Genomic DNA, 57,671 nt, shown 5'->3' on the forward strand with positions numbered 1-57,671 from the left:
GACCCGATCTGCGCCCTTCAGGCGGCGATGGACGGATACCAGGTCGCCACCCTCGACGACGTCGTCGAGACCGCCGACATCTTCATCACCACGACGGGCAACAAGGACATCATCATGGCCGCCGACATGGCCAAGATGAAGCACCAGGCCATCGTCGGCAACATCGGCCACTTCGACAACGAGATCGACATGGCCGGCCTCGCGAAGATCGAGGGCATCGTCAAGGACGAGGTCAAGCCCCAGGTCCACACCTGGAAGTTCCCCGACGGCAAGGTCCTCATCGTCCTGTCCGAGGGCCGCCTCCTCAACCTCGGCAACGCGACCGGCCACCCGTCGTTCGTGATGTCGAACTCCTTCGCGGACCAGACCCTGGCTCAGATCGAGCTGTTCACCAAGCCCTCCGAGTACCCGACCGACGTCTACGTGCTGCCCAAGCACCTCGACGAGAAGGTCGCGCGCCTCCACCTCGACGCCCTCGGCGTCCGCCTCACCACCCTGCGCCCCGAGCAGGCCGCCTACATCGGCGTCAAGGTCGAGGGCCCGTACAAGCCGGACCACTACCGCTACTGATCCTGACCCGCACGTGGAACAGCCCCCCGCAGCACGGCGGGGGGCTGTTCCACGTGCGGTACCAGCAGCCGGGGTCCGCAGCAGTTGCTACTCGACCACGTCGATGCGGCCCATCTGGCCGCCGGAGGAGTGGCCGAGCTGATGGCAGTGGAAGAGGTACTGGCCCGCGTACGGACCCCAGGTCATGGCTATCTTCACGTTCTCATTCGGCCCGAGCGTGACCGTGTCCTTCAGCCCGGCGTCACGGACGCCGGCCGGCCGGCCGTTCCGCTCCAACACACGGAAGAACGTCAAGTGGGTGTGGAAACTGTGCCACAGGTGGAAGTCGTGCGCTCCCGGCGCGGCGGGCGCCTCCATGTTCTTGACGTTCCAGATCTCGGTCGTGCCGAGTTTGGTCTGCACGTCGACCCGGGCGGGGTCGTAGGCCTTGTTGTTGATGGTCATGGCCGGGAAGGTGCGCAGCTCGAAGTCGCGCTCGACGGTCGCCTTCGGCAACGGCGGGATGTACGAGAGGCGCCCCGGGACCCAGCTGAAATCGATCGCCCTGCGGACCACGTCGAAGCGCATGACCTCGGGCCGCTCGTTGGGGCGCGCACCGGTGTTCTCCAGGACGATGGACTTGCCGACGCCGTACCGCGAGAAGTCCACGACGACCTCGACGCGTTCGCCGCCCAGCATGACCAGTTCCGTCTGTTCGACCGGGGCCTCCAGCAGACCACCGTCGCTGGCGATCTGTGTGAAGGGTGTCCCGTCCGCGAAGCGCAGCTTGATGTAGCGGTTGACACTGGCGTTGTAGATGCGCAGCCGGTACTTGCGGGCGGCGACTTGGAAGTACGGCCGCTCCTTTCCGTTGACCAGCACGTTCGAGCAGTCCGACGGGCGGGTGTACAACAGGTTGCCGTTGGCCTCGACCAGGGCTTCGCGGATCACCAGAGGGACGTCGTAGGAACCCTTGGGCAGCGGGAGGTACTGGTCCTCGCGGTCGCTCAACAGGTACAGACCCGCCATGCCCATGTAGACGTTCGTGTCCTCAAGGTGGTGCGCGTGGTCGTGGTACCAGAGGGACGACGCTCGCTGCTTGTTGGGATAGCGGTACGTGCGTTCCGCTCCGGGTGCGATGACGTCCATGGGCAGACCGTCGTGCTCCGAGCGGACGTGGCCGCCGTGCAGGTGCACCGCGGTGTTCACGGACAGTTCGTTGATCTGGCGCACCGCCACCTCGCGGCCGGCTTGGGCCTGGATGGTGGGTCCGGGGAAGGTTCCGTTGTAGGTGCGGACCTTCGACTTCAGGCCCTTGACGATCTCCACCTCGGCTTCCCGCATCCGTATCTCGTACAGGTCGGAGGTGGCGGTGGCCGAGGTGCGCGACAGGACCGGAGGTACGGGCATCGCATGGTCGAACGGTACGGCGGCGGCCACCTCGACCGCTGAGCTCGCGGCGGAGGCGGAGCCACCACCGGTTACCCGGTCCCACGGGAATACGGCAGCGGCTCCGGTCACGGCACCCGCCTTCATCAGGTTCCGACGATTCAGCATGGACCAGGCTCATTTCGTAGGAGTGTCTTTTCGGTGCGCCGCGGCTCCCAGGGCAGGCCGGTGGTGAACACGAGCAGCAGGCCCGCCAGGACGCACAGCCGCACCACCGAGACGGTGTTGTCGGCGATGGCCGGCCAAAGGGCCGCGGCCTTTCCCGGCGAGATGGCCATGGCCAGGACCGTCACCGGAACGGTCACCACGCCGCTCGCCGCAGACGCGGCGGCGACGAACGAGAGCTGCACGGAGAACGTCCCCATGCCGGGTGTCCGCAGGCGGCTCTCGGAGCGGCGCAGCAGGTACGCGGCCAGTGCTATGAGGGGCAGCACGAGGTACAGCGCCGCGGCGGCGAGGGCGAGTACGGATCCCATCCCGGCCACCTCCGACGGAATCGGGGCGCCGGCCGGGTCCGGCCCGCCGTGCCACCACGCATGGTCACCCGGCTGTGGTCCGGGGGGCTTCGCTCGATCGTGCGTCACCCAGGCGATGGCGGCCGTGGCCGCGAAGGCGAACAGTCCGAGCGCGGCGGGACGCAGGGGAGCCGGGCCCCGGGACCGCGTTCGAAGTGCCGGCTCGCTGCTTCCCGCAGCCGTTCGTACCGTGTCGCCCGGTACGGCGACGTCCAACGAGCCGCGCATTGAGCCCGCCGGACTTCCGACTGCACGAAGGCGCGCCGGGACTTCGTCCCGATCCGACATGAACTTCCCCCAGTTCGTGTACCAGGGGGCCAGGCTGGCAGAGCCCGCTAGAGACGGGCTGGAACCCGGTCCGCCGGCCCGGGGCCTCCCACCGGGCCGGGTCCTCCCCGCCACGTCACCAGCAACCTTCGACCTGACGTCGAGCGGAGCTGCCCAGGCTCGTCCAGCAGACACGGAATGACAGGGGGTGACCGGCTCGCCGGCGGCGCCGCCCACCGGATACGCCCGGCGACCGCGCCGCACCGACAGCACAGCAGAAGGACTCACCCGTGAAGGACACCCAATGACCCGACGCGTCGTCATCACCGGAATCGGCGTGGTCGCGCCCGGGGGAGTGGGCACCAAGGAGTACTGGTCCCTGCTCACCTCCGGCAGGACCGCGACCCGTGCCATCAGCCTGTTCGACGCCTCCCCGTTCCGATCCCGCATCGCAGCCGAGGCGGATTTCGATCCCCTCGACCACGGATTCACCGCCGAAGAGGCCCTGCGCCTCGACCGAGCGGCTCAGTTCGCGATCGTCAGCGCCGGCGAGGCTCTGCGTGACAGCGGGCTGGCCGGTGCGGAACTGGACCCCACGCGTACCGGTGTGACACTCGGCAGCGCGGTCGGCTGCACCATGGGCCTGGACACCGAGTACAACGCGGTGAGCCGGGGCGGCAGCACCTGGCAGGTGGACCACACCCTGGCCGTCCCGCACCTCTTCGACTACTTCGTACCGAGCTCGCTGGCGGCCGAGGTCGCCTGGCGCGTCAACGCCCAGGGCCCCGTGTCGGTGGTGTCCACCGGCTGCACCTCCGGCCTCGACTCCATCGGGCACGCCGTCGAGCTGATCCGCGAGGGCAGTGCCGATGTGATGATCACGGGTGCGACCGAGGCGCCCATCTCCCCGATCACCGTCGCCTGTTTCGACGCGATCAAGGCGACTTCGCCGCGCAACGACGATCCGGAGACCGCCTCGCGGCCGTTCGACGCATCCCGGAACGGGTTCGTGCTCGGTGAGGGGTCCGCCGTTCTGGTGTTGGAGGAGTTGGAGAGCGCCCGGCGCCGAGGCGCCCACGTCTACGCGGAGATCGCGGGCTTCGCCAGCCGCTGCAACGCGTACCACATGACGGGCCTTCGGGCCGACGGCGCGGAGATGGCGGAGGCGATCACCGTCGCGCTGGACGAGGCTCGCCTCGACCCCACAGCCATCGACTACATCAACGCCCACGGTTCGGGCACCAAGCAGAACGATCGCCACGAGACGGCCGCCTTCAAGCGGAGCCTCGGGCATCGGGCCTACGAGGTTCCCGTCAGCTCCATCAAGTCGATGATCGGTCACTCGCTCGGCGCCATCGGGTCCCTGGAGATCGCAGCCAGTGCCCTGGCCATCGAGCACAACACGGTGCCACCCACCGCGAATCTCCACACGCCCGACCCCTCCTGTGACCTGGACTACACCCCGCTCGTCGCGCGCGAGCAGCGCACCGACACCGTGCTCAGCGTCGGCAGCGGATTCGGCGGCTTCCAGAGCGCCATGATTCTGACCCGCCCGCGCCTGGGAGATGCAGCATGACCGCCGAGACCCCCACGACCACCCGCACGGCGACCGCGGATCGCGGCGTCCGTACGGCCGCCCCTGTCGTCACGGGCATAGGTGTTGCCGCGCCGAACGGCCTGGGCACCGAAGCATGGTGGAGCGCGGTCCTGCGCGGCGAGAGCGGCATCCGGCCGGTGGGTCGCTTCGACGCCGCCCAGTACCCGGCCAAACTCGCCGGGGAGGTTCCCGGTTTCGACGCCGCCGAGCACATTCCCGGCCGGCTCCTGCCACAGACCGACCACATGACCAGGCTCGCGCTGACCGCCGCCGACGAGGCTCTCGCCGACGCGGGCGTCGATGTCGCGGCCCTGCCCGACTTCTCGGCCGGTGTCATCACGGCCAGTTCCGCCGGCGGTTTCGAGTTCGGCCAGAAGGAACTCCAGGCGCTGTGGAGCAAGGGTGGCCAGTACGTCAGCGCCTACCAGTCGTTCGCCTGGTTCTATGCGGTCAACACCGGTCAGATTTCGATTAAGAACGGCCTGCGTGGGCCCAGTGGCGTCCTCGTCACCGAGCAAGCCGGCGGTCTCGACGCCGTGGCCCAAGCCCGCCGACAGCTCCGCAGGGGCGTCAGACTGCTGGTCACCGGCGGTGTGGACTCCTCGATCTGCCCGTGGGGCTGGGCCGCGCACCTCGCCGGTGGTGAACTGACCGCCGAAGAGGACCCGAACCGGGCGTACGTTCCGTTCTCCGCCGACGCGAGCGGCCATGTGGCGGGCGAAGGCGGTGCGCTGCTCGTCCTGGAAACCGCGGACTCCGCCCGTGAGCGGGGTGCGACGGTCTACGGATCGGTCGCGGGTTATGCCTCCACCTTCGACCCGGCACCCGGCTCGGGTGGCACCCCCCGCCTCCAGGCCGCCGCCGAACTCGCCCTTCGCGAAGCGGGGCTCACTCCCGCGGACGTCGACGTGGTCTTCGCCGATGCCGCAGGACGCCGGTCGACCGACCGTGACGAGGCGCGTGCCATCGCCGCACTCTTCGGGGAGTACGGCGTCCCTGTGACCGCGCCCAAGACCATGACCGGTCGGCTTGCCGCCGGAGGAGCCTCACTCGACCTGGCGGCCGCCCTGCTCGCGTTGCGCGACCAGGTGATACCGCCGACCGTGAACGTGGGCCCTCCGGCCGCCGACTGCCCGATCGACCTGGTCACCGAGGTACGCCGGCCGAACCGGCTGCGCACGGCTCTGGTCCTGGCGCGGGGACGGGGCGGCTTCAACGCCGCGATGGTGGTCCGCGCTGCCTAGCGGCGTCGATGCCCACCGGCCGGCCCCTCGGCCGGCGCCGGCCTCGACCTCGCGACCTGGTGGACCGGACGCCCGCTCCGGCACCGGGCCGCCCCACCCCTACTTCGAGAGCCAGGAGGACCGTTGCCCACGCTCAAGCCCAGCGAATACGTCAGCACCATGGCCCAGGTGCCCACCCCGGTCACCGTCGTGACCACCGTCGACGCGACCGGCCGGCGCTGGGGTTTCACCGCCGGCTCCTTCACCTCGCTCTCGCTCGACCCGCCGCTGGTGCTGGTCTGTCCGGCCAAGACGGCCTCCTGCCACCAGGCCTTCGTCTCCGGTGACCGCTTCTTGGTGAACGTCCTGGCGGCGCGGCACGCCGACGTCGCGAGCCATTTCGCCCGCTCGGGCCACGACAAGTTCGCCGACAGCGGGATGGAGCCCTGCGAGCTGGGTCTCCCGGGCCTGCCCGACGCGACGGTCCGCATCGCCTGCACTCTCCACGACGTGCTCGACGGGGGCGATCACAGCATCCTCGTCGGTCGGGTCGAGGAGGTGTCCGTGAGCGGCGGTGCGCCGCTCGTCTACCACAACCGGAGCTTCACCCGGCCGGCCGCAGGCATGGCCGTGGCCTCGTCCCCCTCGTGAAGGCCCGTTCCGGGCCGCCGACTCCGATCCAGGAGACAACAGTGACCGCAAGCCCCCCGTCCGCCGCTCGACTGGTCGAGGTCGCCGAGGAGGTCCACGCGTACGTCCAGCCCGACGGCGGTTGGTGCCTCAACAACGCCGGCCTCATCACGGCCGGCGGCCGTCCCCTGTTGATCGACACGGCGGCCACCGAGTCACGCGCTGCCGCGCTGAAGAGCATGCTCACGCAGGTCACTCCGCACGCCCCTCGCTTCGTCGTCAACACTCATCCCCATGGCGACCACACCTTCGGGAACCGGCTGTTCGCCGAGGACGCGGTGATCATCGCCCACGAGGCCACGCGTGCGGAGATGGACCTCGCCGGACTGCACCTGACAGGGTTGTGGCCGGACGTCTGCTGGGGCGACCTCGCCGTCGAGCTGCCGAGCCTGACCTTCCGCGAGACGCTCACCCTGCACCTGGGCGACGTTCGGGCCCAGCTGATGCACCTGGGGACCGCGCACACCACGAACGACACGGTGGTCTGGCTGCCTGACCAGCGCGTCCTTTTCACAGGCGACATCGTCATGTCCGGTGCGACGCCGTTCTGTCTGACGGGTTCCCTTTCCGGCTCCCTCGCCGTGATCGAAAAGCTGCGGGCGCTCGACCCCCGCACCGTCGTTTCCGGTCACGGTCCGGTGGGCGGCGTCGAAATCCTCGACACCACCGCCGCCTACCTGCGTCACGTGCAGGGTCTGGCGCGCGAAGGGCTGGCGGCCGGACTCACCCCGCTGGAAACGGCCCGTGAGGCCGACCTCGGCCCCTTCGCGGACCTGCTCGACAGCGAGCGCCTCGTACCCAACCTCCATCGTGCCTACGCCGAAGCCGGCGGCGCGGCGCCGGGGCACCACCTCGACATCGGTGAGCTGTTCTCCGAAATGGTCGACTTCCACGGCGGTCTTCCCGCCTGCGCCGCCTGAACGACGTACGGCCCCTCCGTTACCCCCGCGTTGCACACCGTCGACGCCCCGGCGTCTGTTCGGAAGGGACACCATGCCTTACATCAATCCCAAGTTCGGCTACTTCACGGCCATCGAGGTGTTCGCCCTGGAGGACCGCGACAGCCAGGAACGCGTTCTCGACACCAAGCGCCGAAGCATCGACGCCGCAGCCCACCAGGGGTGGGTCTCCTCCAGTCTGCACTCCGGCGTCACGAAGCCGGGCGCAGCCGAATACACGCAGTGGAGCAGCGCCGAGGAACTGGAGGCGCACTTCGCAACCGCCGGTCATGAGGGCGACCAACTGTGGAAGGGTGAGGTCGTCTCCTCCCAGCACCACCCGCTGGTGGACGAGCGGATCGAGGTTTCGTCGGACAGGCAGGACTGGACCTCGATCGCCATTTTGAGGGTGTCCCCGGAGAACCAGCAGGCTCTCATCGACGAGCTGACCCGTCCGCGGGACGAGTGGGTCCACCTGCTGCCCGGTTACGTATCCCACAGCGTCGTGCGAGGGCTGGACGGCACCTTCGTCGTCAACTACGCGCAGTGGGAGAGTGAGGAGACCTACTGGGGGTTCCACGACGTGCCCGAGGAACAGTGGCCGCTGCACGTCCGTGAGTCCCGGGACCGGGCACGCGGCCTGACCCTGTCGGCCGAGTACAACACCTACCGAGTGGTCCACACGCGCTCGGCCGGTTGAGTACGCGAGCGGGCCCTCGCCCCGACAACGTACGGACCCGGCCGCCGGCCGAGGCCGTACGTTGTCGGGGCTTCCTTGCGTGCGCCGCCGCGGGTTCGTCCGGGTCCGGCGCACACCCCGTCCCTCCGGCGGACCTGGACGCGCAAGGCAGCGGAGCTCAAGCGTCATGGGACAGGGTTGGGTCAACCAACCGCCTGGGCCTCCACGCCGCCGCGGCGGCCGCACCGCGCAGGCACCGGGCGCTCGGAAGCCTGATCCGCCGCAGTCGGCCGTGCCGACGTGTCTGCCCGACTCCCGGACCGCGGGCGCGCTCAGTGCCGGAGCAGTCCGATCAACGACCCGCAGAGAGGGTGGGAGAACCATGTCCAGAACGGACGACACGATCCGGTCCCGGATCGATGAGCTCAACGGGATCAAGGAGTCCGCACGGAGCGGCGACGAGGGCGCGACCGAGCGCCAGCACGCCAAGGGCAAGCTCACGGCCCACGAGCGCATATCGCTCCTCCTGGACAAGGGCTCGTTCACCGCGGTGGAGCCGCTGCGGCGGCACCGGGCGACCGGTTTCGGGCTGGAGGCGAAGAAGCCGTACAGTGACGGCGTCGTCACCGGCTGGGGCACGGTCGACGGCCGTACGGTCTTCGTCTACGCCCACGACTTCCGGATCTTCGGCGGGGCGCTGGGCGAGGCCCACGCCGAGAAGATCCACAAGATCATGGACATGGCCGAGAAGGCCGGCGCCCCGCTGGTCTCGCTGAACGACGGCGCCGGCGCCCGCATCCAGGAAGGCGTCTCGGCGCTCGCCGGGTACGGCGGCATCTTCCGGCGCAACACCCGGGCCTCGGGCGTCATCCCGCAGATCAGCGTGATGCTCGGTCCCTGTGCGGGCGGCGCCGCCTACTCGCCGGCGCTGACGGACTTCGTCTTCATGGTCCGCGAGACCTCGCAGATGTTCATCACGGGCCCGGACGTCGTCAAGGCCGTCACCGGCGAGGAGATCACCCAGAACGGGCTGGGCGGCGCCGACGTGCACGCCGGCACCTCGGGCGTCGCGCACTTCGCGTACGACGACGAGGAGACCTGCATCGCAGAGGTCCGCTACCTCCTGGCGCTGCTGCCCTCCAACAACCGTGAGCTGGCCCCCGTCGAGCACTCCGGCGACCCGGCTGACCGGCTCAACGAGGCCCTGCTGGACCTGGTTCCCACACAGTCCGGGCAGGCCTACGACATCCGCAAGGTCATCGAGGAGGTCGTCGACGACGGCGACCACTTCGAGGTCCATCCGGCCTGGGCGCCGAACCTCGTCTGCTCGCTGGCCCGGCTCGACGGACACGTCGTCGGCATCGTCGCCAACAACCCCGCCGCGATGGCCGGCGTCCTCGACATCGAGGCCTCCGAGAAGGGCGCGCGGTTCGTCCAGTTCTGCGACGCCTTCAACATCCCGCTCGTCACCCTCGTGGACGTGCCCGGCTTCCTGCCCGGCGTCGACCAGGAGCACAACGGGATCATCCGGCGGGGCGCCAAGCTGCTGTACGCGTACTGCAACGCCACCGTCCCGCGGATCTCCCTGGTCCTGCGCAAGGCGTACGGCGGCGCGTACATCGTCATGGACTCCCGCTCCATCGGCGCCGACCTGGCGCTGGCCTGGCCCACCAACGAGATCGCCGTGATGGGCGCCGAGGGCGCCGCGAACGTGGTCTTCCGCCGGGAGATCGCCGCGGCGGACGACCCCGACGCCGCCCGCGCGCAGCGCATCGCGGAGTACAAGGACCAGCTGATGCACCCGTACTACGCGGCGGAGCGCGGCCTCATCGACGACGTCATCGACCCGCGCGACACCCGCTCGGTGCTGATCCGTTCGCTGGCCATGCTGCGCGCCAAGCACGCCGACCTGCCCGCGCGCAAGCACGGGAACCCGCCCCAGTGAGTGCCGGCGGTCCGGCACCGGACGAGGAGAACCCCATGGACACGCAGCAGCCCGGACACCTGATCCGCGTGGTGAAGGGGCATCCCGACGCCGAGGAACTGGCGGCGCTCACCGCGGTGGTCCTCGCCCGGTCGGCGGCCGCCGAGGGCCAACACGGCGGTACGGCCGGCAGCGGCCCGGCCCTGGCCAGCTGGCACCGGCCCGAACGGGTCCGGGGTTTCCTCGGCCCGCGCACCTGGCGCGACAACTCGACCGAGGCGCGGTCCGCCTGACGGCACGGAACTTTTTCTTCCTTTCCCCGCAAGGAGACACGAACATGGCACACCTCGTCAGCGAGGCCCTCGGACGGACGCGTTTCGAGGTGGCGGAATGAGGCTCCTGGTCACCGGCGGAGCCGGGTTCATCGGCTCGCACTTCGTCCGGACCCTGCTCGACGGAGGGTACGACGGGCACGACGGCACCCGGATCACCGTCCTCGACAAGCTCACCTACGCGGGCAACCGGGACAACCTGCCGGCCGCGCACCCCCGGCTGGACTTCGTCCGCGGCGACATCTGCGACGAGGCGCTGCTGCGCGAACTGCTGCCCGGCCACGACGCGATCGTCCACTTCGCGGCCGAGTCCCACGTCGACCGCTCCGTGCACTCCGCCGCCGAGTTCGTCCGCACCAACGTCGGCGGTACCCAGACGCTCCTGGACGCGGCGCTGGCCACCGGTGTGCGGCGCGTCGTGCACGTCTCCACCGACGAGGTCTACGGCTCGATAGCCGAGGGCGCCTGGACGGAGGAGTGGCCGTTGCTGCCGAACTCCCCGTACGCCGCGTCCAAGGCCGCCTCCGACCTGATCGCGCGCTCGTACTGGAAGACCCACGGCCTCGACGTGTCGATCACCCGGTGCTCGAACAACTACGGGCCCCACCAGCACCCCGAGAAGCTGATCCCGCTGTTCGTCACCAACCTCCTCGAAGGCCTCCGGGTGCCGCTGTACGGCGACGGACGCAACATCCGCGAATGGCTCCACGTCGACGACCACTGCCGGGCCATCGCCCTCGTCCTCGACAAGGGCCGCGCCGGCGAGGTCTACAACATCGGTGGCGGGAACGAGCAGACCAACCTGCACATCACCGAACGCCTCCTCGCCCTGTGCGGGGCCGACGCCTCCGCGGTCCACCGGGTGGCCGACCGCAAGGGGCACGACCTGCGGTACGCCCTCGACGAGACCAAGATCCGCGAGGAGCTCGGGTACGCGCCGCGCGTCTCCTTCGAGCAGGGGCTGGCCGACACCGTCGCGTGGTACCGCGACAACCCCGGCTGGTGGAAGGCCGTGAAACACCAGAGCGACGACTTCGGCCGACAGAGCCGGGAAGGAACCACGTCATGAACGTCCACAAGGGACTCATCCTCGACGAGACCGCGAAGTTCCATCAGGACGCGCAGGACCAGGGGCCCTTCGTCCCCGGCACCACCGAGATCTGGCCGGCCGGAGCGGTCCTGGACGAGCGCGACCGCGCGGCCCTGGTCGAGGCGGCCCTGGAGATGCGGATCGCGGCCGGTCCCAGCTCCCGCCGGTTCGAGTCGCGGTTCGCCCGGAAGATGGGCCACCGCAAGGCGCACCTGGCCAACTCCGGTTCCTCGGCGAACCTGCTGGCCATGACGGCCTTCACCTCGCACCTGCTGGAGGACCGCGCCCTCAAGCAGGGCGACGAGGTCATCACGGTCGCCGCGGGCTTCCCGACCACCGTGAACCCGATCATCCAGAACGGGCTCGTCCCCGTCTTCATCGACGTCGAACTCGGCACCTACAACACGACCGCCGAGCGGGTCGCGCAGGCCATCGGCCCGAAGACCCGCGCCATCATGATCGCGCACGCCCTCGGCAACCCCTTCGAGGTCGCCGAGATCGCGCAGCTGGCGCAGGACCACGACCTGTACCTGATCGAGGACAACTGCGACGCCGTCGGCTCCACCTACGACGGGCAGCTGACCGGCACCTTCGGCGACATCACGACGGTCAGCTTCTACCCGGCCCACCACCTGACCATGGGCGAGGGCGGCTGCGTCCTGACCTCGAACCTGGCGCTCGCGCGGATCATCGAATCGCTGCGCGACTGGGGCCGGGACTGCTGGTGCGAGCCCGGCGAGACCAACAAGTGCCTCAAGCGCTTCAAGTACCAGATGGGCACCCTCCCCGAGGGCTACGACCACAAGTACATCTTCTCGCACGTCGGTTACAACCTGAAGGCCACCGACATCCAGGCGGCCCTCGGCCTGACCCAGCTCGACAAGCTCGACGACTTCTGCGACGCCCGCCGCCGCAACTGGCGCCGACTGCGCGACGGCCTCGACGGCGTCCCGCACCTGATCCTGCCCGAGGCCACCCCGCGCAGCGACCCGAGCTGGTTCGGGTTCGCGATCACCGTGGACCCCGACGCCCCCTACAGCCGGGCCGCCCTGGTCGACTTCCTGGAGGACCGCAAGATCGGCACGCGGCGCCTGTTCGCGGGCAACCTGACCCGCCACCCCGCCTACATCGGCCGGCCGCACCGCGTCGTCGGCGACCTCACCAACAGCGACATCATCACCGACCAGACGTTCTGGATCGGCGTGTACCCGGCGCTCACGGACGAGATGCTCGACTACGTCATCGCCTCCGTCAAGGAGTTCGTGGGAGGCCACGCGTGACCGGCCCCACCACCTCCCCGGCCGCCGCCCCGGCACTGGTCGCCCGCGTCGACGAGGGACTGCCGCTGCGGCTGTCCCGGTCGACGGGCGCCGCGCGGGGCGCGGCGGCGCACACCACGGACGTCCACACCTGGCTGGAGGAGCGCCGCCGGGCACACCGCTTCCGGGTGGACCGGATCGCCTTCGCGGACCTGGACGGCTGGTCGTTCGACCCGGACACGGGCAACCTCGGCCACCGCAGCGGGAAGTTCTTCACCGTCGAGGGCCTGCGCGTCACCACCGGCTCCGACGGCCGCGAACGGACCTGGCACCAGCCGATCATCCGCCAGCCCGAGGTCGGCATCCTCGGCATCCTGGTCAAGGAGTTCGACGGCGTCCCGCACTTCCTGATGCAGGCCAAGATGGAGCCCGGCAACCGCAACCTGCTCCAACTGTCGCCGACCGTGCAGGCCACCCGCAGCAACTACACCAAGGCCCACAAGGGCGCCGACGTCCGCTACATCGAGTACTTCACCCGACCCGGCCGAGGCCGGGTGCTGGCCGACGTCCTCCAGTCCGAACACGGCTCCTGGTTCCACCGCAAGAGCAACCGCAACATGCTCGTCGAGGCGGTCGGCGACGTCCCCGAGCACGACGACTTCCGCTGGCTGACCCTCGGCGAGATCGGCGAGCTGCTGCGCCAGGACAACGTGGTCAACATGGACGCCCGCACCGTGCTGGCCTGCGCGCCCCTCCAGGACGCCGCAGCGGTCGCCGTGCACTCGGACACCGAGCTGCTGTCCTGGTTCACCGCCGAACGCTCCCGCCACGACGTGAGCGCCGAACGGGTACCGCTCGCGGGCCTTCCCGGCTGGAAGCGCGGCGAGGAGTCCATCGACCACGAGGAGGGGCGCTACTTCGGCGTCGTCGCCGTCGGCGTCCAGGCCGGTAGCCGCGAGGTATCGGGCTGGACACAGCCGCTGTTCGAACCGACGGGGGTGGGCGTCACCGCCTTCCTGACCCGGCGGATCGGCGGGGTGCCCCACGTGCTGGTCCACGCCCGCGTCGAGGGCGGGTTCGCCGACACGGTGGAACTCGGCCCGACCGTGCAGTACACGCCCTCGAACTACGCGCACCTGCCGCAGGAGGAGCGGCCCGCGTTCCTCGACCTGGTCCTGGAAGCCGACCCCGCGCGGATCCGCTACGAGGCCCTGCACTCCGAGGAGGGCGGCCGGTTCCTGAACGCGGAGAGCCGCTACCTGTTCCTCGACGCGGACGAGGACCAGGCCCCGCTCCAGGCCCCGCCGGGCTACCTGTGGGCCACCCCGGCACAGCTCGTGGGCCTGCTGCGGCACAACCACTACCTGAACGTGCAGGCGCGCACCCTGCTCTCCTGCCTGACCTCGGGGGCGGTAACCCTCTGATGGACGCCGTCCGCATCGGCGTGATCGGTTGCGCCGACATCGCACGCCGCCGGATGCTGCCCGCCCTGCGGGCGGCGTCCGGCATCGAACTCGTCGCGGTCGCCGGCCGCGACGCGGCCCGGGCCCGTGCGACGGCCGAGGAGGCGGGCTGCGAGGCCGTCACCGGGTACGGGGCCCTGCTGGCGCGGCCCGACATCGACGCCGTGTACGTCCCGCTGCCCGCCGCCCTGCACGCCGAATGGGTGGAGGCGGCGCTGCGCGCGGGCAAACACGTCCTCGCGGAGAAGCCCCTCACCACCGACCCGGCGGCCACCCGCCGCCTGGTGGACCTGGCCGGAGCCGCCGGCCTGGTGCTGCGGGAGAACGTGATGTTCGTCCACCACTCCCAGCACGCCGCCGTCCGGGCCCTCGTGGAGGGCGGAACCATCGGGGAACCGCGCTCCCTGCGGGCCGAGTTCACCATCCCGAGGCTTCCCGACACCGACATCCGCTACGACGCCGCCCTCGGTGGCGGCGCGCTGTGGGACACCGGGGTCTACCCGGTCCGCGCGGCCCTGCACTTCCTCGGGGACCGGCTGGAGACCGAGGGGGCCGTCCTCACCCGGGGCGGCCCCGACGGCCCCGGCCGGGGCGTCGACACGGCCGGCACGGCCCTGCTCCGCACCCCCGAAGGGGTCACCGCGCAGCTCTCCTTCGGACTGGACCACGGCTACCGCAGCACCTACGAGATCACCGGCAGTCTGGGACGCGTCACCGTCGACCGGGCCTTCACTCCGCCCGCCGCACACCCGCCCACGATCCGGCTCGAACGTTCCACCGGCGTCGAGGAGATCGGCCTCGCCCCGGACGACCAGGTGCTCCGCTCCGTCGCCGCCTTCGTCGCGGACGTCCGCGTCGGCGCCCGACCCGAACCGGTCCTGCTGCGCCAGGCGGAACTGCTCGACGCCATCAATCGGAGCGCGCGCCTCGTGTGAGGCGCGCGACCCGCCGGGGGGCGCCGTCGGACCACGGTCCGGCGCGCCCCCCGCCCATGTACTCCGTACTTCTGGAGAGGCCATGCTTTCGACCCACGACGACGAGATCGCCGACCTGCGCGAGCAGGTGCGGATCCTGCGCGACCGCGCCGACCTGCGCGACCTGTTCGACCGGTACGTCACCGCCCTCGACACGTACGGGGAGGCCGAGCCCGACACCGCCCGCTTCGCCGAACTGTTCACCGAGGACGTCACCTTCACCTTCCCGATCGGCTCGACCGAGGGAATCGAGGGGTTCGCCGCCTTCCAGCGGGAGGCGGGAGCGCGCTGGGCGCGCTCGCACCACCTCGCCTCGAACCACTTCATCGGCCTCGACGGTGACCGGGCCACCCTGCGCGTGCAGCAGCTCACCTTCCACGTCCACCACGACGCGGACCCCGCCGAGCAGCGGTTCGACGTCGGTGGCCACTGCGTGGCGGCCGCCGTACGGACCGACTCCGGTTGGCGGTTGAACCGCGTCGCCTACCACGTCGTGTGGGACTCCGGCGACCGCCTGCCCGAGTTCGTCGGAGGCCGGCTGTGAGAACCCGGTGAACGCCGTGCAGAGAGCGGGCTACCGGCTGCCTGCCCGGCAAGCCGTACGCGCGTCCGCGCACGCCGCTGCCCGGCCGTGCGCGCCGACGATGACCACACTGCTGCGCCGCCGGGCCCTGTGGGGGCTCGCCGTCGCCCGGGGCCGGTCCGCCCGCCGCGGCCCCTGACCCGGCCCCGCCCCGTACGCCCGCCCCGCCAGGAGGTTTCCGCATGGCCCCCTCACCGCCGCCCGGTGCGCCCGTGATCCGGGCCGTCACCCTCGACGGGGGCGGGATCCCGCTGTCCGGGCTGCTCGCCATGCCGCCGGGGGACGCCCCCCGGGCCCTGGTGGTCGCCCTGCACGGCGCCGGGATGAGCGCGGGGTACTTCGACAGCCGGGCCCGGCCCGGCCTCTCCCTGCTGGAACTCGGCGCCTCGCTCGGGCACGCCGTCCTCGCCCTGGACCGGCCCGGGTACGGGGCCTCGGCCGCGGCCCTGCCCGAGGGGCAGGACCTGGCGGGGCAGACCGCCACCCTGCTCCCGGCCCTGGCCGACTTCGCCGGCGCGTACGACGTCGGGGCGGGCCTGCTGCTCGTCGCCCACTCCAACGGGGGGCGCCTCGCCCTGTCCACCGCCGCCGCCCTGGGCGACCGCGGGCCGGATGCGGATCCGATCGGGGCTCCGCTGCTCGGCGTGGACGTCTCGGGGATCGCCCGCCGGCTGGCCGTGGACCGCGCCGCGCTGCCCGGCTCCGGCGGCCCGGTGCAGTGGCGCCGGCACTGGGGGGCGCTGCGGTTCTACCCGCCCGACGCCTTCCGGCTCGGGCAGGAACTGCTGCGGCCCGTACCGGAGGTGGAGGCCCGGGAGATCCTGGAGTGGCCCGCGGCGTACCCCGCCGTCGCGGCTCGGATCCGGGTTCCCGTCCGCTTCACCTTCGCTGAGCAGGAGCAATGGTGGAGGCACGATCCGGACGCGGTGGAGGAATTACTCGCTCCGCTGTCGATGGCGTCCACTGAGGTGGTCCGTCAACCCGACGCCGGCCACAACATCAGCCTGGGATGGGCGGCGCGCGCCTACCACCTGCGTGTCGTGTCCTTCCTGGAAGAGCGCCTGTTGGCCCGGAACGCGGTCCGCGCCCCGGTTCTGACGGGCCCTGACCCGGACCTGAAAAAGGTTGACGTGGATCTGACATAAAGCCCGTTGACCCGTGGATCAGTACCTAAGAGGCTTTTCGTGAGCATCCCGTGACGTGTAACGAAATCCGTCATCACAGGGACACGTCCACTCGTTCTGCCGGTACCCGCTCGATTCAGAATGATTCATCCCGAAAAGGAACACACATGAGTGACGTGAAGGACCTGGTGCAGGTCGCCGGAATCATCGACGCCGAAGAGGCCAAGCTGCTGGCCGAGGAGGGCGTCGACTGGTTCGGTTTCCCGCTCCGCCTCCCGTCGGGCAAGGACGACATATCCGAGGCCGCGGCCACGGAGATCATCGCCGGTCTGGTCGCCCCTCAGGAGGGCGTCCTCATCAGCTACCTGACGGACGCGGACGAGATCAGCGCGTTCACCACCCAGCTCGGTGTCAAGGCCGTCCAGCTCCACGGTGACGTGGAGCCGGAGCAGCTGCGCAAGCTCAAGGCCAACCGCCCCGACCTGTACGTGCTCAAGAGCCTGGTCGTGAAGGAGGACAACGCCGAGGAGCTGCTCCAGCTCGTCGACGACGTCGCCGAGTGGGTGGACATGTTCATCACCGACACCTTCAACCCGGCCACGGGTGCCAAGGGCGCCACCGGCCTCACCCACGACTGGAACGTCAGCGCGGAGCTCGTCCGCCGCTCGCCGAAGCCCCTGATGATGGCCGGCGGTCTGAGCCCGGAGAACGTCGCCGACGCGATCCGGTTCGTCAAGCCCGCCGCCGTCGACGCGCACAGCCTCCTTGAGGGCCCCGACGGCCGCAAGGACCGCGCCAAGGTCGCGAAGTTCGTGGCCGAGTCGCGCCGCGCCTTCGCCGAGATCGCTTCCTGATCCCGGCGGCACCTCCCGACCACGTGGCTGTGGCGGCCCGGGGGCCCTTCGCGGGGCCCCCGGGGCCGGGTCGCAGCCCGTCTCCACCGACCGACGAGAAGCAGGTTCTCATGGCGACCGGCCACCACAACGTCCACCCGCTGCCGCAGACCAACCAGCTGCGGGCCATGCACACGATCATCCGCGACCGCGGTGCGTCCCGCGCGGACTTCGTGTTCTACTCCCGGCGCATCATCCGCCTCCTCCTGGAATCGGCGTTCGACCAGCTGCCGTTCGACAAGCACGAGGCCACCACGCCGGTCGGCGAGACCTACGACGGACTGAAGTTCGCCGCGAAGCTGTGCGCGGTGCCCGTGATCCGGGCCGGCGACTCCATGCTGGACGAACTGCGCACCGTCGTGCCCGACGTCCGCGTCGGCAAGATCCTCATCCAGCGGGACAAGACCACCAAGCTCCCGCACCTCTTCTACAAGAACCTCCCGGACGACATCGCCGACCGGCACATCCTGCTCCTGGAGCCGATGCTCGCCACCGGCGGCAGCGCCAACGCGGCCATCGAGGTGCTGCTGGAGGCGGGCGTGCGCGAGGAGAACATCGTCTTCGTGAACTTCATCGCCGCGCCCGAGGGGATCGAGGCCGTGCACCGCGTGCACCCGGCCGTCAAGATCGTCACCTCCTCGGTCGAACAGCGACTGAACGAGAACGCGTTCATGATCCCGGGCATCGGCGACTTCGGCGACCGCTACTTCGGCACGACCGACTCGGCCGTGGTCCGATGAGGAGCAGCCGCACGCTGACGGACTCCGCGCTGACCGCGCTGGCGCCGGCGATCTGGGGCTCGACCTACCTGGTCACCACCGAGTTCCTGCCGGCCGACCGGCCGCTGCTGGCGTCGCTGCTGCGCGCCCTGCCCGCCGGCCTGGTGCTGGTCCTGATCGGACGGACCCTGCCGCGCGGCATCTGGTGGTGGCGGGCCCTGGTCCTGGGCGTCCTGAACATCGGCGCCTTCTTCTACCTCCTCTTCCTGGCGGCCTACAACCTGCCCGGCGGCGTCGCGGCCCTCGTGATGTCCATCCAGCCGATGCTGGTGCTGATGCTGGGCGCGCTCCTGCTGAAGGACAAGATCAAGCCGGTCCACGTGGCCGCCTGTGTGCTCGGCGCGGCCGGCGTGGGCCTGCTCGTCCTCCAGCCGAACGCCGGACTCAACACGACGGGTGTCGTGGCGGGCCTGCTGGGAGCCGTCAGCATGGCCTCCGGCATCGTGCTCACCAAGCGCTGGGGTCGCCCCGAGGGCGTCGGCCTGCTCCCCTTCACGGGCTGGCAGCTGACCGTCGGCGGTCTGGTCCTGCTCCCGATCACCCTGATCGGCGAGGGGCTGCCCGACGAGCTCACCGCCGAGAACCTTTGGGGCTTCGCCTACCTCGGCATCATCGGGGCCCTGTTCGCCTACGCGATCTGGTTCCGCGGCGTGCAGCGGCTCCCGGCCCTGGCCGTCTCGTTCCTGAGCTTCGCCTCGCCCCTGGCCGCCACCCTGCTCGGCTACTTCGTCCTCGACCAGGCGCTGTCGCCGCTCCAGATCGCCGGCGCCCTGACCGTGGTCGCCGCCGTCATCCTGGCCCAGCCCCGGGGCGGCGGGAAGAAACCGGAACCGAAGCCCGAGCCGGACACCGAGCCCACCCCGACCAACCCGCGGGAATCCGTACAGGCCTGACCGGTCTGCTTCCCGCCCCCGAGCTCCACGCCGGCCTGCCCCCGGGCCGGACGCGGAGTGGTGGTCGGCACACCGCGGCCTCCCCCGTCCGCGGTGTGCCACCCCCCACGACGACCCGTGAGAGGACCGAGTCCGTGCCCCACATCCACGTCAGGCACTACCCGAGGAACTTCACGGCCGAGCAGCTCAGGGAGATCGACGAGGCGGTCACCGCCGCCGTGACGCGCACCTTCGCCACCGGCGAGGACACCGTCTCGATCTCCCTGGAGCCGGTCACACCGGAGGACTGGGACATCCAGGTCCTCGACGAGATTGCGGCCCGCCGGGATCTGCTCCTCAAGGCGCCCGGCTACTGGAACGAGAGTTGAGAGAACCCCGATGAGCGCAAGCAGCGGCATCCCCGTCGTCTACACCGAGGAGGTCCGCGAGGCCCTCCACGAAGGCCGGGCCGTCGTCGCCCTGGAGAGCAACGTCATCACGCACGGCCTGCCCTACCCGGACAACGCGGCCACCGCCCGCAAGGTGGAGGACGCCGTACGGGCCGGTGGCGCCGTGCCGGCGACGATCTGCATCGAGGCCGGCGAGATCCGGGTCGGCATGTCGGAGTCCGACGTCGAGCGGTTCGCCTCGCTCCCGGGCATCCCCAAGGTGTCCAGCCGGGACATGCCCGTCGTCCTCGCGCAGGGCGGCCTGGGCGCCACCACGGTGGCGACCTCCGTCGTGGCGGCCGAACTCGCGGGGATCCCCTTCTTCTCGTCCGCCGGCATCGGCGGCGTGCACCGGGGCGCCCAGGAGACCTGGGACGTCTCGTCGGACCTCATCCAGTTCACCCGCTCCAAGGTCGCCGTCGTCTGCGCGGGCGCGAAGATGATCCTCGACCTCGGCCTGACGCTGGAGTACCTGGAGACGCAGTGCGTCCCCGTCGTCGCCTACCGCTCGGACGACTTCCCCGCCTTCTACTGCCGTACGAGCGGCCACCGGGCGCCCCACCGCCTGGACGACGAGACGCAGATCGCCCGCGCCATCGAGGCCCACTGGGCGCTCGGCAACAACAGCTCCTTCCTCATCACGACCCCGGTCCGCGAGGAGGACGCCATCGACTCGGTCGAGGTCGACACGGCCATCCGGGCCGCCGTCGCCGAGGCCACCCGCGACGGGGTCTCCGGCCAGGGCATCACCAAGTACCTGATGCGTGCCGTCGACGCCGCCACCGACGGCCGTTCCGCCCGCGCCAACATGGCCGTCCTCGCCACCTGTGCCGAAGCGGCGGGTCGCCTCGCCGTCGCGCACTCCCGCCACCTCGCCGAGCGCGCGGGCGGCTGATCCGCCGCGCCCTTCCGGCGTTCCCGCTCCACTCCGTACCACGCGTTGACCCGAATCTGGAGAGTCACATGTCCGAGAAGCTGTTCGAGCCGGTCACTCTGGGGAAGCTGGCCCTGAGCAACCGAGTGGTCATGGCACCCATGTCCCGCAACCGCGCCACCGCCGAGGGCCTGGCCACCGACCTGATGGCCACCTACTACGGCCAGCGCGCCGGCGCCGGCCTCATCATCACCGAGGGCGTCCAGCCGAGCGTCGTCGGCCAGGGCTTCGGCAACAGCCCGGGCCTGCACTCCGAGGCCCAGGTCGAGTCCTGGAAGCCCGTCACCGAGGCGGTGCACGCGGCCGGCGGCAAGATCGTCGCGCAGCTCATGCACGCGGGCCGCATCGGCCACCCCGACCTCTACCCGAGCGGCCACCGGTCCGTCGCCCCGTCCGCCGTCACCGCGGCCGGTCAGGCCTACGGTCCCGCGGGCCCGCTGGACTACCCGGAGCCGCGCGCGCTGACGGTCGAGGAGATCGCCGAGGTCGTCAAGGAGTTCGCGGACGCCGCGCAGAACGCGATCGAGGCCGGCTTCGACGGGGTCGAGGTCCACGCGGGCAACGGATTCCTGCTCCACCAGTTCCTCGCGGAGAACTCGAACCGGCGCACCGACCAGTACGGCGGCCCGATCGAGAACCGCATCCGCTTCGCGATCGAGGTGATCGAGGCGGTCTCCGAGCGCATCGGCGCCGACCGCGTCGGCGTGCGCATCTCGCCCGCCAACCCGTACAACGACATCGTCGAGGGCGACACCCGCGCCATCTACGAGGCGCTCGTCGCGGCCCTGCCGCCCATCGCCTTCATCCACCTGCTGGAGGGCGGCGACCGCGACCACACCGCGGCCCTGCGCGCCCAGTGGACCGGCACGATCATCCTGTGCCCGCACCCGGAGAACGGCGTCGCGGTCTCCAAGGCCGTCGCCACCGAGGCGCTGGAGACCGGCGTCGGCTGCGCCATCGCCTTCGGGTCGGCCTTCATCGCCAACCCGGACCTGGTCGAGCGCCTGCGCACCGACGCCCCGTTGGCGCAGGACGACACGACCAAGTGGTACGGCGGCGACCACACCGGCTACACCGACTACCCGACGCACGCCGCGGCCGGCGCCGCGTGAGCGACTCCGGGCAGATGCTGCTCTTCTCGGGGCGGGCGCACCCCGGGCTCGCCGAGGCCATCTCGGCCGAGCTCGGCACGACGCTCGTCCCGACGAAGGCGATCGACTTCGCCAACGGCGAGATCTACATCCGCTACCACGCCTCCGTGCGCGGAGCCGACTGCTTCGTGGTCCAGAGCCACACGGCCCCGATCAACAAGTCGATCATGGAACAGCTCATCATGATCGACGCGCTGAAGCGGGCCTCGGCGCGGAGCATCACGGTGATCCTGCCGTTCTACGGATACGCCCGACAGGACCGCAAGCACAGCGGCCGGGAACCCATCTCGGCCCGCCTGGTGGCGGACCTGCTCAAGACCGCCGGCGCGGACCGGATCCTCACGGTCGACCTGCACGCGGACCAGATCCAGGGCTTCTTCGACGGCCCCGTCGACCACCTCTTCGCCATGCCGGTCCTCGCGGACCACATAGGCGCCAAGGTGGACCGCGAGTCCCTCACGGTGGTCTCGCCCGACGCCGGCCGCGTCCGCGTCGCGGACGGCTGGTGCGACCGGCTGGGGGCGCCGCTGGCCATCGTCCACAAGCGGCGCGACAAGGACGTGGCCCACCAGGTCACGGCCCACGAGGTCGTCGGTGACGTCCGCGACCGGGTCTGCGTCCTGGTCGACGACATGATCGACACCGGTGGCACGATCTGTGCCGCGGCCGACGCCCTGTTCGCCCAGGGCGCGCGGGACGTCATCGTGGCGGCCACCCACGGCGTGCTCTCCGGGCCCGCCGCGGACCGCCTGAAGAACTCGCGCGTCAGCGAGTTCGTCTTCACGGACACCCTCCCGGTGCCCGGGGCCCTCGGACTGGACAAGGTCACCGTCCTGTCGATCGCCCCGCTCATCGCGAGCGCGGCCCGTGAGGTGTTCGAGAACGGATCGGTGACCCGGCTGCTGCAAAGCCGGTGACCATCCGGACGGGCGGGCCGACGGGGGCCCGTCCGTCCGTACGGGGGAACAGGCTCACCCGGCCTGCCGATCCGCTCCCACCGGGCGCCGCGGCCACGGCCCGGCGCCCGCGTTCTTCGGTTCTTCCTCGCCGAGTCGCCACCTCGGCTTCTGACGGCCCACCGCACCGCGGCGTCCGCCTCGCGCGGAGGTCCCCCCACGAACGGTGAGCCGTCGCACCACCGGGCCCGCCGCAACGCCGGAGCCCGGTGGGCGCGGGCGTCCGAGCACGCCCGCTGTTCCACAACGGGAAAGTAAGGAAGCGGGAAATGACTCTTCAGGAGACCAGCGTGCTCGAGCCCACCCTTCGCGGGACCAAGACGTTGCCGGGCCTGCTCGCAGAGCGGGTCGCCGAGCACCCGGACGCGACCGCCGTCATCTACCGTGACGACAAGCTCACCTACCGGGAGCTGGCCGCCAGGAGCTCAGGACTGGCCGACTACCTCAGACACCTCGGCGTTTCGGCGGACGACTGCGTCGGTCTCTTCGTCGAGCCCTCGCTCGACCTGATGATCGGCGCCTGGGGCATCCTGTCCGCCGGCGGCGCCTACCTGCCGCTGTCCCCGGAGTACCCGGAGGACCGGCTGCGCTACATGATCGAGAACAGCCAGGCGAAGATCATCCTGGTTCAGCAGCGCCTGGTGTCCCGGCTGCGCGAGCTGGCCCCGAAGGACGTCAAGGTCATCACCCTGCGCGAGTCCGAGGCGTTCGTCGTCCCCGACGGGCTCCCGGCGGCCGAGGCGACGGGAGCCCGCCCGGACAGCCTGGCCTACGTCATCTACACCTCCGGCAGCACCGGCAAGCCCAAGGGCGTGATGATCGAGCACGACTCGATCGTCAGCCAGCTCGGCTGGCTCCGCGAGGCGCACGGCATCGACCGTTCCAAGGTCGTCCTGCAGAAGACCCCGATGAGCTTCGACGCCGCGCAGTGGGAGATCCTCTCCCCGGCCAACGGCACCACCGTCGTCATGGGTGCCCCCGGCGTCTACGCCGACCCCGAGGGTCTCATCGAGACCATCGTCAAGCACGGCGTGACCTCCCTCCAGTGCGTTCCGACGCTGCTCCAGGGCCTCATCGACACCGAGAAGTTCCCCACCTGCACCTCGCTGCAGCAGATCTTCAGCGGCGGCGAGGCCCTCTCCCGCATCCTGGCCACCCAGGCCACCCAGGAGATGCCGGGCCGCGCCCTGATCAACCTGTACGGCCCGACCGAGTGCACCATCAACTCGTCGTCGTACACCGTCGACCCGAGCGCCCTGGACGAGGGACCGCAGTCCATCTCCATCGGCAGCCCCGTCAACGGCACCGAGTACCACATCCTCGACAAGGACCTGGCGCCCATCGGCGTCGGCGAGATCGGCGAGCTGTACATATCCGGCGTCCAGCTGGCGCGCGGCTACCTGCACCGCCCCGACCTCACCGCCGAACGGTTCCTGGAGGTCGAGCTCACCGAGGGCGCCCCGCCCGTGCGCCTGTACAAGACGGGCGACCTGGGCCAGTGGAACCCGGACGGCACCGTGCAGTTCGCCGGCCGCGCCGACAACCAGGTCAAGCTGCGCGGCTACCGCGTCGAGCTGGACGAGATCTCCCTGGCGATCGAGAACCACGACTGGGTCCGCAACGCCGCCGTCATCGTCAAGAACGACGGTCGCACCGGCTTCCAGAACCTGATCGCCTGCGTCGAGCTGAGCGAGAAGGAAGCCGCCCTGATGGACCAGGGCAACCACGGCTCCCACCACGCCTCGAAGAAGAGCAAGCTCCAGGTCAAGGCCCAGCTGTCCAACCCGGGCCTGCGCGACGACTCGGAGCTGGCCGGACGCACCGCGTACGACCTGCCCGGCGCCCAGGCGACCCCGGAGCAGCGCGGCCGGGTGTTCGCCCGCAAGACGTACCGTTTCTTCGAGGGCGGTGCCGTCTCCGAGGCGTCCCTGCTGGAGCTGCTCGGTGCGAAGGTCGCCTCGGCCTACTCGCGCAAGGCCGCCGACCTGGCCCCCGCCGAACTGGGGCAGATCCTGCGCTGGTTCGGCCAGTACGTCAGCGAGGAGCGGCTGCTCCCCAAGTACGGCTACGCCTCCCCGGGCGCGCTGTACGCGACGCAGATGTACTTCGAGCTGGAGGGCGTCGCCGGGCTGAAGCCCGGTTACTACTACTACCAGCCGGTGCGTCACCAGCTGGTCCTCATCGGTGAGAAGACCCCGACCGGCCGGCCCACCGCCCACGTCCACTTCATGGGCAAGAAGGGCGGCATCGAGCCGGTCTACAAGAACAACATCCAGGAAGTCCTGGAGATCGAGACCGGGCACATCGTCGGCCTGTTCGAGCAGGTGCTGCCCGCGTACGGCCTCGACATCCGCGACCTGGGCTGGGAGCCCGCCGTCCGCGAGCACCTCGACGTGCCGGAGGAGGACTTCTACCTGGGCACCTTCGAGCTGGTCCCGCACACCGGGCAGCGCGAGGACCACGCCGAGGTCTACCTCCAGACGCACGGCGGCAAGGTCGCGGGCCTGCCCGCCGGCCAGTACCGCTACGCGGACGGCACGCTCACCCGCTTCTCCGACGACGTCGTCCTCAAGAAGCACGTCATCGCGATCAACCAGTCGGTCTACGAGGCCGCGAGCTTCGGCATCACGGTCGTCAGCCGGGCGCCCGAGGCGTGGATGCACTACGTCACCCTCGGCAAGAAGCTCCAGCACCTGATGATGAACGGGCTCGGCCTGGGCTTCATGTCCTCCGGGTACAGCTCCAAGACCGGCAACCCGCTGCCCGCGGCGCGCCGGATGGACACCGTACTGACGGAGCGCGGCGTGCCGAGCGGCCCGTCGTACTTCTTCGTCGGCGGTCGCGTCAGCGACGAGCAGCTCGGCCACGAGGGCATGCGCGAGGACACCGTCCACATGCGCGGCCCGGCGGAGATGATCCGTGACGACCTCGTCAGCTTCCTGCCGGACTACATGATCCCGAACCGGGTCGTGGTCTTCGACCGGCTGCCGCTCTCCGCCAACGGCAAGATCGACGGGAAGGCGCTGGCCGCCTCCGACCAGGTCAACGCCGAGCTCGTGGAGCGTCCCTTCGTCGCTCCGCGCACCGAGACCGAGAAGGAGATCGCGGACGTCTGGGCGAAGTCCCTGCGCCGCGAGAGCGTCTCGGTCCAGGACGACTTCTTCGAGTCGGGCGGCAACTCGCTGATCGCCGTCGGCCTGATCCGCGAACTCAACGCGCGGCTCGGCGTCTCCCTGCCGCTGCAGAGCGTCCTGGAGTCCCCGACGGTCGAGAAGCTCGCCCGGCGCCTGGAGCGCGAGGTCGCGCAGGAATCCTCCCGCCTGGTGCGGCTGCACCAGGAGGGCACGGGCCGGCCGGTGCTGTGCTGGCCGGGCCTGGGCGGCTACCCCATGAACCTGCGCACCCTGGCCGCCGAGATCGGCCTGGGCCGTTCGTTCTACGGCATCCAGGCGCACGGCATCAACGAGGGCGAGAGCCCCTACGCGAGCATCGGCGAGATGGCCGCGGCCGACATCGCGGCCATCAAGGAACTCCAACCGACCGGCCCCTACACCCTGTGGGGCTACTCCTTCGGAGCCCGGGTGGCCTTCGAGACCGCCTACCAGCTGGAGCAGGCGGGCGAGACGGTCGAGAACCTCTTCCTGATCGCCCCGGGATCGCCGGCGGTCCGCGCCGAGAACGGCGCCGTGTACGGCCGTGAGGCCTCCTACGCGAACAAGGCGTACACGACCATCCTGTTCTCCGTGTTCACCGGCAGCATCAGCGGCCCGGACCTGGAGAAGTGCCTGGAGGTCGGTAAGGACGAGCAGTCCTTCGCCGAGTTCATCGGCGAGCTCAAGGGCATCGACGTCGACCTCGCGAAGCGCATCATCGACGTCGTCGGCCAGACCTACGAGTTCGAGTACTCGTTCCACGAGCTGGCCGAGCGCACCCTCACCGCGCCGGTGACCATCTTCAAGGCCCGGGGTGACGACTACTCGTTCATCGAGAACAGCAGCGGGTACTCGGCCACGCCGCCGACGGTCATCGACCTCGACGCCGACCACTACAGCCTGTTGCGCACGCCCGACATCGGCGAGCTGGTGAAGCACATCCGATACCTGCTCGGAGAGTAGGAACGGGGCGGTGCGAAGGAGTGGCCGCCCCGCCGGATCCATCCGGCGGGGCGGCCGCTTTCGCCTTCCTGCGACCGCGCGGCGCGGACGGGCCGGCGGCCGGGTCAGGGGGAGCGGAGCCCGTCGACGGGATCCGCGAGGAGCGCCCCGTAGGCGTCGCCGACCGGATCGAAATCCAGCGCGACGTGCCCGGACAGGCTGTGCACGTCGCGCCAGATGCGTTGCAACGGATGCCCGGCGAGCTGCGTCGCGCTGCCGACGGCACGCTGCAACCGCTCGACGACGTCGACCAACTGCTCGACCGCGTAAGCGCAATCGGCCGGGGTGCGCGCCAGTTCAAGCTCCGTGGCCTGCGGGGCGTCCGCGACCCGGGCCGCCCGCGCCAGCAGCAACCCGGCCGCGTCGACGGCGATCACGGCCCGGGCGAGGGACAGGCACAGCCGGCGGTCGGCACCGTCCTCCCAGCCCCCCGTGTCCGCGGCGCGTAGGCGCAGGGCGGCCCGGGCCGCGCCGAGCGCGGGGGCGCCGAAGAGCAGCCCGCTCAGGAGCCGCAGCGGGGCCGTGTGGCAGCGGGCGTCGGAACCGACGCTGCGCCCCTCGATCATGTCCTGTCGGGGGAAGCCGCGGTGCCCGGGCACGAAAACGTTGTCGGCGAGCAGGGTGTCGCTGGCCGTCCCGCGCATCCCGAACGAGGACCAGGTGTCGGCCACCTGATAGTCCCGGCGCGGAATGGCGAATAACCACGGAACCTGGCCTCCACCGGCCTGCGGCAGCCGGGCGCACACCAGAGCCCACTCGGAGAATCCGACCGCGCTGGTGAAGTCCCACTCACCGGTCACCCGCCAGCCACCCTTGACCGCGGTCGCGCTGCCCCGCGGCATCAGAGCCCCCACCACCGGGGTGTCCGCGCCCGCGGCCCACAGCTCCTCCTGTCCCGCTTCGGGGAGGAAGGCGCCCATCCGACCGGCGCCCGCGATGACCGACGCGCACCAGGCGGTCGAGGTACACCCCTGGGACAGTACGTCGAGCGCGCCCAGCAGGCCGGCGGCTGAACCGGCGTCACCGCCCCAGCGGGTGGGGACCAACAGGCGAGCGAACCCGGCGTCGACGATGCCCTCGGTGACCGCGGGCGACAGTGCGCGCTCGGCATCGGCCCGGTCCGCGTACCGGACCGCCACGGAGGCCAACCGCTGAGCCCTCGTGTACAGGTCTGCGTCCGATGTCCGGCTCGGCATCAGTGCCACTTCCTTGTTCTCCGGGTGTCGCGCCAGGCATGTGGCATGGCGGCCAACCCTCCCCCCGCCGGATCCAGCGCCGTTGGAAGTCCGCTCGACACGGGCCCGGCCGACGCCCATATTGCCCATCGGGCCGGAACCCGCGGGGCCGGTACGGGCCCTTCCGGTGCCGCGGTGCCGATCGTGTCCGGTGCGACGCTCCGATGCCCTGACAGGGGGCCCGCCCGGATGCCACGATCGGCTCCGCGCGCGGGTACGGGGCCCGCCGACAGCAGGTGAGGACGCGTCATGAATCCGAACAGAGCCGTGCCGGGCCGGGTTCCACAGGGCAGTGCCCCCGAACGACCGGCCGGGGCGGGCGGGAGCGGTGAACGGGCCGCCGGGGTGTTGCTCGGGCTGTCGACGGTGCTCGTCGGCCTGATGGCAGGGCTGTTCTTCGCCTTCGACGTCTCGGTGATGCCGGGGCTGGCCCGGCTCGACGACGGCGCGTACGCCACCGCCATGAACGGCTTCAACGCGGCCATCGACGGCAACGGCCTCTTCGGGAGCGTCTTCGTCCTGGCCCTGCTCACCACCGCCGCCGCCGCGGTGGTTTCCCTCCGCGGCGGCCGGCGCGGCATCGCGCTCCTGGTGGGTGCCGCCGCCGTCGCCTACCTCGTCGTCCTCGTGCTCACCTTCGCGGTGAACATCCCGCTGAACGACCGGCTCGCGGACGCGGTCGGCGCGGCCGGGCCGGGCGGCCTCCCGGTCGTGGACGACTTCAAGGGGACGTGGGTGACCACGAACATCATCCGCACCCTGCTGTCCGCCCTCGCGCTCGTCGCCCTGGTCCGGGCCCTCCTCCTGCACGGCCGCGCCACGGCGCGCTGACCCGGACGGGACGGCCCCCGCACCGCGGGGGCCGTCCCCGGGTCAGGAACCGCCGTGGAGGACCAGCGCCCAGGCCAGCAGGCCGGTCGCGGCCGTGCACAGCAGGGTGCGCCACACGTTCGCGCGCACCCACGGGCCCTCGAAGGCCCGCCGGACGGCCGCCGGGTCGCCGAGCGCGTCGGCCGGACCGGCCTGCGCCAGGGCGTTGTTGAGCGGGATGTTCACCACGCCGGTCACCACCATCGCCAGCACGTAGCAGACGAACGCCCCGATCAGCGGGCCCAGCGCCGCCCGCCCGTCGGCCGGGACGTGCAGGCCCACGGCGAGCCCGGTGAACAGGAGCGCCCCGAGGTAGCCCAGCATGAACCAGCCGTTGAGGATCGCCACGTTGACGCGTTGCATCACCTCGACGACGGTCCGGTCCCCGGTGGCGCGCAGACCGGGCATCACGGCCACGGAGAACCCGTAGAAGAGGCCACTGACCAGACCCATGGTGATCGTCGCCGCGATCAGTGACGCGAACCGTGCCGTTTCCATGTCGAGCTCCCCCGTGCGTGGTCGAAATCCGGTCATCGTGCCTGCGGACGCGGCCGATCCTACGGGCGGAGATCCACGGCGTCCCGGCAAATCCGATGAGCGGATAGCACCCGGTTTCAACCGATGGACACCTTTCGGCGCGCACAGGAGCACGGGGTACCCTCCGCTTCCGCGGGCCCGCACGCCCGGCATCGACGCCTGGAGAGGAAGCAGACCGTGACCGAACCGAAGCACCGGCTGGACGCATTGCGGGCCGAGATCGAACGCCGCAACCCCGCCCAGCCCGAGTTCCACCAAGCCGTGCGCGAGGTCCTGGACACCCTCGCCCCGGTGTTCGCCGCACGCCCCGAGTACGCGGAGTCCGGGCTGGTGGAGCGGCTGGTCGAGCCCGAGCGACAGATCATCTTCCGGGTGCCGTGGACGGACGACCGCGGCCGGGTCCACGTCAACCGCGGCTACCGGGTGGAGTTCAACAGCGCGCTCGGCCCGTACAAGGGCGGTCTGCGCTTCCACCCGTCGGTGGACATCGGCGTGGTCAAGTTCCTGGGCTTCGAGCAGATCTTCAAGAACGCCCTGACCGGCCTGGGCATCGGCGGCGGCAAGGGCGGCAGCGACTTCGACCCGCACGGCAGGTCGGACGCGGAGGTCATGCGCTTCTGCCAGTCCTTCATGACCGAGCTGTACCGCCACATCGGCGAGCACACGGACGTCCCGGCCGGTGACATCGGCGTCGGCGGTCGCGAGATCGGCTACCTGTTCGGCCAGTACCGGCGGATCACCAACCGCTGGGAGGCCGGCGTCCTGACCGGCAAGGGCACCGGATGGGGCGGCTCCGAGATCCGTCCGCAGGCCACCGGATACGGCAGCGTCCTGTTCGCCGCCGAGATGCTCGCCGTCCGCGGCGAGTCCCTCGACGGTCTCACCGCCGTCGTCTCCGGCTCCGGCAACGTGGCCCTGTACACGATCGAGAAGCTCCAACAGCTCGGCGCCAACCCGCTGACCTGCTCCGACTCCCAGGGCTACGTCATCGACGACAAGGGCATCGACCTGGCGCTGCTGCGGCAGATCAAGGAGGTCGAGCGCGGGCGCGTCAGCGAGTACGCGCGGCGGCGCGGCTCTTCCGCCCGGTTCGTGCCCGGCGGCCGGGTCTGGGAGGTCCCGGCGGACGTGGCCTTCCCGTCGGCCACCCAGAACGAACTCGGCGCCGACGACGCCCGCGCGCTGATCGCCGCCGGCGTCAAGGCGGTCTCGGAGGGCGCCAACATGCCCACCACCCCCGAGGCCGTCCACCTGTTCCAGGCGGCCGGAGTCGCCTTCGGCCCCGGTAAGGCCGCCAACGCGGGCGGGGTCGCGGTCAGCGCCCTGGAGATGGCCCAGAACGCGGGCCGCACGGCGTGGAGCGCCGCCCGGGTCGAGGAGGAACTCGCGGACATCATGCGCGACATCCACGCGGTGGCCCACGAGACGGCCGAGCGGTACGGAGCGCCCGGCGACTACGTCACCGGCGCCAACATCGCCGGCTTCGAGCGCGTCGCCGACGCGATGCTCGCCCAGGGCGTGATCTGAGGCCGGAAGCCGGGGCACCCGGCCCGGGTACCGGGCCGGGGCCGTAGCCTGGTGTTCCACCACAGACAGGGAGCCATCCGTGCTGAGCGCGCTCGACGGGACGTACGGCGATCGCAAGGACGCGCTGAGCGTCGCCGGACGGACCGCCTCGTACGAGGAGTTGCTGGGCGCCGCGAGCGCCGTCGCCGCCGACGTGGTGGGCCGGGCGGCCTTCGCGGTGACGGCGACGCCCTCGCTGGAGACCGTCGCGGCGGCCGTCGGCGCCCTGCTGGCCGGGGTGCCGTTCGTACCGCTGCCGCCCGACGCGGGACCGGCCGAGCGCGAGCACATCCTGCGGGACTCCGGCGCCGTCGAACTCGACGTCGACTTCGCCCGCCGGGCTCCCGCCCGGTCCCTCCCGGCCGTGCCCACCGCCGACCCGGCGCTCATCCTGTACACCTCCGGCACCACCGGGCCGCCCAAGGGCGTCGTGCTGAGCGGCGCCGCGATCACCGCCGACCTGGACGCCCTCGCCGACGCGTGGCAGTGGAACGCCGAGGACACCCTCGTCCACGGGCTCCCGCTGTTCCACGTGCACGGCCTGGTCCTCGGCGTGCTCGGCGCGCTGCGCACCGGCAGCCGCCTCGTGCACACCGGCCGGCCGACCCCGCGGGCCTACGCGCAGGCGGGCGGCAGCCTCTGCTTCGGGGTCCCCACCGTCTGGTCCCGCATCGCCGCCGACCCGGAGGCCGCCGCGGCCCTGTCCGGGGCCCGGCTGCTCGTCTCCGGCAGTGCCGCCCTGCCCGCCCCGGTCTTCCGGGACCTGGAGCGCCTGACGGGGCACCGGCCGGTGGAGCGGTACGGGATGACGGAAACGCTGATCACCATCAGCGGCCGGGCGGGCGGCGAGGTCCGCCCGGGCACGGTCGGCACCCCGCTGCCCGGCATCCGGACCCGCATCGCGGCCGAACCCGGCGCGGAGATCGGCGAACTCCAGCTGACCGGGCCGACCTTGTTCTCCGGCTACCTGGGCCGCCCGGAGGCCACCGCCGCCGCGTACACCGATGACGGTTGGTTCCGTACGGGCGACATCGCCGCCGTCGACGAGACCGACGGCGTCCACCGGATCGTCGGCCGCGCCTCCATCGACATGATCAAATCCGGCGGGTACCGGATCGGCGCGGGCGAGATCGAGAACGCGCTGCTGGACCACCCCCGGGTGAGCGAGGCGGCCGTGGTGGGCGTTCCCGACGCCGATCTCGGGCAGCGGATCGTCGCCTTCGTCGTCGCCGAAGGGGTCACGGGCGGCGAACTGACCGACTTCGTCGCCGCGCACCTGTCGGTCCACAAACGACCGCGCGAAGTCCGGTTCATCGCAGCCGTACCGCGCAACGCCATGGGCAAACCGCAGAAGAAGCTCCTGCTGACGGACGACACCGGGGACCACGCATGACCATCGCCAAGACCACCAGGGACGTCCGCACCACCGGCAGTCCGTGGATCCGCCGCTTCCACACCGCGGTGCGACCGCAGGACGCGCCCGTCCTCGTCGTGCTCCCGCACGCGGGCGGCAACGCCTCCTTCTACTTCCCGATCTCCAGGGACCTGGCGCCGCACGCCGAGGTGCTCACCGTCCAGTACCCCGGCCGCCAGGACCGCTTCGGCGAGCCGAGCCCGGAGACGCTGACCGGCCTCGTCGACGAGGTCGAGCGGGCGCTGCGGCCCTGGCTCGGCAAGCCCCTGGTGCTCTTCGGACACAGCATGGGCGCCGTCGTCGCCTTCGAGCTGACCCGCCGCCTGGAGCGCGCGGGCACGGCCCCGCGCGGCCTGGTCCTCTCCGGCCGCAGCTCCCCGCTGCTGACCGAGGAGGGGACCACCCACATCGAGGGTGACGACGCGCTCATCGCCCGACTGGGCGAACTCTCGGGAACGGACCCGCAGTTGCTCGCCGATCCGGACTTCCGGCAGCTGATCCTGCCGTCGCTGCGCAGCGACTACAAGGCGATCGAGACGTACCGCTACGAGCCGGGGCCGCTCCTGAGCACTCCCGTCAGCGTGCTGTGCGGGCAGTCCGACCCGCGGGCGAGCCTGGCCGGGTCCATGGACTGGCGGCAGTTGACCGGCGGCGCCTTCACCTTCCGGTCGTTCCCCGGCGGGCACTTCTACCTGGCGGAGCAGCACGACGCCGTGGTCCGGGCGCTCACCGAGGACCTTGTCGCCTTCGCCGGGGCCTGACGGGCGGGGCCGCGACCGGTACCGGCCGCGCCGGCCGGAACCCGCCGGAGATCATCTAGGCAGGGCCGGGGGGCGTCGGTACGTTGCTCGCATGGACCAAACGGCTGGCGATCCCAGAACCGATCAACGCGCCCTCGTGGCGGCCTCCATCACGGTCGTGATGTGGGCCTCCGCGTTCGTCTCCATCCGCGCCGCGGCCGAGCACTTCGGGCCCGGGGCGCTCGCACTGGGGCGGCTGCTGACGGCCTCGGTCGCGCTGGGCGTCGTGCTCCTGGTCAAGCGGGTGCCGCTGCCACCGCGCCAGGCCTGGCCCGGGATCCTCGTCTCCGGGGTGCTGTGGTTCGGGCTGTACATGGTGACGCTGAACTGGGGCGAGCAGGAGGTCGACGCCGGGACGGCGGCGATGGTCGTCAACATCGGCCCGATCGTCATCGCGCTGCTCAGCGGCTGGCTGCTCAAGGAGGGTTTCCCGCCGATGCTGCTGGCGGGCATGGGCGTCTCCTTCGTCGGCGCGGCCGTCGTGGGCGTCTCCACCTCCAACGGCGGTTCCTCCTCGATCCTCGGCGTGCTGCTGTGCCTGGTGGCGGCCCTCGCCTACGGGGCCGGGGTCGTCTCGCAGAAGCCCGCGCTCCGGTACGCCACTCCGCTCCAGGTGACGACGTACGGCTGCTTCGTCGGGACGGCCTGCACCCTGCCGTTCGCCTGGCAACTGATCTCCCAGCTCCCCGAGGCCCCGCTCTCGGCCACCCTCAACATGGTCTACCTGGGCCTGTTCCCGACCGCCCTCGCCTTCACCACCTGGACGTACGCGCTCTCGCGCACCACCGCCGGGAAGATGGGCGCCACCACCTACGCGGTGCCCGCCGTGGTGGTCGTCATCGCGTGGTTCGCCCTGGACGAGGTCCCCGGTTGGCTGACCCTGCTCGGCGGGGCGATCTGCCTCGCCGGTGTCGCGGTCTCCCGCCGGCGACCCCGGCCCGCCCCCGCGGAGGCCACCGCGGGCAAGTGACCCGGACCGCCCCGGTGCGGCCGTCCGGTGCGACCGGTGCGTCCGCACCGGACGGAATCAGTCGCGGGCGGTGAGTTCGGCTGCCAGCCCGCCCAGCAGGACCCGGAGGCCGAACTCGAAGGTCTGCTCGGGCGCCGCGGCGTACTCGGTGGCCGCCCGGCCGTCGACGCGCGTGCGCAGCCGGGGGAACTGCCGGGCGACCTCGGTCGCCTTGGCGACGGTCTCCCGGATCAGCTCCTCGGGGTCGCCCCCGTCGCGTCCCAGCCGCCGGATCAGCGAGGCTTCCGCGGAGGTGCCGAGGACGCTGCCGAGCACGAACGTGAAGACGGTGCCCGCCGCCCGGTCCGCCTCGGGGCCGGTGAATCCGGCCGTTTCCCAGACCGCCAGGCTGAGGTCGTCGAACCGGGCCTTGCCGGGTCCGTGGAAGAGGTACGAGCCGAAGGCCGGTACCAGCCACGCGTGCCGGCTCAGCATCGCGTGCAGGCCCAGCGCCATCGAGGTGGCCGCGGCGTGCCAGCCGACCGCCTCCGGGTCCGGCAGTTCGATCTCGTGCCACACCTGGTCGCCGGCGAGCAGGACGAGGTTGTCCTTGTTCTTGACGTGCCAGTAGACGGCCGTGGCCGCGGTGCCCAGGCGCTTGCCCAGGCTGCGCATGTTCAGGCCGTCCAGTCCCTCCTCGTCGAGGAGCTCGATCGCGGTCCGGACGATGTGTTCCTGCGTGAGCGTGTCGCGTGCCATGGCGCTCACGATAGGCCGCGGGCCCCCACTTGCACAAAGTTCAGTCCCGCTCTTGCACTTAGTTCAAGTCTCGGCTTACAGTTCCCTTGAACTTAGTGAAAGTCGAACGCGGCGCCAACCGGCGCCGCATGAGGGGGACTCACCATGAACGCGCTCGTCGCCACGCTCCAGCTGCTCGTCGCCGCCGCCTTCCTGAGCATCCCGGTCGTCCGGGCCCGCTACGGGGCGACCGCCATGGGGGCCGCGGAGGCGGAGCTGCGCCGCCAGGGCGTGCGGCCGAGCGTCCTCACCGAGAACGGGATGCGCTTCGACGCCGGCGGTCACGAGACCTGGGCCCCCGTGTCGTTCGCCGCGATGATGGTGGCCGCGGCCGGCGCCAACCTCCTGGACGTCTCCTGGTCCCCGGTCCTGACCTACGTCCTCCAGTCGCTGATCCTGCTGGTCAACTGCGTGATCCTGTACAGCAACCTGACCGCGGTGCCCTCCGTGACGGCCGCCTTCGCCCGCAAGGGCGACGAGGAGCTGGCCCGCGTCGACGTCGCCGCCCTGCTCAAGGCCGCCGAGGACGGCTTCCCCGCATGGGTCTGGGTCCTGCAGAACGCCCGCCACGTGGTCGTGTTCGGCGCCTCGATCGCGGCGATCGTCATCACCGCCCTGGTCTGAGGCCCCCGGGGCCGGGCGCCCGCCCGACGCCCGCGCCGTGACCCACCCCCGCGCCGTGACCCGCCCCCTCCCCGGGGCGGGTCACAGGACGTAGGTGGCCTCGTTGCGCCCCAGCAGGTACCCCAGCTGCAACCGGTTGAGGGCGCCCATCTCCTGCTTGATGGCCGCGATGTGGGCCTGGAGGGAGCGCTCGCTGATCCCTATGCGGCGGGCGATGGCCTTGTCCGCGTAGCCCTCCACGAGCAGCCTGCTGATCGACTCCCGAATCGCCGGAACCACTTCGTCCGCGGCCTTCGCGGCGTGCAACGGCACGAAGGGAAAGGGCTTCGCCCGGTCCCAGGCCTTGTCGAACGTGTCGCGGAGAAATCGTACGATCGTCGGTTCGGTAATGGAGATCGCCGTGGTACGGTCCTCGTTCGCCGAAATGAAGGCGATGTCGTCGACAATGATCAACCGGTCGAAGAATTCCTCCAATGTGCGAACCTGCGCTCCGTATTCGGTAACCGCGCGGACATATTCCTTCGTCGCCTCGTCGAATCGCGTGGTGTGCTGATAGAGCGTTCGCATCGCGATCCCCGCCGAGATGTGCCGGCGCACGGATTCCAGCGCCTCCTTCAGCACCGCGCTCGGCCGTGCCCCGTCGGGCTGCGCGGTGAGGATGTCCCGCCGAACCGCGCCGAGGGCGTCGTTGATCGCGGTGGAGATGCTGCCCAGACCATGCAAGTAGCGGACCCCCGGCCCCACCACCACCTCGTCCGCGTGCGCCTCCACCGCCGGAGCGGCGGCCGGTCGCGCGGCCTGCTGGGCGGCTTCCTGGGCCAATAGCCCGAGGTGCGTTGCGAGTTCCCGCAAGAACGCCTGCGGTTCCCCCGCCGCCGCCGCACACAGCGCTTCAGGTGCACCGCTCTGTGCGGTTTCGACGTATTTGACTACGTCCACGTGCCACCCCTGTCTGTCCGGTATGCAGCTGTCTGTAGCGGTCTGGACCCCGTGGGTTCCCGCAATGCGTAAACCGGAGCCATCGTAGGTCTACCTCGTCGTGACCCGGCAGGGGAGATTTGGTCTCACCGCAGGAACGAACACGCAGAAGGCGCCCGGCGATCACCACCGCCGGAAACCGCCTCGGTTTGGCGTTCCTGGAATGGCCGAAGGCGAAACGACTTGAGGGGACTGGGCAAAATGGGGAAGAACCACATGGTGACTCGTCGGACCGGCCGCGTTTCGGGAATCCGCGGTCGCGTCGGACTCGCCGCCGCGGGCATCGCCCTCGGAGTCGGCACGGTCGTCACCGGGATCGCCCAGGGCGCCCTCACCACCGACTCCGGCAGCCACCTGCGCCTCGGCGACGTCGGCTGGAACAACACGAACCCGCACGTGGTCGCCGGTGACGTCGGCTGGAACAACCCGCAGCCCACCGGAACCACCCCGACGCCGGCCACCACGACCCCGACTCCCGGCCCCACCAACGACGTTGGCTGGAACTGACCGTCCGCCGTCGCCCCGTCCTGCACTGCGTCACCTCCCGCCACTGACCGACCGGCAAGAGAATGGCTGATCCTCGTGGTTGCCCCCTCCCCCTGGTTCCTGACCCCCGAGACCACCGCCGCCGCCGACGAGGCCACGGCCGCCACCCGCGTCTACTGCTTCCCGCACGCCGGCGGCAACCCCCGGACCTTCCTCGACTGGCAGGCCGACCTCGGAGACGACGCGCGGATCCTCGCCGTCTGCCCGCCCGGCCGGGGCCACCGCTTCCGCGAACCCGCCCTCACCTCCGTCGCCGCCCTCGCCGACGGAGCCGCCGCCGCCATCGCCCTCGCGTCCGCCACCGCCGACCGGCCCTTCCTGCTCTTCGGCCACAGTTTCGGCGCGGCGCTCGCCTTCGAGGTCGCCCGCCGGCTGGACGGCGTGCGCGGCCTCGCCGGCCTCGTCGTCTCCGGATGCAGCGCCCCCTCCCTGCTGCCGACCCGCCGCGTGGTGGAAACCGCCCGACTGGAAGGCCGGGCCTTCACCGAGGCCGTCGGCTTCTTCGGCGGGCTGCCCCCCGAGGTCGTCGAGGACGAGGCCGTCCAGGAACTGCTCCTCCCGCACCTGAAGGCCGACTTCCGGCTCGTCGCCGGCTACCACTACCGGCCCGCCGCCCCGCTGGACGTTCCGGTCACCCTGCTCAACGGAACCGACGACCCGCACGTGGACGCGGCGGCGCTGGACGCCTGGGCCCGCGAATGCGCCACGCCGCCGGAGCGGCACTGGGCCGACGGCGGCCACTTCTACTTCGAGGGCCGGCCGGACGCCGTCACCCGCGTGCTGCGCCCGCTGGCCCGCGCGGCGGCCTCGGCCGCGACACCTGTCGGGGATGAGTACGTTGAGCTGATCTGACCGGCCGACGCACCCCAACAGCCCACCAGCGAGGACCCCATGAACCACTCAGCCTCCTTCGACGTGCCCCTTTCCGCACCGGCGGTCGCCGCCCGGCTGCGGCGCGCCATCGCCTTCCGGGACCTGCACGAGGGCCCGCACCCCTTCGTCGTCCCCAACCCCTGGGACGCGGGATCCGCCCGCATCCTGGCCTCCTTCGGCTTCGCCGCCCTCGCCACCACCGGAGCCGGCCTCGCCCACAGCCTCGGCCGCCCCGACGGGGCGAACCGCGTCGACCGCGCCGAACTCCTCGCCAACGCCGCCGCGATCATCGAGGCCACCGACCTGCCCGTCACCGCCGACCTGGAGAGCGGCTTCGGCGAACGCCCCGAGGACGTCGCCGAGACCATCCGCCTCGCCGCCGCCGCGGGCCTCGTCGGCGGCTCCGTCGAGGACTCCACCGGCCGCGACGAGGACCCCGTACGCCCCCTGGACGAGGCCGTCGAACGCGTCGCCGCGGCCGTGGAGGCGGCGAAGGAACTCGACTTCCCCTTCACCGTCACCGCCCGCGCCGAGAACTTCTTCCAGGGCCGCCCCGACCTCGACGACACCATCCGCCGGCTGCGCGTCTACGAGGCCGCCGGCGCCGACGTCCTCTACGCCCCGGCCCTGCCCGACGCGGACGCCATCCGCGCCGTGTGCTCGGCCGTCGACCGGCCCGTCAACGTCCTGATGGGCGGCGCCCTGCCGCTGTCCGTCGCCGACCTCGGAGCCCTCGGCGTACGCCGCGTCAGCACCGGCTCCGCACTGTCGCGCGCCGCCCTCGGCGCCCTCACCCGGGCCGCCCGCGAGATCGTCGAGCTCGGCACGTTCGGCTTCGGCGCGCAAGCCCTTCCGTACGCCGAGGCCAACGAACTCCTGGCCGACCCCGCCCCGTCCGCCGACCGAGAGAGCGAACCGGCACCGTGAGCCTTCCACGCCCGTCAACCGCCGCCACCGAAGCGCCGCCCACGGCCCCGACCGCCGGCGGTCCCGCCGTCCACCTGTCCGCGCCCCGCTACGTCCTCGGTGAACGCCACGACGACCACACCACCATCGAGGGGCTCGCCGAGCGCGCCCGCCGGTTCGGCATGCCGCCCCGCGCCGACCTGTGGGGCTGGGGGAGCGTCCACCGCACCGCCAAATCCCTGGAGACCCTGGCCGCGGAAACCGTCCGGGCCACCCTCGACGCGGCCGAGGCCGCCCCGTCGGACGTCGACTGCCTCATCCTGTGCTCCACCCGATTCCCCGGCGGCCCCCGCACCCACGGCACGTTCGTGGAGAACGTGCTGGCCGCCACCGGTCTCGGCGCCGCCGCCTTCATCGGCCTCACCCTCGGCCGTTGCGCCAACCTCCTGGCCGGCATCCGCACCGCCCAGGCGTACGTCGCCGCGGGCATGTACCGCCGGGTCGTCGTCGTCACCGCCGACCGGGTCACCGACGAATCCGTCCGCATGGACAACTTCGCCCTGTTCAGCGACGGCGCCGCCTCCTGTCTCGTCGGCGCCGACCCGATCGGCCCGGACGCCTACGAGATCGTCGCCGGGGCCGCGGCCCAGGACCCGGCCGGCCTCGACTGGTCCAACGAGATCAGCTCCGACCTCGCCCGCGAGGTCAACGACCGGATCCTCGAAGACGCCGGAATGAAGATCGGCGACATCCACGGGGTCCTGCACCCCAACCTCTACAAGCCGCTCGTCGTCCTCAAGGAACGCCAGGCCGGCTTCGGCCGCGAACAGCTCTTCCTCGACAACATCCCGCGCGTGGGCCACTGCTTCGCCGCCGACCCGCTGATCAACCTCGTCGACCGCGCCGCGGCCGGCGCCCTCAAGCCCCACGGGCACTACCTGCTGGCGTCGAGCGTCCCCGGCGTGCGCATCGGCGTCCTGCTGCGCCGGCTCCCGGCCGGCCACACCGCTCCCGCCGACGGCCCCGACACCACCACCGCCCGACGGGAGGGCCGCTGACATGAACGCCGACACGACCGCCGACACGACCGCGACCACCGACACGACCGCGGCCGGGACCGCCCGCACGGACACCGACGCCGGCCCCGCCGCCGACGGCTTCCCCGACCTCGACCTGGCCCGCAGCTCGTTCGCACCCGCCTTCCCCCTGCCCGACCTCACCACCTCCCTGCCCGCCGGCCCCTTCGAGGCCTCCCCGGCCGGAGCCGCCGAGGCCGTCCTCATCGCCGCCGCCCCGCCCGCCGACCTCTTCCGCCGGCTGCTCGCCGACCAGGAGGGCGAAGCCGCGCTGCTCGCCGCCCGCCGCGTCCTCGCCGCGTTCCTCGCCCCCGAGGGCGACCCCGCCGCCGACGAGGCCCTCCCCGAGCCGGCCGACGCCGACGCGGTCGCCGCGTACGTCGGCGCCGCCCGCGCCGAACTCGCCGCCGTCCTCACCCCCCTGCGCAGCCACCCCGACCCCGAGGTCCGCACCGCGGTGCTGCGCCAGCGCGCCCCCCTCGCCCTGACCGGCGGCTGCTGGCTCGACACCGTCTCGCAGGCCGCGACCCAGCCCGCCGAGATCGTCGGCCGCCTCTTCGGCCAGCACTGGCTGCTCCAGGGCGAGGGCACCGCCGAGGCGGGCCTCCTCGGCCGCCGCCGCCGGGCACTGGCCGGGCACGGGGTGTTCCTGCCCGCCGTCGAGGCCGCCGCCTTCCTCGACGCGGCCGGCGCCCGCCCCCTCACCGCCCTGCACGCGGCCTTCCACCTGGCCCTGTCCCGGCTGCCGGCCTCCTTCCTCCCCGAGGTCGTCGGCGTCCACTACGCCGCCCACGCCCTGGGCCTCGACGAACTCCTGCTCGGCGGCGAGCCGATGCTCGCCGAGAGCGACGTACGTCCCGTCCTCGCCGAGTACCTCGCCCTCACCGCGCAGTCGCCGACCGGCGACGAGGACCGCCGCCGCGCCCTGGCGGCCGTGCGCCTCGTCGTCCGCCTGGAACGCGAGCACACCGCCGCCCTCGCCGAGCTCGCCGCCTGGCACGAGGGCCTCTCCCTCGACGCCAAGGTGGCCCTGATCGTGGAGCGGCACGCCCCGCACGCGGGCCGCCAGCACCGCGCGGTCCGCCTCGGAGCCCGCAAGCTCACCGACTGGCTCGACGACGAACAGCTCGACCCGGCCGCCTTCGTCCGGGAGTTCCGCACCGCCCGCCAACTGCGGCCCGGCCGCGACGGCGGACCCTGCCGGTTCCTGAGGTCCATCAAGTTCGGCGGCCCCATGTTCGGCATCTTCGACGAGCGCGAGGCAGCCGTGTTCGCGGCCTGGGCCCGGTCCGTCGCCGCCGGCGAGCCCGCCGGCGCCGACCTCGTCCCGCTCACCGCCGGGGACGAACCCGCCCGCGCGTGGAGCGGCCGCCTCGCCTCGGTCGAACCCACCGACGTGCTGGTCCGCGAGCCCGGTCCCACCGACGACCACCGCCGTTTCTTCCACCGCCTCGTCAACTTCGAGCGCCACCCGAACGTCCTGCCGGCCGCCCGGGCCCGCGCCGAGGCCGGACTCGCCGACGCCGAGCTCCTGTTCGAGCACGGCGCCGGGGGGCTGCTCACCGACGCCTCGTACTTCGACTACACGCCCGAAGCCCTGATGGAGCGGGTCGAACGGATCTACCGGGACAAGCTGGTGGACCCGTACGAGCCGCTCACCGAGATCCCCTCGCGCGACGAGGTCGTCTTCGAGCAGTCCACGTACGCCCTGGGCAGCCTCATCGACGGCACCTGGGCCCACCGCGTGGGCAACCTCGGCCGCCGCCACCGGCGCAGCGACGACATGCTCTTCTCCATCTACGCCGACGAGATGGGTCGCGGCGACATGGCGAAGAACCACATCACGATCATCCACAAGGTGCTGGCCGGCATGGACATGGACCTGCCGCACATCCGGCAGGAGGCCTTCCTCCAGCAGGGGGACCTGCCGGACCACCTGTACGGCTTCTCGATCCACCAGATCTGCCTGTCGCTGTTCCCCGACAGCCTCCACCACGAGATCCTCGGCTACAACCTGGGCATCGAGATGTTCGGCCTCGGCGCGATGCGGCTGCACGAGATCCAGAAACTGCGCCGGCACGGCCTCGACGTCTCCTACGAGGAGGCCCACCTGTCCATCGACAACTTCTCCGCCGGGCACGCGCGCCAGTCCGCCGAGATCATCGTGTCCTTCCTCGACGACGTGCGGACCGCCTCCGGGGAGGAGGCCGTCCAGGGCGCGTGGCGCCGCATCTGGCGCGGCTACGCCTCCTTCGCCCACTTCGTCGAGCACGGCCTGGTGAAGCGCGTCCGCGCCGATGCCGCGGCCGAGGCCGAGGGAACCGCCCGGACCCCCGCCGACCTGGTCATCTGAGGAGCCTCACCATGGAACTGACGACGAGTTTCGACCCCGAGGTCCTCGCGCTGCCCTTCTACGAGGACTCCCACCGCCGGCTCGCCGAGTCCGCCGGGGCCTGGTGCGACAGCAACCGGGTCCTGTGGGAGGAGATCCGCACCCTCGACCCGGACGCCGCCGGACGTCGCCTCGTGCGCGCCCTCGGCGCGGCCGGCTGGCTCTCCGAACTGGACCCGCGCGGCGCCCCGGTGAACGACTTCCGCGCCGTGTGCCTGCGCCGCGAGGCCCTCGCGTACGCCGAGGACCTCGCCGACTTCGCCTTCTCCATCCAGGCGCTCGCCGCGACCCCGCTGCTGCGCTTCGGCAGCGAGGCGCAGCGCCGCCGCTACCTGCCGGGGATGGCCGCCGGCACCCTGATCGGGGCGTTCGCGGTCTCCGAGAAGGAGGCCGGCTCGGACGTGTCCTCGGTCGGGCTGGAGGCGGCGCGCGCCGAGGACGGCTCGTACCTGCTCAACGGCCGCAAGGCGTGGATCGCCAACGGGACCATCGCCGACGTGTTCGTGGTCATCGCCCGGACCGGGCAGGGCCCCGGCCCGCTGGGGCTGTCCGCCTTCCTGGTGCCCGCGGACACCCCCGGCCTGCGGGTCGAGCGGATCGACGCGATCGCCCCGCGGTCCTTCGCGCACCTGTCCTTCGAGGACTGCCGGCTGCCCGCCGACGCCCTCCTGGGACGGCCGGGCAAGGGCTTCGTGATCGCGGTGGACCTGCTGGAGCGGTTCCGCACCACCGTCGGCGCGGCCGCACTCGGCTTCGCCCGGCGGGCCTTCGACACCGCCCTCGCCCACGTACTGGCCCGGGAGGCGTACGGGGCGACCCTCTTCGACCTCCAGCTGGTCAAGGCCTCGCTCGCCGACATGGAGGTGCAGCTGAACGCGGCGGCGCTGCTGGTGGCGCGCGCCGGCTGGGAGACGGACCGGGGGAGCCGCCGGTTCGCCCGGCACTCCAACATCGCCAAGGTCCACGCGACCGAGGCCGCCCAGGGCGTCGTCGACGCCGCCGTACAACTGCTGGGGGCGGCGGGCATCGTGCAGGGCGGCGTCACCGAGCGGCTCTACCGGCAGGTCCGGTCGTTGCGCATCTACGAGGGCACCTCGGAGGTGCTGAGGATGGCCATCGCGGGTTCGCTCGACATGCGTCGCGCGGCCCGCGCGGCGGCCTGACCCGCACGGCCCGCCCCGCCCGCGACGTCCGCACCACCCCGCCCGACCCGTACCACCCGTTCAGCAAGGAGCAGGCAGTGAGCACCACGTCCCCCCGAACCGGTACCGCCGTCACCGCCCGTACCGCGGGCCCCGTCGAGGCGGTGCGCCTTCCGGACCCCTACCCCTTCTACGCCCGCCTGGTGGCCGAGCGCCCCTTCGCCCACGACGAGGCGCTCGGGGCCTGGGTCGCCGCCGACGCGGCCGCGGTGCGCGCGGTGTTGGGCAGCGACGCGTTGCGGGTGCGGCCGCCGGCGGAGCCGGTGCCGACCGGGATCGTCGGTACTCCCGCCGGGGAGGTGTTCGGAGACCTGGTGCGCATGACGGACGGTCCGGTCGCGGCCCGGCTGAAGACGGTGGTGGCCGAGGCCCTGGCCCGCGCCGACACCGCCCGGGCGGCCCGACTGGCGGCCCGGCACACCCGTGAGCTGCTGGCCGGCGGCGGCGAAGTCCCGTACGAGGAGCTGATGTTCGGGGTTCCGGCCCGGGTGGTCGCCGAGCTCTGCGGGCTGACGGAGGGGGTCGGTCGGGAGGCGGCCCGTGCGACCGGGGACTTCGTCCGGTGCATCCCCGCCTCCGCGACCCCCGCCGATCAACGGGCCGCGGCCACGGCGGCGGCCCGGCTGCGCGAACTGCTCACCCCGCCCCTGAACGCGGCCTCCGCCACCCACGTGGCCGGCCGGTACGACGGCGCCCCCGCGTCCGGGTTGCTCGCCGAGCTGGTGGGCGGCGCCGACCGGCACTCCTGGCCGCACCTGGCGCCCCTGCTCGCCAACGCCGTCGGTTTCCTGTCCCAGACCTACGACGCCACCGCCGGCCTGATCGGCAACACCCTGGTCGCGCTCGCCCGGGGAGCCGACGTGCCGGACACCCCGCAGGCCACCGAAGCGCTCGTGCGCGAGGTGGTCCGCCACGACGCCCCGATCCAGAACACCCGCCGGTTCGCCGCCCGGTCCTTCGTCCACGCGGGCTGCGAAGTGCAGCCCGGGCAGCAGGTGCTGGTGCTGCTCGCCGCCGCCAACCGGGACCCCGCGGTCAACCCCGACCCCGACACCCTGTCACCCGGCCGGGTGAATCCGGTGGTCTTCACCTTCGGTGCGGCGGCCCACCGGTGTCCGGGGGAGGAGCTCGCCGTGGCCCTCGCCGGCGCGGTCGTCACCGAGCTCCGCACGGCAGGCTTGAGCACCACCGCGACCCCCGCCTACCGCCCTCTGGCGAACGCCCGGATCCCGCTCCTCTAGCGCCCAGGTGGTCCTCGTACCCGAGGACGACGTCACCCCGCGACCGCGATCGGGCCGTGGGTCGGCCACCTCCATGCCTTCAGACAGGACAAACCGCAACATGTCGGACACCATTCACCTTTGGATGCGGCACGAGGCCCGCGTCACCGAACGCCGTGCCCCCCTCACCCCCGAAGACGCCGGCCGCCTGGTGGCCGAGGGCATCCGCATCACCGTCGAGGAGTCGGACCAGCGGGTCTTCCCGCTCGACGCCTACACCGCCGTCGGCTGCGCTGCCGCCCCGACCGCCTCCTGGCACGAACAGGCCCCCGACGACGCGTACGTCCTCGGCCTCAAGGAACTCCCCGCCGGACCCCACGCGCCCGCCCTGCGCCACCGGCACATCTACTTCGGCCACGCCTACAAGGGCCAGACCGGCGCCCGCGAGCTGCTCGCCCGCTTCACCACGGGCGGCGGCGCCCTCCTCGACATGGAGTACCTCACCGACGGAGCGGGCCGCCGCGTCGCCGCGTTCGGCTACTGGGCCGGGTACGTCGGCGCCGCCCTCGCCGTCCTGCACCACCGCGGCGCCCTCACCACCCCGCTGCGCCCGACCGACCGACCGACCCTGGACGCCCTGCTCGCCTCCGGAGCCACCACCGACGACCCCACCACCGCCCTCGTGATCGGCGCGCTCGGCCGCAGCGGCCGCGGCGCCTGCGACGCGCTGACCACCGCCGGCCTGGAACCGACCCGCTGGGACGTGGCCGAGACCCGCGACCTCGACCGCGCCGCCCTCCTCGGCCACGACCTGATGGTCAACACCGTCCTGACCACCACGCCCGTACCGCCGTTCCTCACCAAGGCCGACCTCGACGACCCCCACCGCCGGCTGTCCCTCGTCTCCGACGTCACCTGCGACGTCACGTCCGACTGCAACGTCCTGCCCGTCTACGACGAGACCACCACCTGGACGCAACCCGTCCGCGCCCTGCGCGCCGGACCCGAGCGGCCCCTCGACCTGATCGCCATCGACAACCTGCCCTCGCTCCTGCCGGTCGAGGCCGCCACCGCCTTCTCCGCCGAACTCGCCCCGCAGCTCCTGCGCCTGACCGCCCCGGCGGACGACGTCTGGGAGCGCGCCCTGCACACCTACCGGACGGCCGTCGAAGCCCAGGAGGATCCCCTTGTCCGCTGACCAACCCGCGACCGCCGCACCGACCGCGGTCGCGGCGTCCGGCACCGTCCACTGGATAGGCACCGGCCTGTCCACCGGCCGCTCCGGCCTCTCCCTCGTCTGCGAACGCGCCCGGCGGGTGGTCCTGTGGGACCGCACCGCCGAGCGCGGCGCGGCCCGCCTCGCCGCACTCGGCCTGGCGGGCCGCGCCGAGGTCCGCGCGTTCACCCCGGCCGCCCTGGCGGCCGGGGTGGGCCCCGGCGACGTCCTCGTCTCGATGCTCCCGGCGACCGAACACGCCCCGCTGCTGCGCCTCGCCATCGACCGGGCCGCCCACTTCGCCTGCACCAGCTACGTCTCCCCGGAACTCGCCGAACTCGCCGCCGAGGCCGCGGACCGCACCCGCACCGTCGTCCTCACCGAGGCCGGCCTCGACCCGGGCATCGACCACCTGCTCGCCCACGACTTGGTCGCACGGGGCCGCGCCGCCCTCGGGGAGATACCCGCGACCGCCGTGTTCACCTCCTACTGCGGAGGCCTACCGGCGGTCCCCAACCCCTTCCGCTACCGCTTCAGTTGGGCCCCGTACGGGGTCCTCGCCGCCCTCGGAACCCCGGCCCGGCACATCGAGGCCGGCGTCGAGGCCACCGTCCCGCACCCCTGGGAGGCCACCCGCTCCCTGACCCTGGCGGGCGAGGAATTCGAGGTCTACCCGAACCGCGACAGCCTCCCCTTCGTCGCCCAGTACGGCCTACCGGACCACTGGCGGCTCGACACCTTCGTCCGCGGCACCCTGCGCAACGCCGGATGGCACACCGCCTGGAAGGAGGTATTCGACACCGTCTCCACCGGGGACCAACAGGCCGTCCGGACCCTGGCCGGTTCGCTCGCCGCCCGGTACCCCACCACCCCCGCCGACCGCGACCGCGTCGTGCTGTCCGTCGCACTCGAACTGCGCACCCCGGCGGGCCCGACCTGGCGCGGCTCCCACCTGCTCGACCTCACCGGCGACGCCGAGGAATCCGCGATGGCCCGCTGCGTCTCCCTCCCCGTGGCCTACGGCGTCACCCGGATCCTGTCCGGCGCGCTCCCCGCCGGACTCCACCGCGCCGCCGCGCCCGAGGACACCGGCCGCTGGCTCACCTTCCTCGGCGCCCACGGCCTGCGCGGCGCCCTCGAAGAAACCACCACCCCGTCAGGAGTCCCGGCATGACGCAGCCCGCCCACCTGCCCGAAGCCCCCGCCCTCCCCGAGGCGTTCATCCTCACCGGAGCCTTCCGGGTCGTCTGCCGCAACCCCCGCTACCTGGAGGAACTCGCCGCCCGCGGCCTGCGGATCCTCCTCATCACCCCCGACACGAACCGCGACGCCGTCCGCCGCGCCCGCAAGGACCCCGAGCACCCGGCGTCCCTGATCGACGAGATCGCCTACGTCGACGGCTCCCTCGACCTCGACGGCTCCTTCACCCCCGGCTTCGTCGCCGGGGCCCGCGCCTGGCGCGGTCGCTACACCGTCCGCGGCGCGTACGCCGTCGGCGAGACCCTCGTCGAGCAGACCGGCCTGCTGTGCGACGCCCTGGGCCTGCCCGGACCGGGCCTGCGCGCCACCCGGGTGTGCCGCAGCAAGTACCTCCAGCGCTGGTACCTGGAGGAGTTCAGCCCCACCACGCTCGTCCTGCCGCCCGGCGCCCGCGAGGACGCCGACCTGTCCGCCCTGCGCTACCCGGTCGTCGCCAAGCCAGCCACCCGCCACTCCAGTTCGGGCGTCGTCGCCGTCGCGGACGCCGCCGAACTGCGCGCGCTGCTGCCGGGGTACCCCGAGCACGAGACGCTGATGGTCGAGGAGAAGGTGACCGGCCAGGAGTACTCGGTCGAGTCCCTCGTCCAGCACGGCGAGCCGCTCTTCACCTCCGTGACCCGCAAGGAGACCACCGAGTCCGGCGACCGGACCTTCGTCGAGCTCGCCCACTCCGTCCCCAACGCCGACACCGGCGAGGACGCGGTCCTGCTGACCGCCAACCGACGGATGCTGGAGGTGCTCGGCTTCCGCGACGGGATCGCCCACGCCGAGTGGCGCATCGGGGAGGACGGCGAACCCCGCCTGATGGAGGTCGCCGCCCGCACCCCCGGGGACGGTCTCGTCGCCCTCTACCACCTCGCCACCGGGCAACCCCTGGAACCGGAGATCATCCGGATCGCCCTCGGGGAGGGCGCCGACTACCCGCCGCCGCGGCGCTTCACCCGACAGGTCTACCTGGAACACGAGGCGGGCTGCCTCGCCGACGTCACCCTCGACTGGCCGGGCGTGCGCCCCCAGTGGGTCGGCGAGGCCGGCACCTGGCCCGAGTTCGCGCCCGGCGAGCCGCAGGACGGGCCCGCGCTGCGCGCCCTCCTCGTCCTGAAGGAGGCCGGCGCCCGGCTCCAGCCGCTCGCCTGCTCCGACGACCGGGCGGTGACCTTCCTGATCGACGCGCCCACGCCGGAAGGACTCGACGCGCTGGAGCGGGCCGTCCGGGCCGCCGTCACCGTCGTCGTCGACCCGGAGGACCCCGATGAGCACTGACGTCCGGCCCGTCGAAGCGGAACGGGAAGCCGCTCCGCCCGCCCCGGCCCCCGGGGTGTGGACCACCTTCAAGGAGGCCCCGAGCGCGGTCAAAACCGTACTGGCCGGGGTGCTCGTCAACCGGCTCGGCGGCTTCCTGCACGTCTTCCTCGTCCTCTTCCTCACCGCCGAGGGCCACTCCAAGGGCCGCACCGTCATCGCGCTGGGCGTGTACGGGGCGGGCGCCGTCGCCGGCTCGCTCGTCGGTGGCACCCTCGCCGACCGGCTCGGCATCCGCGGCGCCACCGTCCTGTCGATGAGCAGCACCGCCGTGCTCACCGCAGCCCTGCTGTACCTGCCCGGCTTCCTGCCGCTGCTGGTCGCCATCGCCCTCGTCAGCCTGGGCGCCCAACTGTTCCGGCCGGCGTCGGCCACCCTCCTCGCCGAACAGACCGACGGCGACCGACAGATCATGATCTTCGCGATGTACCGCTTCGGCCTCAACGTCGGAGCGACCGCCGCGCCCCTGCTCGGCTACGCGCTCTACCACGCGGGCGGACGGACGTACACCCTGCTGTTCTGGGGCGAGGCCGCCCTCGCCCTGGCCTTCGCGCTGGTCGCCCGCGCCACCCTGCCCGCCCGGGCCAAGTCCGCACCCGGCGCCGTGCGCCCGGAGGCACCCGTACGGACCGGCGGCTACGGCGCGGTCCTGCGCGACCGCCGCTACCTGCTCTACCTCGTCGCGGCCTTCTTCCACTCCGCCGTCTACATGCAGTACCTGTCCACCCTGCCCCTCTACATGGAGGAGGCCCGGCTGGCGCTGTTCTGGTACACCTTCGCGGTCGCGCTCAACGGCGTCATCGTCATCGCCTTCGAACTGCTGGTCACCAAGGTCTCGCAGCGCTGGCCCCTGAAGATCACGATCGGCCTGGGCTTCGCCCTCGTCGGCGCGGGCGTCGCCTGCTACGGACTGCCGATCGGGCCGGCGGCCATCGTCATCGGCACGCTCGTCTGGTCCCTCGGCGAGATCCTCGGTGGCCCCGCCGTCTTCGCCTACCCGGCCAACGCCGGGCCCGAGGCCCTGCGCTCCCGCTACATCGGCAGCTTCCAGTTCGTCTTCGGCCTGGGCTCCGCCCTCGGGCCGATGGCCGGCACCTGGCTCTTCCTCCAGTTCGGCTCGCTGGTCTGGCCGTTGGTCGGCGCCGCCTCCCTGCTCGCCACCCTGTTCGGCCTGATCGCCGTCCGCACCCACCCCGCCCGGGCGGTCTCCGCCACCCGTCCCCGCTCCACCTCCTGCTGATCACCGATTCGAACGAGAGGTTCCGACCATGGGGCACGAGAGCTTCCGGCCCGGCACCAGGCACTTCCGTTGCCTGGGCGTCGGCGTGGGCCCGGCCAACCTCAGTCTGGCGTCGCTGCTGCACAGCATGCCGGACGTACCCAATCTCTTCCTCGACCGCAAGGAGTCCTTCGGCTGGCACGACGGCCAGCAGATCCCGGGCACCACCCTCCAGGTCTCCCAGTTCAAGGACCTGGTCAGCCTCGCCGACCCGGCCAGCCCCTTCTCGTTCCTGGCGTACCTGCACGCCAAGGGACGCGTCTACCACTTCCTCAACGCCCAGTTCGACGACGTACCGAGGCTGGAGTTCCGCAACTACCTGGCGTGGGCCAGCCGCCGCAACGAGAACGTCGTCTTCGGCGAGGGCGTCCGCGAGGTCGACTTCGACGACGACCGCAGCGTGTTCACGATCCACACCGACCGCCGCACCGTCACCGCGGACAACGTCGTCGTCGGCGTCGGCAGCCGGCCCTGGGTGCCGCCGCAGGGGGAGGGCCTCCTCGGCCCCACCCAGTTCCACGTCGCCGACTACCTGGGCGCCGCCCGCGACGTCGGCGGCAAGCGGGTCGTCGTCATCGGCGGCGGCCAGTCCGGCGCCGAGGCCTTCCTCGACCTGATCTCCCGCAGCGGCTGGGAGCTGCCCCGCCGCGTCTCGTGGATCTCCCGGCGGCCGAACTACCTCCCCATCGACGACTCGCCCTTCACCAACGACTACTACATGCCGAGCCACGCCGACTACTTCTACGGACTGCCCCGCGAGCGCCGCCAGTCGCTGAACTCCCGCAACCTCCTGACCAGCGACGGCATCTCCGAATCCACCCTCCGTGAGATCTACCAGACCATCTACGTCCACCGTTTCGTCGAGGGCAACGAGGACCTGGTCGCCCTGCACCCGGGCCGCGACGTCTTCGACGTCGGCCGGGGCCCGTTCGGCGGCTGGGAGGTCAGCGCCCGCCACACCGGCGAGCCCGACTCCGTCGAGAGGTTCGAGGCGGACCTCGTCGTCTGGGCCACCGGCTACCGGCCCGCCGGCATGGACTTCCTCGCCCCCGTCGCCGACCGCCTGGAGCGCGAGGGCGACGAACTGCGCGTCGACGAGGACTACGCGGTCCGCTGGGACGGCCCCGCCGACCGCCGGATCTTCGTCCAGAACGGGGTCCGCGGCCAGCGGGGACTGGCCGACCCCAACCTCAGCCTCAACGCCTGGCGCAGCAGGCGCATCGCCGACCGGCTGTGCGGCACACGCGGCGACGAGCAACTGTCCTCCTTCATCGAGTGGTCGTCGAAGGCACCCCAGGACGAACGGTGGAGCGCCTGATGCCGGCCGACCGTGCCGGCGCCCCCGGCATACCCACCGGGTCCGCCGCGTTCGCCGCCGCCGGCGGGGGCGCCGGCGGGCCCGCCCGGGCCCGTACCGACGTGGCCGTCGTCGGCGCCGGGATACTCGGCGTCCTCATCGCCCGCGAGGTCCTCGCCCGGGACCCCGACGCCGCCGTCACCGTCCTCGACCGCGACATGACCGGCTCCGGCGCCACCCGACGCTCCGCCGGCCTGCACTTCCCGCGCGGCGCGAACGAAACCGTCCGCACGCTGGCCGCCGAGAGCCAACGCTTCTACGAGGACCTCCGCGCGGCCCGCCCCGACCTGCCGATCCACCCGCTCGGGATGACGGTGCTCGCACCGGAGGAGGCCGAGGAACGACTGCGCGAGGCCTACCTCCCCGAGGCCAAGCTCCGCTGGACCGCCGACCTGCCGGCGGCCGTCCCCGCGCTGCCCCGCGGACACGGCGCCTGGGAGGGCGACGGCTGCCAGTACGCCGACGTCCACGCCCTGACCCAGCGCCTCGCCGCCGACCTGCGCCCCGCCGTCGCCTTCCGGGAGGGCGTCGAGGTCACCGCCCTCGCCTCCGGACCCGGCGGCACCCGCCTGACCCTCACCGGCGGCGCCACCCTCGACGCCGGCCACGTCGTCCTCGCCCCGGGTCCCTGGCTCGCCGCGCCCGCCTGGCGGGAACTCGTCGCGCCGCTCGGCGCCCGCGTCAAGAAGATCATCGCCCTGCACGTCGAGGTGCCCTGCGCCCCCGGCGACCGGGCCGTCGTCCTGCACGCCGAGGACGCCTTCCTGCTGCCCGTGCACCACCGGGGCCACTGGCTGTTCAGCTACACCTGCCAGGAGTGGGACGTCGACCCCGACACCGTCGACCCCGCCCTCACCGCCGGCCACCTGCGCGAGGCCCGCGCCCTGCTCACCCGCTACGCCCCGGGCCTGGCCGCCCACTGCCGGTCGGGCCGGGTCTTCTGCGACGCGTACGGGGCCGACGGCACCCCGGTCGTCACCCCGCTCGATCCCTACGGCCGGCTGCTCTTCGCGGGCGCGGCCGGCGGCTCCGGCTACCGGCTCGCCCCGGCGCTCGCGGCCCGCGCCGCAGACCTGATCCCGTCCCTGCCGTCCCCCTCCTCCCTCGCGTCCCTCCCGTCCCCGCGAAAGGCCACGACATGATCATCGCCAGTTATGACGCCGACGTCCTGGAGCAGGCGTTCGGCATCGACATGAGCGGTGTGGAGGGCCTCGGCACACCCGCCGGCTGGGGCCGGATCGCACCCGGCCGGGCCACCGACCACCACCGCCACGACGAGACCGAACTGTTCGTGATCACCGCCGGACGGGGGGAGTTCGTCATCGACGGCGAACGCCACCCGGCCGCCCCCGGCACCGTCGTCCTCTTCGAACCGTTCGAGTCCCACGTCCTGGAGAACACCGGCGGTCCCGACGCCGGCGACCTCGTCTTCTTCACCCAGTACTGGCGCGACGCCGAACGGGCCGCGACCTCCGCGGCGAACCCCGCCCGCAAGGGCTTCGGCGACCGGCCCGTCTTCGTCTTCTCCACCCCGCCCACCCCCAACGGCGACCTGCACCTCGGGCACCTCTCCGGCCCCTACCTCGGCGCCGACGCCTTCACCCGCTACCAGCGCATGATCGGCGCCGAGGCCTACCACCTCACCGGCAGCGACGACTACCAGAGCTACGTCCTCGGCGCCGCCCGCGCCGACGGCCGCACCCCCGCCGAGACCGCCGCCCACTACAGCGCCGAGATCGCCGAAACGCTGCGGCTGATGGACATACCCCTCGACCAGTACACGGTCACCGACCAGGACCCCGCCTACCCCGAGGGCCTGCGGGACTTCTTCGGCCGCGTCGTCGCCTCCGGCGAGGTCGCCGTCACCGAACAGGACGCCCTGCACGACGCCACCACCGGCCAGTACCTCTACGAGGCCGACGTCAAGGGCGGCTGCCCCGGCTGCGGCAACCTCACCAACGGGAACATCTGCGAGGAATGCGGCGAACCCAACACCGTCACCGACCTCACCGACCCCCGCTCCACCGTCTCCGACGCCGCGCCCCGCGCCACCCCGGCCGCCCGCTGGACGCTGCCCCTGCACACCTTCGCCCCCGAGGTCCGCGACCACCACCGCACCGGCCGCGTCCCGGCCCGGCTCCGCGAGCTCGCCGACCGCCTCTTCCGCCGCCCCCGCGTGGACATCCCCCTCACCCACCCCTCCACCTGGGGCGTGCAACCCCGCGAGGGGGACACCGAGGGCCAGGTGATCTGGGTCTGGCCCGAGATGAGCTACGGGTTCCTGCACGGCATCCAGGCCCTGGGCGCCCGCCTCGGCCGGCCCTGGCGGGCCGCCGACCCCGAACGCGACTGGAAGATCGTCCACTTCTTCGGCTACGACAACAGCTTCTACCACTCGGTGCTCTACCCGGTCCTCTACCGGCTCGCCTTCCCCGGCTGGAACCCCGACATCGACTACCACGTCAACGAGTTCTACCTGCTCGAAGGCGCCAAGTTCTCCACCAGCCGCCGGCACGCCATCTGGGGCAAGGACGTCCTCGGCCCCGACACCGTCGACGCCGTCCGCTACTTCCTCGCCGCCACCCGCCCCGAGGGCCTGCGCACCGACTACACGCGCACCGCCTACGAGGCCACCCTGAACGACACCCTCATCGGCACCTGGCAGCACTGGCTCACCGACCTCGGCGCCCGCGTCGCCAAGCACCACGGCGGCACCGCCCCCGACGCCGGCAACTGGACGCCCGAGCACTCCGCGTTCCTCGCCCGGCTCGGGACCCGCCTCGCCGCCGTCACCGCGGCCCTGGAGAACGACGCGTTCTCCCTCAACCAGGCCGCCGCCGAGCTCGACGGCATCGTCCGCGACACCGTCCGCTTCGGCCGCGCCGAAGGCCTCCTCGCCGACACCCCGGGCTGGGAGGCGGAGAACCGCACCGCCGTCGCCCTCGAACTGGCCGCCGCCCGCCTCCTCGCGCACGCCGCCGTCCCCGTCATGCCCCGCTTCGCCGCCCGACTGGCCGCCGCCCTCGGCCAGGACACCCCGAGCGCGTGGCCCCGTGACGTCGAACTCCTCGCCCCCGGCAGCGCCGTCGCCCTCGCCGACGCCGTGTTCTTCCGACCGTCGCCCGACACCGGATCCGCCGCCGCACCGGCTGCCGAACCCGCCCTGACGCCCTGGCTCACCCACATCGCCCGCACCGTCCTGCGACTCGGCGACGACGAGCCGATCGCCGACCGCACCCTGACCCAGCTCGCCGCCGGCTCCCTCCAGGCCGTCACCGTCCAGTACCAGATCCTCGACGCCCTCGACGTCGACCTGTCCATGGACGAACTCCTGCACGGCGGCACCCTCGCCGAACTGGCCGCCATCATCGCCGAACGCGCCGAACCCGCCGCCGTCGCCGCCCTGACCTCGGGAGAGCCCCGATGAACCACCTCCAACTGCTGCGCGAAATGGGCCGGCGCGGGCTGTCCGTCACCCTCACCGACGGCGACCTGCGCCTCCAGGGCAACCGCGACCGGATGGACGCCGAGTTCATCGCCCGCGTCAAGGCAGCCAAGCCCGCCCTCGTCGCCCACCTCGCCCGCGAGGCCGAACACGGCCCCGGCTTCCCCCTCACCCCCCTCCAGCGCGGCTACTACGCCGGCCGCAGCGGAGTCTTCGAGATCGGGGACGTCGCCAGCCACGTCTTCCACGAGATCGAGGGCCACTGGGACGTCGACCGCCTCCAGAACGCCCTCGCCACCGTCGTAGCCGCGCACAGTGCCCTGCGCTCGCGCTTCCTGTCCCCCGACCGGCAGGTCACCGAACACGGGGACCACACACCCGTCATCGGCGTCCTCGACCTGCGCGCCCACGACCCCCGGCAGCAGGAACTCATCCGCACCGAACTCCGCGAGATGCGCTCCCACCAGGTACTGCCCGCCGACCAAGCCCCCCTGCTCACCGCCGACGTGACGATCCTCGCCGACGACAGGATGGTCCTCCACGTCGGCCACGACGGCCTCGTGATGGACGGGATCAGCATGTTCCTGTTCTTCCGCGCCTGGTGGCACGCCTACCGCAGCCCCACCGCGGACGCCCCCGAGGAACTTCCCTTCGAGGACTACGTCGCCGCCCTGGAGACCGCCCGCGACCGGGCCCCCGCCCGCCGCTCCCGCGACTACTGGACGGCCCGCGTCGACGACCTCGCCCCCCACCCCGACCTGCCGCTGCGCACCAGCCCCGCCGCCCTGTCCGGCTCGCGGTTCACCCAGCGCGCCGTCCGCCTGGACCGCACCGCCTGGACCGCGCTCAAGGACCGGGCCGCCGAGGCCGGGCTGACCCCGTCCGCCCTGCTGCTCGCCGCCTACGCCGAAACCCTCGCCACCTGGGGCGCCGGCGACCGCTTCACGCTCACCACCACCGTCGCCAACCGGCCGCCGATCCACCCCAGGATCTTCGAGACCATCGGACAGTTCTCCGACACCCTCCTCGTCGAAGCCGCCACCGACCGCACCCTGACCTTCGCCGACCGCGCCCGCGGCCTCCAGCGGCAACTGCACGCCGACATGGACCACCGCCACTTCTCCGGCATCGAGGTCCTCAAGGAACTGGCCCGCCGCCGCGGCGGACTGGCCGGCGCCCGCATGCCCTACACCTTCAACAGCGCCATCGGCCACGTCAGCAGCGAGGTCGACGGGTCGACCCTGGAACTCTTCGGCAAGGAGGTCTTCTCCGTCAGCCAGACCCCCCAGGTGTGGCTGAACGCCTTCGCCATGGAGCAGCACGGCGGCCTCGTCGTCCAACTCGACGGACTCGACGAACTCTTCTGCGAGGGACTCCTCGACGACCTGGCGCACGGCTACACCACCCTCCTCGAAACCCTCGTCGACGCGGGTGCCTGGCAGCGCCACGGTTTCGACCTGCTGCCGCCCGCGCAACGCGCCCGCCGGCTCGCCGCGAACGACACGGCCGTCACCCTGCCCGACGAGATGCTCGGCGACGCCATCGTGCAGCGGGCCGCCGAGACCCCCGGGGCGCCCGCCGTCCTCACCGCCGACCGGACCGTCAGCTACGGCGAGCTCCTGCACCGGGCCGCCACCGCCGCCGGCTGGCTGCGCGCACGGGGAGTGGGCCGCGGCGAACTCGTCGGCCTCGTCATGCGGCGCGGACCCGAGCAGATCATCGGCATCCTCGCGACCGTCCTCGCGGGGGCCGCGTACCTGCCCGTCGACGCGGCCCTGCCCGCCGCCCGGCAGGAGTACATGCTCGCCGACGGCCGGGTGAGGTGCGTGCTCACCGACACCGCCCCGTCCGACACCGGCCCCCTCGCCCCCCTGGCCGTCCTCGACCTCACCGGACCCGCCGCCGGCCGTGCCGAGGTCCCCGACCGGCTGCCCGGCTCCCACCCCGAGGACCTCGCGTACGTCCTCTACACCTCCGGCACCACCGGAGCCCCCAAGGGCGTGATGGTCACCCACCGCAACGTCGCCAACGTCGTCGCCGACTGCCACACCCGCTTCCGGATCACCCCCGACGACCGGTTCTTCGCCATCAGCGCCTTCAACTTCGACCTGTCCGTCTGGGACGTCTTCGGCGCCCTGTCGGCGGGCGCGGCCCTCGTCATGCCCGACCACGACAAGGCCGTCGACACCGCCCACTGGCTCGACCTGTGCCGCCTGCACGGCGTCACCGTGTGGAACTCCGTCCCCGCCATCGCCGGACTGCTCCACGACCAGGCCCGCACCGACGGTACGCCGCCGCCCGCCCTGCGCCTCGTCATGATGAGCGGCGACCGCATTCCGCCCGAACTGCCCGCCGCGCTGCGCACGATGACGCCCGGCCTGGAGGTCGTCTCCCTCGGCGGCCCCACCGAGACGACCATCTGGAACATCCTGCACCCCGTCGGCGAGGACGAGGACGGCAGCGAGTCCGTCCCGTACGGGCGGCCCAACGCCAACAACCGCGCCTACGTCCTCGACCGGGACGGCCTCGACGCCCCCGACTGGGTCACCGGGGAGATCGTCGCCGCCGGCACCGGCCTCGCCCGCGGCTACTGGGGCGACGAACAGCGCACCGCCGAGAAGTTCTTCACCGACCCGGTGCGCGGCGAACGCCTCTACCGCACCGGCGACCTCGGCCGGTACCTGCCCGACGGGAACATCCAGATCCTCGGCCGCAGCGACTTCCAGATCAAGATCAACGGCTATCGCATCGAGGCCGGCGAGGTCGAGACCCGGCTCGCCGCCCTGGCGGAGGTCACCCGGGCCGTCGTCGCCGCCCACGGCAACCGCCTCGTCGCCCACCTCGTCGCCGCCGGCTCCCACCGCCCGCACCTCACCGAGGTCCGCCGGGCGTTGCGCGCCGACCTGCCGGACTACATGCTCCCGGCGGCGGTGATCTGGCACGGTTCGCTCCCGCTCACCAAGAACGGCAAGGTCGACCGTA

50 protein-coding genes (1 of these 50 running past the window's edge) are annotated in these 57,671 nt (G+C 72.1%); 44 read left to right on the top strand and 6 right to left on the bottom strand.

Translation table 11 applies throughout. From position 1 onward, the window contains the following. A partial coding sequence (locus ACZ58N_RS35080) for an adenosylhomocysteinase (RefSeq protein WP_471168492.1) occupies nucleotides 1-570 on the top strand: 570 nt, incomplete at its 5' end. An 87-nt stretch (nucleotides 571-657) separates the two neighbouring features. Here the strand turns inward: ACZ58N_RS35080 and ACZ58N_RS35085 are convergent. Both ACZ58N_RS35085 and ACZ58N_RS35090 read right to left on the bottom strand, forming a co-directional pair. Next, on the bottom strand, nucleotides 658-2,106 hold the full coding sequence (locus ACZ58N_RS35085) for a multicopper oxidase family protein (RefSeq protein WP_471168494.1): 1,449 nt from the start codon (nucleotides 2,104-2,106) through the stop codon (nucleotides 658-660). After that, the gene (locus tag ACZ58N_RS35090) at nucleotides 2,100-2,474 is read right to left on the bottom strand and encodes a hypothetical protein (protein WP_471168497.1); all 375 of its coding nucleotides are present in this window, start codon (nucleotides 2,472-2,474) and stop codon (nucleotides 2,100-2,102) included. The genes ACZ58N_RS35085 and ACZ58N_RS35090 overlap by 7 nt, the downstream gene beginning before the upstream one ends. Nucleotides 2,475-3,084: 610 nt before the next feature. Between ACZ58N_RS35090 and ACZ58N_RS35095 the strand changes: the two genes are divergently transcribed. The 22 genes from ACZ58N_RS35095 to ACZ58N_RS35200 all read left to right on the top strand — a co-directional run bounded on the left by ACZ58N_RS35095 (nucleotide 3,085) and on the right by ACZ58N_RS35200 (nucleotide 26,805). Continuing rightward, a complete protein-coding gene (locus tag ACZ58N_RS35095) occupies nucleotides 3,085-4,356 on the top strand; it encodes a beta-ketoacyl-[acyl-carrier-protein] synthase family protein (RefSeq protein WP_471168499.1) in 1,272 nt (423 codons plus the stop codon). Next, entirely contained in the window at nucleotides 4,353-5,621 is a 1,269-nt protein-coding gene (locus tag ACZ58N_RS35100) for a ketosynthase chain-length factor (RefSeq protein ID WP_471168500.1), read from the top strand. The genes ACZ58N_RS35095 and ACZ58N_RS35100 overlap by 4 nt, the downstream gene beginning before the upstream one ends. A 123-nt stretch (nucleotides 5,622-5,744) precedes the next feature. Then, nucleotides 5,745-6,251: a flavin reductase family protein gene (locus tag ACZ58N_RS35105; protein WP_471168503.1), complete on the top strand. Its 507-nt coding sequence runs from the start codon at nucleotides 5,745-5,747 to the stop codon at nucleotides 6,249-6,251. A 41-nt stretch (nucleotides 6,252-6,292) separates the two neighbouring features. Beyond that, on the top strand, nucleotides 6,293-7,210 hold the full coding sequence (locus tag ACZ58N_RS35110; protein ID WP_471168506.1) for an MBL fold metallo-hydrolase: 918 nt from the start codon (nucleotides 6,293-6,295) through the stop codon (nucleotides 7,208-7,210). A gap of 73 nt (nucleotides 7,211-7,283) precedes the next feature. Continuing rightward, on the top strand, nucleotides 7,284-7,928 hold the full coding sequence (locus ACZ58N_RS35115) for an antibiotic biosynthesis monooxygenase family protein (protein WP_471168509.1): 645 nt from the start codon (nucleotides 7,284-7,286) through the stop codon (nucleotides 7,926-7,928). 361 nt (nucleotides 7,929-8,289) lie between these two features. Then, nucleotides 8,290-9,852: an acyl-CoA carboxylase subunit beta gene (locus ACZ58N_RS35120; RefSeq protein WP_471168511.1), complete on the top strand. Its 1,563-nt coding sequence runs from the start codon at nucleotides 8,290-8,292 to the stop codon at nucleotides 9,850-9,852. A gap of 35 nt (nucleotides 9,853-9,887) precedes the next feature. Then, a complete protein-coding gene (locus ACZ58N_RS35125) occupies nucleotides 9,888-10,124 on the top strand; it encodes an acyl-CoA carboxylase subunit epsilon (protein WP_471168514.1) in 237 nt (78 codons plus the stop codon). A gap of 97 nt (nucleotides 10,125-10,221) precedes the next feature. Further along, entirely contained in the window at nucleotides 10,222-11,232 is a 1,011-nt protein-coding gene (gene rfbB / locus ACZ58N_RS35130; protein ID WP_471168516.1) for a dTDP-glucose 4,6-dehydratase, read from the top strand. After that, nucleotides 11,229-12,533, top strand: coding sequence for a lipopolysaccharide biosynthesis protein RfbH (gene rfbH / locus ACZ58N_RS35135; protein ID WP_471168519.1), 1,305 nt, complete (start codon nucleotides 11,229-11,231; stop codon nucleotides 12,531-12,533). Before rfbB ends, rfbH begins: the two co-directional genes overlap by 4 nt. Further along, entirely contained in the window at nucleotides 12,530-13,936 is a 1,407-nt protein-coding gene (locus ACZ58N_RS35140) for an NDP-hexose 2,3-dehydratase family protein (RefSeq protein WP_471168522.1), read from the top strand. The genes rfbH and ACZ58N_RS35140 overlap by 4 nt, the downstream gene beginning before the upstream one ends. Further along, nucleotides 13,936-14,910, top strand: a complete 975-nt coding sequence (locus ACZ58N_RS35145; RefSeq protein ID WP_471168524.1) for a Gfo/Idh/MocA family protein — start codon at nucleotides 13,936-13,938, stop codon at nucleotides 14,908-14,910. The genes ACZ58N_RS35140 and ACZ58N_RS35145 overlap by 1 nt, the downstream gene beginning before the upstream one ends. Nucleotides 14,911-14,992: 82 nt before the next feature. Then, nucleotides 14,993-15,493 (top strand): nuclear transport factor 2 family protein, encoded by a 501-nt coding sequence (locus tag ACZ58N_RS35150; RefSeq protein ID WP_471168527.1) that lies wholly within the window; start codon nucleotides 14,993-14,995, stop codon nucleotides 15,491-15,493. 7 nt (nucleotides 15,494-15,500) lie between these two features. Continuing rightward, nucleotides 15,501-15,671 (top strand): hypothetical protein, encoded by a 171-nt coding sequence (locus ACZ58N_RS35155; RefSeq protein ID WP_471168530.1) that lies wholly within the window; start codon nucleotides 15,501-15,503, stop codon nucleotides 15,669-15,671. 43 nt (nucleotides 15,672-15,714) lie between these two features. Beyond that, nucleotides 15,715-16,677, top strand: a complete 963-nt coding sequence (locus ACZ58N_RS35160; RefSeq protein WP_471168533.1) for an alpha/beta hydrolase — start codon at nucleotides 15,715-15,717, stop codon at nucleotides 16,675-16,677. Nucleotides 16,678-16,823: 146 nt separating this feature from the next. Beyond that, a complete protein-coding gene (locus ACZ58N_RS35165) occupies nucleotides 16,824-17,510 on the top strand; it encodes a phosphoribosylanthranilate isomerase (RefSeq protein WP_389708325.1) in 687 nt (228 codons plus the stop codon). Nucleotides 17,511-17,620: 110 nt separating this feature from the next. Further along, on the top strand, nucleotides 17,621-18,289 hold the full coding sequence (gene upp, locus ACZ58N_RS35170) for a uracil phosphoribosyltransferase (protein ID WP_471168536.1): 669 nt from the start codon (nucleotides 17,621-17,623) through the stop codon (nucleotides 18,287-18,289). Then, on the top strand, nucleotides 18,286-19,221 hold the full coding sequence (locus ACZ58N_RS35175; protein WP_471168539.1) for an EamA family transporter: 936 nt from the start codon (nucleotides 18,286-18,288) through the stop codon (nucleotides 19,219-19,221). The genes upp and ACZ58N_RS35175 overlap by 4 nt, the downstream gene beginning before the upstream one ends. 134 nt (nucleotides 19,222-19,355) lie before the next feature. Continuing rightward, the gene (locus tag ACZ58N_RS35180; protein WP_389708331.1) at nucleotides 19,356-19,589 is read left to right on the top strand and encodes a tautomerase family protein; all 234 of its coding nucleotides are present in this window, start codon (nucleotides 19,356-19,358) and stop codon (nucleotides 19,587-19,589) included. A gap of 10 nt (nucleotides 19,590-19,599) precedes the next feature. Continuing rightward, nucleotides 19,600-20,544, top strand: coding sequence for a pseudouridine-5'-phosphate glycosidase (locus ACZ58N_RS35185; RefSeq protein WP_471168542.1), 945 nt, complete (start codon nucleotides 19,600-19,602; stop codon nucleotides 20,542-20,544). Between the two features lie 68 nt (nucleotides 20,545-20,612). Continuing rightward, entirely contained in the window at nucleotides 20,613-21,695 is a 1,083-nt protein-coding gene (locus ACZ58N_RS35190; protein ID WP_471168545.1) for an alkene reductase, read from the top strand. 14 nt (nucleotides 21,696-21,709) lie between these two features. Further along, a complete protein-coding gene (locus ACZ58N_RS35195; protein WP_471168670.1) occupies nucleotides 21,710-22,651 on the top strand; it encodes a ribose-phosphate diphosphokinase in 942 nt (313 codons plus the stop codon). Nucleotides 22,652-22,959: 308 nt separating this feature from the next. Then, nucleotides 22,960-26,805: an amino acid adenylation domain-containing protein gene (locus tag ACZ58N_RS35200; RefSeq protein ID WP_471168548.1), complete on the top strand. Its 3,846-nt coding sequence runs from the start codon at nucleotides 22,960-22,962 to the stop codon at nucleotides 26,803-26,805. A 104-nt stretch (nucleotides 26,806-26,909) separates the two neighbouring features. On the opposite strand, the gene ACZ58N_RS35205 is transcribed toward ACZ58N_RS35200, so the two are convergent. Beyond that, on the bottom strand, nucleotides 26,910-28,040 hold the full coding sequence (locus tag ACZ58N_RS35205) for an acyl-CoA dehydrogenase family protein (protein ID WP_471168550.1): 1,131 nt from the start codon (nucleotides 28,038-28,040) through the stop codon (nucleotides 26,910-26,912). Between the two features lie 288 nt (nucleotides 28,041-28,328). Between ACZ58N_RS35205 and ACZ58N_RS35210 the strand changes: the two genes are divergently transcribed. Continuing rightward, the gene (locus ACZ58N_RS35210; protein ID WP_471168553.1) at nucleotides 28,329-28,910 is read left to right on the top strand and encodes an anthrone oxygenase family protein; all 582 of its coding nucleotides are present in this window, start codon (nucleotides 28,329-28,331) and stop codon (nucleotides 28,908-28,910) included. A gap of 42 nt (nucleotides 28,911-28,952) precedes the next feature. On the opposite strand, the gene ACZ58N_RS35215 is transcribed toward ACZ58N_RS35210, so the two are convergent. Beyond that, nucleotides 28,953-29,447, bottom strand: coding sequence for an anthrone oxygenase family protein (locus tag ACZ58N_RS35215; RefSeq protein WP_471168556.1), 495 nt, complete (start codon nucleotides 29,445-29,447; stop codon nucleotides 28,953-28,955). A gap of 216 nt (nucleotides 29,448-29,663) precedes the next feature. Here ACZ58N_RS35215 and gdhA point away from each other — a divergent pair, with 216 nt between their 5' ends. From gdhA to ACZ58N_RS35235, 4 genes are all read left to right on the top strand, one after another. Continuing rightward, a complete protein-coding gene (gdhA, locus tag ACZ58N_RS35220; protein ID WP_471168559.1) occupies nucleotides 29,664-31,013 on the top strand; it encodes an NADP-specific glutamate dehydrogenase in 1,350 nt (449 codons plus the stop codon). A 79-nt stretch (nucleotides 31,014-31,092) separates the two neighbouring features. Continuing rightward, nucleotides 31,093-32,445 carry an AMP-binding protein gene (locus ACZ58N_RS35225; protein WP_471168561.1) on the top strand — a complete coding sequence of 451 codons (1,353 nt, stop codon included), beginning with the start codon at nucleotides 31,093-31,095 and terminating at the stop codon, nucleotides 32,443-32,445. Beyond that, a complete protein-coding gene (locus ACZ58N_RS35230; protein WP_471168564.1) occupies nucleotides 32,442-33,227 on the top strand; it encodes a thioesterase II family protein in 786 nt (261 codons plus the stop codon). The genes ACZ58N_RS35225 and ACZ58N_RS35230 overlap by 4 nt, the downstream gene beginning before the upstream one ends. A 91-nt stretch (nucleotides 33,228-33,318) precedes the next feature. Then, nucleotides 33,319-34,236, top strand: coding sequence for a DMT family transporter (locus tag ACZ58N_RS35235; protein WP_471168567.1), 918 nt, complete (start codon nucleotides 33,319-33,321; stop codon nucleotides 34,234-34,236). Nucleotides 34,237-34,293: 57 nt separating this feature from the next. Here the strand turns inward: ACZ58N_RS35235 and ACZ58N_RS35240 are convergent, their stop codons facing one another. Beyond that, the gene (locus ACZ58N_RS35240) at nucleotides 34,294-34,974 is read right to left on the bottom strand and encodes a TetR/AcrR family transcriptional regulator C-terminal domain-containing protein (protein ID WP_471168569.1); all 681 of its coding nucleotides are present in this window, start codon (nucleotides 34,972-34,974) and stop codon (nucleotides 34,294-34,296) included. A gap of 144 nt (nucleotides 34,975-35,118) precedes the next feature. Between ACZ58N_RS35240 and ACZ58N_RS35245 the strand changes: the two genes are divergently transcribed. Then, the gene (locus ACZ58N_RS35245) at nucleotides 35,119-35,637 is read left to right on the top strand and encodes a hypothetical protein (protein WP_389708354.1); all 519 of its coding nucleotides are present in this window, start codon (nucleotides 35,119-35,121) and stop codon (nucleotides 35,635-35,637) included. Nucleotides 35,638-35,718: 81 nt separating this feature from the next. Here the strand turns inward: ACZ58N_RS35245 and ACZ58N_RS35250 are convergent, their stop codons facing one another. Further along, nucleotides 35,719-36,576, bottom strand: coding sequence for a LuxR C-terminal-related transcriptional regulator (locus ACZ58N_RS35250; protein WP_389708356.1), 858 nt, complete (start codon nucleotides 36,574-36,576; stop codon nucleotides 35,719-35,721). Between the two features lie 255 nt (nucleotides 36,577-36,831). Here ACZ58N_RS35250 and ACZ58N_RS35255 point away from each other — a divergent pair, with 255 nt between their 5' ends. From ACZ58N_RS35255 to ACZ58N_RS35325, 15 genes are all read left to right on the top strand, one after another. Further along, complete coding sequence (locus ACZ58N_RS35255) at nucleotides 36,832-37,122, top strand: hypothetical protein (RefSeq protein WP_471168572.1); 291 nt, start codon at nucleotides 36,832-36,834, stop codon at nucleotides 37,120-37,122. 75 nt (nucleotides 37,123-37,197) lie between these two features. After that, on the top strand, nucleotides 37,198-38,013 hold the full coding sequence (locus ACZ58N_RS35260) for a thioesterase II family protein (RefSeq protein WP_471168575.1): 816 nt from the start codon (nucleotides 37,198-37,200) through the stop codon (nucleotides 38,011-38,013). Between the two features lie 39 nt (nucleotides 38,014-38,052). Beyond that, on the top strand, nucleotides 38,053-38,961 hold the full coding sequence (locus ACZ58N_RS35265) for an isocitrate lyase/PEP mutase family protein (RefSeq protein ID WP_471168578.1): 909 nt from the start codon (nucleotides 38,053-38,055) through the stop codon (nucleotides 38,959-38,961). Then, the gene (locus ACZ58N_RS35270; protein WP_471168582.1) at nucleotides 38,958-39,998 is read left to right on the top strand and encodes a beta-ketoacyl-[acyl-carrier-protein] synthase family protein; all 1,041 of its coding nucleotides are present in this window, start codon (nucleotides 38,958-38,960) and stop codon (nucleotides 39,996-39,998) included. Before ACZ58N_RS35265 ends, ACZ58N_RS35270 begins: the two co-directional genes overlap by 4 nt. A gap of 1 nt (nucleotide 39,999) precedes the next feature. Next, a complete protein-coding gene (locus ACZ58N_RS35275) occupies nucleotides 40,000-42,369 on the top strand; it encodes an iron-containing redox enzyme family protein (RefSeq protein ID WP_471168584.1) in 2,370 nt (789 codons plus the stop codon). A gap of 11 nt (nucleotides 42,370-42,380) precedes the next feature. Next, the gene (locus ACZ58N_RS35280; RefSeq protein ID WP_471168587.1) at nucleotides 42,381-43,571 is read left to right on the top strand and encodes an acyl-CoA dehydrogenase family protein; all 1,191 of its coding nucleotides are present in this window, start codon (nucleotides 42,381-42,383) and stop codon (nucleotides 43,569-43,571) included. Between the two features lie 77 nt (nucleotides 43,572-43,648). Then, on the top strand, nucleotides 43,649-44,851 hold the full coding sequence (locus ACZ58N_RS35285) for a cytochrome P450 (RefSeq protein WP_471168590.1): 1,203 nt from the start codon (nucleotides 43,649-43,651) through the stop codon (nucleotides 44,849-44,851). A 100-nt stretch (nucleotides 44,852-44,951) separates the two neighbouring features. Continuing rightward, entirely contained in the window at nucleotides 44,952-46,028 is a 1,077-nt protein-coding gene (locus ACZ58N_RS35290; RefSeq protein ID WP_471168593.1) for a saccharopine dehydrogenase, read from the top strand. Further along, on the top strand, nucleotides 46,018-47,220 hold the full coding sequence (locus ACZ58N_RS35295; RefSeq protein ID WP_471168596.1) for a saccharopine dehydrogenase C-terminal domain-containing protein: 1,203 nt from the start codon (nucleotides 46,018-46,020) through the stop codon (nucleotides 47,218-47,220). Before ACZ58N_RS35290 ends, ACZ58N_RS35295 begins: the two co-directional genes overlap by 11 nt. After that, the gene (locus ACZ58N_RS35300; RefSeq protein ID WP_471168599.1) at nucleotides 47,217-48,569 is read left to right on the top strand and encodes an ATP-grasp domain-containing protein; all 1,353 of its coding nucleotides are present in this window, start codon (nucleotides 47,217-47,219) and stop codon (nucleotides 48,567-48,569) included. Before ACZ58N_RS35295 ends, ACZ58N_RS35300 begins: the two co-directional genes overlap by 4 nt. Continuing rightward, nucleotides 48,559-49,848 carry an MFS transporter gene (locus ACZ58N_RS35305; protein WP_471168602.1) on the top strand — a complete coding sequence of 430 codons (1,290 nt, stop codon included), beginning with the start codon at nucleotides 48,559-48,561 and terminating at the stop codon, nucleotides 49,846-49,848. Before ACZ58N_RS35300 ends, ACZ58N_RS35305 begins: the two co-directional genes overlap by 11 nt. A gap of 28 nt (nucleotides 49,849-49,876) precedes the next feature. Beyond that, nucleotides 49,877-51,205, top strand: a complete 1,329-nt coding sequence (locus ACZ58N_RS35310) for a lysine N(6)-hydroxylase/L-ornithine N(5)-oxygenase family protein (protein WP_471168605.1) — start codon at nucleotides 49,877-49,879, stop codon at nucleotides 51,203-51,205. Beyond that, nucleotides 51,205-52,386 carry an NAD(P)/FAD-dependent oxidoreductase gene (locus tag ACZ58N_RS35315; protein WP_471168608.1) on the top strand — a complete coding sequence of 394 codons (1,182 nt, stop codon included), beginning with the start codon at nucleotides 51,205-51,207 and terminating at the stop codon, nucleotides 52,384-52,386. The genes ACZ58N_RS35310 and ACZ58N_RS35315 overlap by 1 nt, the downstream gene beginning before the upstream one ends. Next, entirely contained in the window at nucleotides 52,383-54,671 is a 2,289-nt protein-coding gene (locus ACZ58N_RS35320) for a class I tRNA ligase family protein (protein ID WP_471168610.1), read from the top strand. Before ACZ58N_RS35315 ends, ACZ58N_RS35320 begins: the two co-directional genes overlap by 4 nt. Further along, nucleotides 54,668-57,671, top strand: partial view of a non-ribosomal peptide synthetase gene (locus tag ACZ58N_RS35325; RefSeq protein WP_471168613.1) — the 5' portion only. The gene runs 299 nt beyond the window's last position; the window shows 3,004 of its 3,303 coding nt (coding positions 1-3,004); the start codon lies at nucleotides 54,668-54,670; the stop codon falls past the right edge of the window. Before ACZ58N_RS35320 ends, ACZ58N_RS35325 begins: the two co-directional genes overlap by 4 nt.

It is taken from the genome of Streptomyces sp. NPDC040432 (assembly GCF_055595445.1).

Bases quoted from the DNA above. Each gene is read 5' to 3' on its own strand.
- ACZ58N_RS35210 (WP_471168553.1), top strand. From the start codon at position 28,329: ATGAATCCGAACAGAGCCGTGCCGGGCCGGGTTCCACAGGGCAGTGCC.
- ACZ58N_RS35165 (WP_389708325.1), top strand. From the start codon at position 16,824: ATGAGTGACGTGAAGGACCTGGTGCAGGTCGCCGGAATCATCGACGCC.
- ACZ58N_RS35255 (WP_471168572.1), top strand. From the start codon at position 36,832: ATGGTGACTCGTCGGACCGGCCGCGTTTCGGGAATCCGCGGTCGCGTC.
- ACZ58N_RS35240 (WP_471168569.1), bottom strand. From the start codon at position 34,974: ATGGCACGCGACACGCTCACGCAGGAACACATCGTCCGGACCGCGATC.
- ACZ58N_RS35085 (WP_471168494.1), bottom strand. From the start codon at position 2,106: ATGCTGAATCGTCGGAACCTGATGAAGGCGGGTGCCGTGACCGGAGCC.
- ACZ58N_RS35265 (WP_471168578.1), top strand. From the start codon at position 38,053: ATGAACCACTCAGCCTCCTTCGACGTGCCCCTTTCCGCACCGGCGGTC.
- ACZ58N_RS35175 (WP_471168539.1), top strand. From the start codon at position 18,286: ATGAGGAGCAGCCGCACGCTGACGGACTCCGCGCTGACCGCGCTGGCG.
- ACZ58N_RS35235 (WP_471168567.1), top strand. From the start codon at position 33,319: ATGGACCAAACGGCTGGCGATCCCAGAACCGATCAACGCGCCCTCGTG.
- ACZ58N_RS35190 (WP_471168545.1), top strand. From the start codon at position 20,613: ATGTCCGAGAAGCTGTTCGAGCCGGTCACTCTGGGGAAGCTGGCCCTG.
- ACZ58N_RS35305 (WP_471168602.1), top strand. From the start codon at position 48,559: ATGAGCACTGACGTCCGGCCCGTCGAAGCGGAACGGGAAGCCGCTCCG.
- ACZ58N_RS35160 (WP_471168533.1), top strand. From the start codon at position 15,715: ATGGCCCCCTCACCGCCGCCCGGTGCGCCCGTGATCCGGGCCGTCACC.
- ACZ58N_RS35095 (WP_471168499.1), top strand. From the start codon at position 3,085: ATGACCCGACGCGTCGTCATCACCGGAATCGGCGTGGTCGCGCCCGGG.
- ACZ58N_RS35230 (WP_471168564.1), top strand. From the start codon at position 32,442: ATGACCATCGCCAAGACCACCAGGGACGTCCGCACCACCGGCAGTCCG.
- rfbH (WP_471168519.1), top strand. From the start codon at position 11,229: ATGAACGTCCACAAGGGACTCATCCTCGACGAGACCGCGAAGTTCCAT.
- ACZ58N_RS35185 (WP_471168542.1), top strand. From the start codon at position 19,600: ATGAGCGCAAGCAGCGGCATCCCCGTCGTCTACACCGAGGAGGTCCGC.
- ACZ58N_RS35280 (WP_471168587.1), top strand. From the start codon at position 42,381: ATGGAACTGACGACGAGTTTCGACCCCGAGGTCCTCGCGCTGCCCTTC.
- ACZ58N_RS35195 (WP_471168670.1), top strand. From the start codon at position 21,710: ATGCTGCTCTTCTCGGGGCGGGCGCACCCCGGGCTCGCCGAGGCCATC.
- ACZ58N_RS35200 (WP_471168548.1), top strand. From the start codon at position 22,960: ATGACTCTTCAGGAGACCAGCGTGCTCGAGCCCACCCTTCGCGGGACC.
- ACZ58N_RS35100 (WP_471168500.1), top strand. From the start codon at position 4,353: ATGACCGCCGAGACCCCCACGACCACCCGCACGGCGACCGCGGATCGC.
- ACZ58N_RS35290 (WP_471168593.1), top strand. From the start codon at position 44,952: ATGTCGGACACCATTCACCTTTGGATGCGGCACGAGGCCCGCGTCACC.
- ACZ58N_RS35215 (WP_471168556.1), bottom strand. From the start codon at position 29,447: ATGGAAACGGCACGGTTCGCGTCACTGATCGCGGCGACGATCACCATG.
- ACZ58N_RS35310 (WP_471168605.1), top strand. From the start codon at position 49,877: ATGGGGCACGAGAGCTTCCGGCCCGGCACCAGGCACTTCCGTTGCCTG.
- ACZ58N_RS35125 (WP_471168514.1), top strand. From the start codon at position 9,888: ATGGACACGCAGCAGCCCGGACACCTGATCCGCGTGGTGAAGGGGCAT.
- ACZ58N_RS35300 (WP_471168599.1), top strand. From the start codon at position 47,217: ATGACGCAGCCCGCCCACCTGCCCGAAGCCCCCGCCCTCCCCGAGGCG.
- upp (WP_471168536.1), top strand. From the start codon at position 17,621: ATGGCGACCGGCCACCACAACGTCCACCCGCTGCCGCAGACCAACCAG.
- ACZ58N_RS35120 (WP_471168511.1), top strand. From the start codon at position 8,290: ATGTCCAGAACGGACGACACGATCCGGTCCCGGATCGATGAGCTCAAC.
- ACZ58N_RS35205 (WP_471168550.1), bottom strand. From the start codon at position 28,040: ATGCCGAGCCGGACATCGGACGCAGACCTGTACACGAGGGCTCAGCGG.
- ACZ58N_RS35150 (WP_471168527.1), top strand. From the start codon at position 14,993: ATGCTTTCGACCCACGACGACGAGATCGCCGACCTGCGCGAGCAGGTG.
- rfbB (WP_471168516.1), top strand. From the start codon at position 10,222: ATGAGGCTCCTGGTCACCGGCGGAGCCGGGTTCATCGGCTCGCACTTC.
- ACZ58N_RS35245 (WP_389708354.1), top strand. From the start codon at position 35,119: ATGAACGCGCTCGTCGCCACGCTCCAGCTGCTCGTCGCCGCCGCCTTC.
- ACZ58N_RS35320 (WP_471168610.1), top strand. From the start codon at position 52,383: ATGATCATCGCCAGTTATGACGCCGACGTCCTGGAGCAGGCGTTCGGC.
- ACZ58N_RS35315 (WP_471168608.1), top strand. From the start codon at position 51,205: ATGCCGGCCGACCGTGCCGGCGCCCCCGGCATACCCACCGGGTCCGCC.
- ACZ58N_RS35275 (WP_471168584.1), top strand. From the start codon at position 40,000: ATGAACGCCGACACGACCGCCGACACGACCGCGACCACCGACACGACC.
- ACZ58N_RS35145 (WP_471168524.1), top strand. From the start codon at position 13,936: ATGGACGCCGTCCGCATCGGCGTGATCGGTTGCGCCGACATCGCACGC.
- ACZ58N_RS35115 (WP_471168509.1), top strand. From the start codon at position 7,284: ATGCCTTACATCAATCCCAAGTTCGGCTACTTCACGGCCATCGAGGTG.
- ACZ58N_RS35090 (WP_471168497.1), bottom strand. From the start codon at position 2,474: ATGGGATCCGTACTCGCCCTCGCCGCCGCGGCGCTGTACCTCGTGCTG.